General features: G+C 74.9%; 36 protein-coding genes and 1 pseudogene. 27 read left to right on the forward strand and 10 right to left on the reverse strand.

Features of this window, described 5'->3' with window-relative positions; translation table 11 throughout:
- Positions 1-179 precede the first annotated feature (179 nt).
- Complete coding sequence (locus ACFC1T_RS01745; protein WP_375882157.1) at positions 180-2,126, forward strand: serine/threonine-protein kinase; 1,947 nt, start codon at positions 180-182, stop codon at positions 2,124-2,126.
- Positions 2,127-2,133: 7 nt separating this feature from the next.
- Here ACFC1T_RS01745 and ACFC1T_RS01750 read toward each other — a convergent pair whose 3' ends face one another.
- Positions 2,134-2,661, reverse strand: coding sequence for an SHOCT domain-containing protein (locus ACFC1T_RS01750; RefSeq protein ID WP_375882160.1), 528 nt, complete (start codon positions 2,659-2,661; stop codon positions 2,134-2,136).
- A 57-nt stretch (positions 2,662-2,718) separates the two neighbouring features.
- Between ACFC1T_RS01750 and ACFC1T_RS01755 the strand changes: the two genes are divergently transcribed.
- The 8 genes and pseudogenes from ACFC1T_RS01755 to ACFC1T_RS01790 all read left to right on the forward strand — a co-directional run bounded on the left by ACFC1T_RS01755 (position 2,719) and on the right by ACFC1T_RS01790 (position 15,167).
- Positions 2,719-3,798, forward strand: coding sequence for a protein kinase (locus tag ACFC1T_RS01755; protein ID WP_375882163.1), 1,080 nt, complete (start codon positions 2,719-2,721; stop codon positions 3,796-3,798).
- 162 nt (positions 3,799-3,960) lie between these two features.
- Positions 3,961-5,736, forward strand: a complete 1,776-nt coding sequence (locus ACFC1T_RS01760; RefSeq protein ID WP_375882167.1) for a protein kinase — start codon at positions 3,961-3,963, stop codon at positions 5,734-5,736.
- Positions 5,737-5,907: 171 nt separating this feature from the next.
- Positions 5,908-7,551, forward strand: a complete 1,644-nt coding sequence (locus ACFC1T_RS01765; protein ID WP_375882169.1) for a succinic semialdehyde dehydrogenase — start codon at positions 5,908-5,910, stop codon at positions 7,549-7,551.
- A gap of 68 nt (positions 7,552-7,619) precedes the next feature.
- Complete coding sequence (locus ACFC1T_RS01770; protein WP_375882172.1) at positions 7,620-9,410, forward strand: GMC oxidoreductase; 1,791 nt, start codon at positions 7,620-7,622, stop codon at positions 9,408-9,410.
- A 277-nt stretch (positions 9,411-9,687) separates the two neighbouring features.
- On the forward strand, positions 9,688-11,355 hold the full coding sequence (locus ACFC1T_RS01775; RefSeq protein ID WP_375882175.1) for a hypothetical protein: 1,668 nt from the start codon (positions 9,688-9,690) through the stop codon (positions 11,353-11,355).
- Positions 11,356-12,391: 1,036 nt separating this feature from the next.
- Positions 12,392-13,960 carry a glutamine-hydrolyzing GMP synthase gene (gene guaA, locus ACFC1T_RS01780; RefSeq protein ID WP_375882178.1) on the forward strand — a complete coding sequence of 523 codons (1,569 nt, stop codon included), beginning with the start codon at positions 12,392-12,394 and terminating at the stop codon, positions 13,958-13,960.
- Between the two features lie 172 nt (positions 13,961-14,132).
- Positions 14,133-14,666 (forward strand): annotated as a pseudogene (locus tag ACFC1T_RS01785) (DoxX family membrane protein); the annotation flags it as partial.
- Positions 14,667-14,882: 216 nt separating this feature from the next.
- The gene (locus ACFC1T_RS01790; RefSeq protein WP_375882361.1) at positions 14,883-15,167 is read left to right on the forward strand and encodes a ubiquinol-cytochrome c reductase iron-sulfur subunit; all 285 of its coding nucleotides are present in this window, start codon (positions 14,883-14,885) and stop codon (positions 15,165-15,167) included.
- 15 nt (positions 15,168-15,182) lie between these two features.
- On the opposite strand, the gene ACFC1T_RS01795 is transcribed toward ACFC1T_RS01790, so the two are convergent.
- Both ACFC1T_RS01795 and ACFC1T_RS01800 read right to left on the reverse strand, forming a co-directional pair.
- Positions 15,183-15,392 (reverse strand): hypothetical protein, encoded by a 210-nt coding sequence (locus tag ACFC1T_RS01795; protein WP_375882181.1) that lies wholly within the window; start codon positions 15,390-15,392, stop codon positions 15,183-15,185.
- Entirely contained in the window at positions 15,389-16,810 is a 1,422-nt protein-coding gene (locus ACFC1T_RS01800) for a PspC domain-containing protein (RefSeq protein WP_375882183.1), read from the reverse strand. Before ACFC1T_RS01800 ends, ACFC1T_RS01795 begins: the two co-directional genes overlap by 4 nt.
- Before the next feature lie 263 nt (positions 16,811-17,073).
- Between ACFC1T_RS01800 and ACFC1T_RS01805 the strand changes: the two genes are divergently transcribed.
- The 3 genes from ACFC1T_RS01805 to pcrA all read left to right on the forward strand — a co-directional run bounded on the left by ACFC1T_RS01805 (position 17,074) and on the right by pcrA (position 21,822).
- A complete protein-coding gene (locus ACFC1T_RS01805; protein ID WP_375882364.1) occupies positions 17,074-18,423 on the forward strand; it encodes a PspC domain-containing protein in 1,350 nt (449 codons plus the stop codon).
- Positions 18,416-19,093: a LuxR C-terminal-related transcriptional regulator gene (locus ACFC1T_RS01810; RefSeq protein WP_375882185.1), complete on the forward strand. Its 678-nt coding sequence runs from the start codon at positions 18,416-18,418 to the stop codon at positions 19,091-19,093. Before ACFC1T_RS01805 ends, ACFC1T_RS01810 begins: the two co-directional genes overlap by 8 nt.
- 86 nt (positions 19,094-19,179) lie before the next feature.
- Positions 19,180-21,822 carry a DNA helicase PcrA gene (gene pcrA / locus ACFC1T_RS01815; RefSeq protein ID WP_375882188.1) on the forward strand — a complete coding sequence of 881 codons (2,643 nt, stop codon included), beginning with the start codon at positions 19,180-19,182 and terminating at the stop codon, positions 21,820-21,822.
- Positions 21,823-21,846: 24 nt separating this feature from the next.
- Here pcrA and ACFC1T_RS01820 read toward each other — a convergent pair whose 3' ends face one another.
- Positions 21,847-22,635, reverse strand: a complete 789-nt coding sequence (locus ACFC1T_RS01820) for a M23 family metallopeptidase (protein ID WP_375882190.1) — start codon at positions 22,633-22,635, stop codon at positions 21,847-21,849.
- A 338-nt stretch (positions 22,636-22,973) separates the two neighbouring features.
- Between ACFC1T_RS01820 and ACFC1T_RS01825 the strand changes: the two genes are divergently transcribed.
- Complete coding sequence (locus tag ACFC1T_RS01825; protein WP_375882192.1) at positions 22,974-23,381, forward strand: cobalamin B12-binding domain-containing protein; 408 nt, start codon at positions 22,974-22,976, stop codon at positions 23,379-23,381.
- Positions 23,382-23,504: 123 nt separating this feature from the next.
- Here ACFC1T_RS01825 and ACFC1T_RS01830 read toward each other — a convergent pair whose 3' ends face one another.
- Entirely contained in the window at positions 23,505-25,142 is a 1,638-nt protein-coding gene (locus ACFC1T_RS01830; protein ID WP_375882195.1) for a DUF5691 domain-containing protein, read from the reverse strand.
- Between the two features lie 64 nt (positions 25,143-25,206).
- The gene (locus ACFC1T_RS01835) at positions 25,207-26,520 is read right to left on the reverse strand and encodes an SWIM zinc finger family protein (protein WP_375882197.1); all 1,314 of its coding nucleotides are present in this window, start codon (positions 26,518-26,520) and stop codon (positions 25,207-25,209) included.
- 180 nt (positions 26,521-26,700) lie between these two features.
- Here ACFC1T_RS01835 and ACFC1T_RS01840 point away from each other — a divergent pair, with 180 nt between their 5' ends.
- From ACFC1T_RS01840 to sucD, 5 genes are all read left to right on the forward strand, one after another.
- Positions 26,701-27,783, forward strand: a complete 1,083-nt coding sequence (locus ACFC1T_RS01840) for an AAA family ATPase (RefSeq protein WP_375882199.1) — start codon at positions 26,701-26,703, stop codon at positions 27,781-27,783.
- Positions 27,780-30,164 (forward strand): DUF5682 family protein, encoded by a 2,385-nt coding sequence (locus ACFC1T_RS01845; protein WP_375882202.1) that lies wholly within the window; start codon positions 27,780-27,782, stop codon positions 30,162-30,164. Before ACFC1T_RS01840 ends, ACFC1T_RS01845 begins: the two co-directional genes overlap by 4 nt.
- A gap of 45 nt (positions 30,165-30,209) precedes the next feature.
- On the forward strand, positions 30,210-31,391 hold the full coding sequence (locus tag ACFC1T_RS01850; RefSeq protein WP_375882205.1) for a VWA domain-containing protein: 1,182 nt from the start codon (positions 30,210-30,212) through the stop codon (positions 31,389-31,391).
- Positions 31,392-31,733: 342 nt separating this feature from the next.
- On the forward strand, positions 31,734-32,906 hold the full coding sequence (gene sucC / locus ACFC1T_RS01855) for an ADP-forming succinate--CoA ligase subunit beta (RefSeq protein WP_375882207.1): 1,173 nt from the start codon (positions 31,734-31,736) through the stop codon (positions 32,904-32,906).
- An 18-nt stretch (positions 32,907-32,924) separates the two neighbouring features.
- The gene (sucD, locus tag ACFC1T_RS01860) at positions 32,925-33,815 is read left to right on the forward strand and encodes a succinate--CoA ligase subunit alpha (protein ID WP_375882209.1); all 891 of its coding nucleotides are present in this window, start codon (positions 32,925-32,927) and stop codon (positions 33,813-33,815) included.
- 75 nt (positions 33,816-33,890) lie between these two features.
- Here the strand turns inward: sucD and ACFC1T_RS01865 are convergent, their stop codons facing one another.
- Positions 33,891-35,723: a LuxR C-terminal-related transcriptional regulator gene (locus ACFC1T_RS01865; protein ID WP_375882211.1), complete on the reverse strand. Its 1,833-nt coding sequence runs from the start codon at positions 35,721-35,723 to the stop codon at positions 33,891-33,893.
- A 132-nt stretch (positions 35,724-35,855) separates the two neighbouring features.
- Here ACFC1T_RS01865 and ACFC1T_RS01870 point away from each other — a divergent pair, with 132 nt between their 5' ends.
- Positions 35,856-37,316 carry a DUF6350 family protein gene (locus ACFC1T_RS01870; RefSeq protein ID WP_375882214.1) on the forward strand — a complete coding sequence of 487 codons (1,461 nt, stop codon included), beginning with the start codon at positions 35,856-35,858 and terminating at the stop codon, positions 37,314-37,316.
- 47 nt (positions 37,317-37,363) lie between these two features.
- On the opposite strand, the gene ACFC1T_RS01875 is transcribed toward ACFC1T_RS01870, so the two are convergent.
- A complete protein-coding gene (locus ACFC1T_RS01875) occupies positions 37,364-38,029 on the reverse strand; it encodes a hypothetical protein (protein WP_375882216.1) in 666 nt (221 codons plus the stop codon).
- A 378-nt stretch (positions 38,030-38,407) separates the two neighbouring features.
- Between ACFC1T_RS01875 and purN the strand changes: the two genes are divergently transcribed.
- Entirely contained in the window at positions 38,408-39,067 is a 660-nt protein-coding gene (gene purN / locus ACFC1T_RS01880; RefSeq protein WP_375882217.1) for a phosphoribosylglycinamide formyltransferase, read from the forward strand.
- The gene (gene purH / locus ACFC1T_RS01885; RefSeq protein WP_375882220.1) at positions 39,064-40,641 is read left to right on the forward strand and encodes a bifunctional phosphoribosylaminoimidazolecarboxamide formyltransferase/IMP cyclohydrolase; all 1,578 of its coding nucleotides are present in this window, start codon (positions 39,064-39,066) and stop codon (positions 40,639-40,641) included. The genes purN and purH overlap by 4 nt, the downstream gene beginning before the upstream one ends.
- 67 nt (positions 40,642-40,708) lie before the next feature.
- On the opposite strand, the gene ACFC1T_RS01890 is transcribed toward purH, so the two are convergent.
- Positions 40,709-41,320: a hypothetical protein gene (locus ACFC1T_RS01890; RefSeq protein WP_375882223.1), complete on the reverse strand. Its 612-nt coding sequence runs from the start codon at positions 41,318-41,320 to the stop codon at positions 40,709-40,711.
- A gap of 472 nt (positions 41,321-41,792) precedes the next feature.
- Here ACFC1T_RS01890 and ACFC1T_RS01895 point away from each other — a divergent pair, with 472 nt between their 5' ends.
- The 6 genes from ACFC1T_RS01895 (at position 41,793) to ACFC1T_RS01920 (ending at position 47,518) form a co-directional block, all read left to right on the forward strand.
- On the forward strand, positions 41,793-42,647 hold the full coding sequence (locus ACFC1T_RS01895) for a bifunctional methylenetetrahydrofolate dehydrogenase/methenyltetrahydrofolate cyclohydrolase (RefSeq protein ID WP_375882225.1): 855 nt from the start codon (positions 41,793-41,795) through the stop codon (positions 42,645-42,647).
- 19 nt (positions 42,648-42,666) lie between these two features.
- The gene (locus ACFC1T_RS01900; protein WP_375882227.1) at positions 42,667-43,092 is read left to right on the forward strand and encodes a DUF3017 domain-containing protein; all 426 of its coding nucleotides are present in this window, start codon (positions 42,667-42,669) and stop codon (positions 43,090-43,092) included.
- 256 nt (positions 43,093-43,348) lie between these two features.
- The gene (locus ACFC1T_RS01905; RefSeq protein ID WP_375882229.1) at positions 43,349-44,341 is read left to right on the forward strand and encodes a malate dehydrogenase; all 993 of its coding nucleotides are present in this window, start codon (positions 43,349-43,351) and stop codon (positions 44,339-44,341) included.
- A gap of 229 nt (positions 44,342-44,570) precedes the next feature.
- The gene (locus tag ACFC1T_RS01910) at positions 44,571-45,896 is read left to right on the forward strand and encodes a hemolysin family protein (protein WP_375882231.1); all 1,326 of its coding nucleotides are present in this window, start codon (positions 44,571-44,573) and stop codon (positions 45,894-45,896) included.
- A gap of 30 nt (positions 45,897-45,926) precedes the next feature.
- On the forward strand, positions 45,927-46,967 hold the full coding sequence (gene trpS / locus ACFC1T_RS01915; RefSeq protein ID WP_375882234.1) for a tryptophan--tRNA ligase: 1,041 nt from the start codon (positions 45,927-45,929) through the stop codon (positions 46,965-46,967).
- A 14-nt stretch (positions 46,968-46,981) separates the two neighbouring features.
- Positions 46,982-47,518 carry a 2'-5' RNA ligase family protein gene (locus tag ACFC1T_RS01920; protein WP_375882236.1) on the forward strand — a complete coding sequence of 179 codons (537 nt, stop codon included), beginning with the start codon at positions 46,982-46,984 and terminating at the stop codon, positions 47,516-47,518.
- Position 47,519: 1 nt separating this feature from the next.
- Here ACFC1T_RS01920 and ACFC1T_RS01925 read toward each other — a convergent pair whose 3' ends face one another.
- Positions 47,520-50,030: a CDP-glycerol glycerophosphotransferase family protein gene (locus tag ACFC1T_RS01925; RefSeq protein ID WP_375882238.1), complete on the reverse strand. Its 2,511-nt coding sequence runs from the start codon at positions 50,028-50,030 to the stop codon at positions 47,520-47,522.
- Positions 50,031-50,342 lie beyond the last annotated feature (312 nt).

Genomic DNA, 50,342 nt, shown 5'->3' on the forward strand with positions numbered 1-50,342 from the left:
TTCGATCACAGATCGGGCACGGAGCGTCGCACCCGTTCCGGTTCGTCCCGGCTTGGGACGGGGGGCGGGTGGCCGCCACCTTCCCGGACAGGGGATGATGGAGGCTTGGGCGTTCGGGCCCGGGCCGGGCCGACGCGCCGTCACCACGACCGCCAGCAGCACATGGGGGAACGTTCCGAATGACCCAGGCGCAGGGTTCCACCGGCCGCCTCCTGGCCGGCCGCTACCGGCTGAACGGCGTGCTCGGACGCGGTGGCATGGGCACTGTCTGGCGCGCCGAGGACGAGATGCTGGGCCGGACCGTCGCGGTCAAGGAACTGCGGATGAACGCCAGCGTCGAGGAGGAGGAGAAGCACCGGCTGATCGTCCGGACGCTGCGCGAGGCGAAGGCCACCGCGCGGATCCGGCACAACTCGGCGGTGACCGTCTTCGACGTCGTCGACGAGGACGACCGGCCGTGGATCGTGATGGAGCTGGTCGAGTCCCGCTCGTTGGCCGACGTCGTGCGGGAGGACGGGCCGCTGGCGCCCGCCCGGGCGGCGGAGATCGCGCTGGACGTGCTGGGCGTGCTGATCGCGGCGCACGCGCTGGGCATCCTGCACCGGGACGTCAAGCCGTCCAACGTGCTGATCGGCGAGGACGGCCGGGTCGTGCTCACCGACTTCGGGATCGCCAGCGTCGAGGGCGACGCCTCGGTGACGTCCACCGGGATGCTGGTCGGCGCGCCCTCGTACATATCCCCGGAGCGGGCGCGCGGGCAGAAGCCCGGTCCGCCGGCCGACCTGTGGTCGCTGGGCGGGACGCTGTACGCGATGGTCGAGGGGCGGCCGCCGTACGACCGGGGGTCGGCGCTGGCCACCCTGACCGCGGTGATGACCGAGGACCTGACCACGCCGGTGAACGCCGGGCCGCTGCTGCCGGTGATCGAGGGGCTGCTGGAGAAGGACCCCGCGAAGCGGCTGGACGCGACGCAGACCCGCTCCATGCTCAAGCGGGTGGTGGCGGAGGCGACCGCGCGGGCGGAGTCGACCACCGAGCACGCGGTGCCGGTCGCGGGCGGGGAGAAGGCGGAGCAGAAGGATGCCGCCGGGGAGGGCGCCGCGCCGGAGGCCCCGGCTCCGGAGGAGACGCCGAAGGAGACGCCGAAGCGGACCGTGGGCGGGCTGCTGGGGACGGTCCGGGTGGGGAGCCGGGCCAAGGCCGTGGAGCCCGTGGCGGAGCCGGCGGAGGCGGCCGATCCGGCCGCGTCGGCGCCGGCGACCGAGCCGATCCGGCCGGTGACCAGTGAGTGGACGATGGGCGCGACCCAGGCGGCCGGGGCCGATCCGCGCAAGGGACGGCGGCGGCTGGCCATCGCGACCGTGGTGGTCGTGCTGCTGCTGATCGCCGGGATCGTCGCGGTGGTCCGGGCGGTCGGTAGCGGGGACACCGGGGCGAAGGGGGCCGGCACGCACAGTGCGGGCGCCACCTCGCCGGCCGCCACCACCGGGGAGGCCACGCCGAGCGCGGGCCCGGCGGCGACGGGCAGTGCGCCGGCTCCGGGCGGCACGCCCACCGAGGCGCCGTCCTCGGCCGCGGTGCCGCCGCCGGCCGCCACCACCCCGGCACAGCCGCAGCCGCAGCCGCAGCCGTCGGCGTCGTCCGCGTCGAGCGACCCGGCGCCGACCCCGCCCGGTGGGGCGGTGCCGGCCGGGTTCCACGCGTACCAGGACCCGAGCGGCTTCTCGGTCGTGCTGCCGGACTGGCTGCAGCCGGCCGGGTCGGAGGCCAACCGGCGGATCTTCAAGAACTCCGCCGACGGCAGCCAGCTGCGGATCGAGTGGACCACCACGCCCGGCGAGAGCGCCCTGGCCGACTGGCAGGAGTCCGAGCCGAACGTGCGCGGCCAGGTGACCAACTACCAGCGGGTGAACCTGGCGGCGATCACCTACCGGCAGTGGACCAACGCGGCGGACTGGGAGTGGACCAACGGCACGCCCAAGAGCCACTCGCTCAACCGCGGCTTCGTGACGGGCAGTCCGGCCAAGTACGGCTACTCGATCTACTGGATCGTCCCGGACGCGCAGTGGGCCGCGCAGGCCCCGGCCCGGGACGTCGTCTTCAACACTTTCCAGCCGGCGCCGTAGGTCCGGTTCAGCCGAGCAGGCGCTGCTTGGCGAGGGTGAACTCCTCGTCGGTGAGCGCGCCGGAGGCCCGGAGGGCGGCCAGGCGCTCCAACTGGCCGATGAGCTGCTCGCCGGCCGGGGACCCGGGAGCGGGTGCCGGAGCGGGCGGGGAGGTACGGGCGAGGCGGGCGGCCTCGCGGACCTGCTCGGCGAAGACCTCGGCCTTCGCCACGTCCTCGAAGCGGTGGGAGCCGGTCAGCGCGACGACGGTCAGCACCTCGCCGTTGAGCTTGGTCCGGGCGACGGTGGCGTCGGTGACGGCGGCGAGCGGAACCGGTACCGGAGGTTTCCCGTCCTTCAGGAAGAGCAGCCGGTGGGTGGTGAGGACCAGCACCCCCTTGCGGAAGTGGTCGGGATGGCGCCCGGCCGTGGAGGCGACGGGCTTCTCGCCCCCGATGACGGACGCCTCGACGGTGCGGACCGCCTCGGCCCGGTTGGCTTGGTTGCTGTTGCCCGCCATCTTGAAGGCGGTGTCGATCAGATCGGTCCAGTCCATGGGGCCGAGCGTAAAGGAGCCGATCAGTAGGCTGCTCGGTGAGCGAGAGGAACTGGCATGCGAGGCGGCCCGGGCCAGTTGTTGGCGGGGCGGTACCGGCTGACGGACCGTCCCGAACTGCTGCGCGCCTGCGCGGTGGACGAGCGGACCGGTGAAACGGTCCTGCTGCGCGCTGTGGAGCTGCCCGCGCTGCTGACGGCGGGCCAGGACCCGGACGAGCCGAACCCCGGGCACGGGGACCGCCTGGTGCGGCGGGTGGCGGCGGTCGGCGCGGCCGCCCCGTCGTGGCACCCGCGGCTGCTGCGCGGGGTCGGCGCCTTCGTCGAGGGCGAGCTGCTGTGGACGGTCGAGGAGCGCCCGGCCGGCCGGACGCTGGCCGAACTGCTCACCGCCGGACCGCTCCCGCCCTACCGGGCGGCCGAGTTGGCCGCCGACCTGGCCGGCGCGCTGCGGGCGCTGCACGAGGCCGGGCTCGCCCACGGCAATGTGACCGCCGAGTCGGTGCTGGTCTGCGAGGACGGCGCGGCGATGCTCGGCGGCCTGCTGGACGGGGTGGCGCAGGAGGCGCTGGCCGAGGACCTCGGCGGGCCCGGCGGGCGCCGCCGCTACGAGGTCCGGGCCACCCTGGCCGGTCCGGTGGCCGAGCGCTGGCCGCTGGACGGCGGCCCGGCCGGGGACTGCTGGGCGCTCGGGGTGCTGCTGCAGCGGATGGTCACCGGGCGCTCGCCGTTCCCGGAGCTCGGCGTGCCCGAGCTGGTGACGGCCGTGCGGGACGGGCGGCGCGAACCCTCCGTGGTCTGCGGGCCGGTGGCGCCGGCGGTCGAGCGGCTGGTGCAGCCCGACCCCATGCTGCGGCCCACCGCCGCGGAGCTGCGGGAGGAGCTGGCGGCGCTGCTGGTGGGCGCGCCGGAGCCGGCCGACGGGGAGCGGGCGGCCCGGGAGGTCGAACTGAAGCCCGACGCGCCGCTGGTGCCGCTGCGTCGGCGGCGCGCCCGGCCGGCGGCGGCGCCGGAGACCGGGGCGGGGAGTGCGAGGAGCCCCCGGATACGCCCGGCGCTGCTGGGTCCGCTGCTGGTCGGAGGAGTGTTCCTGCTGCTGGTGCTGGCCGTGGTCGCCGTGGTCCTGTTCGCAGGCTGACGGCCCCGGTTCGCGCCGGTCCGCCGGTCCGGCGGGTGGGCGAGATTACCGGGCTCGGCACGGTGCGCCTAATGTGTCCGTGGGATTTGTTCGAACAGCGGTCTGCGGCGGTCGTTCGGCCGTCGTGGCGCGGGTGGAAGCGGAGAGGGGGAGCGGTCGCCGATGGGCGTGCAGGACCGGCCGGAAGCGGCCGAGGCGGAGCGGTTGCTGGCCGGGCGGTACGAGCTCGGTGAGCGGCTCGGCCGGGGCGGGATGGGGACGGTCTGGCGGGCCTGGGACCGGATGCTGGACCGCGAGGTCGCGGTCAAGGAGCTGACCGTCAACCACCTTCCCGAGGAGGACCTGCAGATCCTGCACACCCGGATGAAGCGCGAGGCCAGCGCCGCCGCCCGGATCAAGCACCCCGGTGTGATCACCGTGCACGACGTGCTGGAGCAGGACGGCCGGCCGTGGATCGTGATGGAGCTGGTCGACGGCCGCTCGCTGGCCGACGTGATCAGCCAGGACGGCACCCTGCCGCCGCGGGCCGCCGCCGAGGTCGGCAGCCAGGTGCTCGCCGCGCTGCACCGCGGCCACCAGCTGGGCGTGCTGCACCGGGACGTCAAGCCGGCCAACGTGCTGCTGGAGCGCGGCACCGGGCGGGTCGTGCTGCTGGACTTCGGCATCGCCAAGTACGAGGGCTCGACCGAGCTGACCCGGCCCGGTGACCTGGTCGGTTCGCCGGACTACCTGGCCCCGGAGCGCGCCCAGGGCGAGCGGCCCGGGCCGGCCTCCGACCTGTGGGGCCTCGGGGCGACGCTGTACGCGGCGGTCGAGGGCCAGTCGCCGTTCCGCCGGGACTCGCCGATCACCACGCTGGCCGCGGTGGTCGACGAGCCGCTGCCGGAGTCGCGCCGGGCCGGTCCGCTCGGTCCGGTGCTGGCCGCGCTGATGGCCAAGGACCCGGCCGACCGGCCGAACGCGGACGAGGCGGCCCGGATGCTGGCCGAGGTCCAGGCCGGGCACACCATGGGGCTCAAGACGGTCGGGTCGACGGTCGGTCCGGTGCGGACGCCCACCCAGTCGGTGCCGGTGGTGGACCGCCCGGCCGGGCCGGAGGGGACGGTGGCCTCGGCGCCGGAGGGCTCGGACGCCCCGGCCGCTTCGGAGGCGCCGACGGACCCGCGACCGGCCGGGACTGCGGTGGCGGCCGCCGTACCGCCGGTCGGGCCCGAAGCCCCCGGGGGAGCGCACACCGCCGTCGGCGCGCCGGTCGCGCACCCCAGTGCGCCCGTGCGCGGTCCGGCCAAGCGCCGCAACCGGATGAAGCTGGTCGCCGTCGCGGTGGCGGTCGGCCTGCTGGCGGCCGCGGCGACCTTCCTCGCGACCCGGCACGTGGTCGGCCCCTCGACCGCCGACCCCACCCCGACCACCCAGCCCGACACCGCCGGGCCCACCGAACCGGACCAGACCGGCACCCCCGCCCCGGGGGCGCCCGCACCGTCCGGCTACCGCTGGGTCGACGACCAGGCCGGCTTCCGCTTCCCGCTGCCGACCGGCGGTCCGGCCTGGCAGCGCAGCCTCGGCACCGACGCCAACCAGATCTTCTACAGCCCCGACAACCGGGTGCACTACCTGCAGTTCGCGGTCACCGTCGGCCAGTCCGTCAAGCCGCTGGACCACATGCGGCAGATGGAGGGCAGCGTCTCCAAGTCGCTCAAGGACTACAAGCAGCTCCGGATGGCGAGCTCCGTGGTCAACGGCCACGAGGCGGCCACCTGGGAGTTCAGCTACGCGGCCAAGGAGGGCGGGCGCCGGCGGGCGATCGAGACCGAGTTCATCGACGAGGACGGCACCGCCTACGCGGTCTACGCGTCCAGCCCGGACAAGGACGGCGAGTGGCAGCAGGCCGAGCAGCGTTTCACCACAGTGCTCAACCACTTCACGCCGACCCGCTGAGTCCGATCCGCTGAGCCCGACCTGCTGAGTCCGATCCGCTGAGCCCGACCCGCTGGGCCCGGGAGGGGGGAGCGGGCCGTACGGGCGGAGCGCCCCGCTTTCGCCCGACTGCGGCAGATTCTTGTTACCGACGGGTACCGCACCGGGGCCCGAAGGCCTAGGCTGCGCCGTATGTCGGACCTCACAGCAGATGCAGTGGCCACCGAACACTCCGGCGCCGCCCCGGCGGACGGCAACCCGGCCGCCCCCGGCGGGGGCCGGACCGTCGCGACGGCCGTGCCCCGGTCCCTGGTCGAGCGGCTGGCCGGCGGGGTCACCGCGACCGGCGAGCCCAGTCTGGTGGAGACCGTCGCCCCGCTGACCGGTGAGCGGCTGGCCGGTCTGCCGCAGTCCACCCCGGCCGACGTCGAGGTCGCCTTCCAGCTGGCCCGCCGCGCCCAGGCGGCCTGGGCCGCACTGCCGGTGCGCCGCCGGGCCGCCGTCCTGCTGCGCTTCCACGACCTGCTGCTCAAGCGGCAGGACGAGGTGCTGGACCTGGTGCAGGCGGAGACCGGCAAGGCCCGGCTGCACGCCTTCGAGGAGGTGCTGGCCGTCGCCATGGCCGCCCGGCACTACGGGCGCGCCGCGCAGGGCTACCTCAAGGACCGGCGCCGCGGCGGTGCGCTGCCGGTGCTCACCCACACCGTGGAGGCCCGCCGCCCCAAGGGCGTGATCGGCCACATCTCACCGTGGAACTACCCGCTGGAGCTGTGCGTCGGCGACCTGCTGCCCGCCTTCGTGGCCGGCAACGCCGTCGTCAACAAGCCCGACACCCAGACCGCGCTGACCGGCCTGTGGGCCCGCGAACTGCTGATCGAGGCGGGGCTGCCGGCCGACCTGTGGCAGGTGGTGATCGGCGACGGCCCGGTGATCGGCCCCGCCGTGGTGGAGCACGCCGACTACGTCTCCTTCACCGGCTCCACCCGCACCGGCCGCGAGGTCGCCCAGCGCGCCGCCGCCCGGCTGGTCGGCGCCTCGCTCGAACTCGGCGGCAAGAACGCCATGCTGGTGCTCTCCGACGCCGACCTGGAGGCGGCCGCCGCGGGCGCCGTCCGGGCCTGCTTCTCCTCGGCCGGGCAGCTGTGCATCTCGATCGAGCGGCTGCTGGTGCACCGCTCGGTGGCCGACCGCTTCCTGGAGCTGTTCGTCGCCCGCACCAGGGCGCTGCGGCTGGGCGGCGGTCTGGCGTACGGCGCCGACATGGGCTCGCTGGTCTCCGCCCGGCAGTTGGACACCACCACCCGGCACGTGGACGAGGCGGTCAAGGCCGGTGCCGTGGTGCTCGCCGGCGGGCGGGCCCGGCCCGACCTCGGCCCGTACTTCTACGAGCCCACCGTCCTGGACGGGGTGACCCCGGAGATGGCGGTGTGCGGCGAGGAGACCTTCGGCCCGGTCGTCTCGGTCTACCGCTTCGACACCGAGGAGGAGGCGGTGGCCGCCGCCAACTCCACGCCGTACGGCCTGAACTCCAGCGTCTGGACCAGGGACCTGCGGCGCGGCCGGGCGGTCGCGGCCCGGCTGCGCACCGGGACGGTCAACGTCAACGAGGCCTACGCGGCCGCCTACGGCTCGGTCGCCGCGCCGATGGGCGGCATGGGCGACTCCGGTCTGGGCCGGCGGCACGGCGCCGACGGCATCCTGCGGTTCACCGAGGCGCAGACCGTCTCGACCCAGCGGCTGATGCCGATCGCGCCCTCGTTCGGCCTGGACGACAAGCAGTTCGCCGCCGTGATGACCGGCGGGCTGCGGGCGCTCAAGGCGCTGCGGTTCAAGTAGCGGTGCCCCCGGCCGGGGTTCCCCCGACCGGTCCGACCCCCTTTTTCGACCCCGAGGAGCAGAGGCAGATGGTGGAGTCCGGCGGTGCGGCGGAGTTCGACTACGACGTGGTCGTGGTCGGCTCCGGCTTCGGCGGTTCGGTCGCGGCGCTGCGGCTGACCGAGAAGGGCTACCGGGTCGCCGTCCTGGAGGCCGGGCGGCGCTTCGAGCGGGACGAACTGCCCCGCAACTCCTGGGACCTGCCGAACTACCTGTGGGCGCCGCAGCTCGGGCTGTACGGCATCCAGCGGATCCACCTGCTGGCCAACGTGCTGATCCTGGCCGGCGCCGGGGTCGGCGGCGGTTCGCTGAACTACGCCAACACCCTGTACGTGCCGCCGAAGGCCTTCTTCGAGGACCGCCAGTGGCGCCACATCACCGACTGGCAGCAGGAGTTGGCGCCGTTCTACGACCAGGCGCAGCGGATGCTCGGGGTCCGGCTGAACCCGACCGTCACGCCGTCCGACGTCCACCTCAAGGCGGCGGCCGAGCAGATGGGCGTCGGGGACACCTTCCACATGGCGCCGGTCGGGGTCTTCTTCGGGGACGGCAAGGACACCGACGGCACCGCCAAGGGCGCGCCCGGCGAGGAGGTCGCCGACCCGTACTTCGGCGGGGCCGGCCCGGCCCGCAAGGCCTGCGTGGAGTGCGGCGAGTGCATGACCGGCTGCCGGCACGGCGCCAAGAACATGCTCACCGAGAACTACCTGTACCTGGCCGAGCAGGGTGGCGCGGAGATCCACCCGCTCACCACCGTGGCCCGGATCCGGGAGTCCGGGGGCGGCTTCGCGGTGGACGTGCGGCGCACCGACTCCCGGTCGAGGACCGACCGGGTCAAGGCGGGCGCGCGGACCCTCACCGCCGCCCGGGTGGTGGTCGCGGCCGGTACCTACGGCACCCAGTCGCTGCTGCACCGGATGCGCGACGCCGGCCACCTGCCCCGGATCTCCGCCCGGCTCGGCGAGCTGACCCGCACCAACTCCGAGGCGCTGGTGGGCGCGCAGACCACCGACCGGCGCTACGGCGCCAAGGCGGACTTCACCAAGGGGGTGGCGATCACCTCCTCGATCCACCCGGACGCCAACACCCACATCGAGCCGGTCCGCTACGGCAAGGGCTCCAACGCGATGGGCGCGCTGTCGATCGCCCAGGTCAAGGGCGGTGGGAAGGGCCCGCGCTGGCTGCGCTACCTGGGCAACTCGGCGCTCCACCCGGTGACCTTCGCCCGGTCGATGAACCAGCGCGGCTGGTCCGAGAAGACGATCATCGGCCTGGTGATGCAGTCGCTCGACAACTCGATCACCGTCTCGCTCAAGAAGGGCCCGCTCGGCAAGCCCCGGCTCACCTCCAGCCAGGGCCACGGCACCCCCAACCCGACCTGGATCCCGGCCGCCGAGAAGGGCGCCCAGGCGCTGGCCGACGAGATCAACGGCTTCGCGGGCAGCACCGTCGGCGAGATCTTCGACATCCCGATGACCGCCCACTTCCTCGGCGGCTGCCCGATCGGCGACGCCCCCGAGACCGGCGTGGTCGACCCGTACCACCGGCTGTACGGGTACCCGGGGATCAGCGTGGTGGACGGCTCGGCGGTCTCCGCCAACCTCGGCGTCAACCCCTCGCTCACCATCACCGCGCAGGCCGAGCGCGCGATGTCGATGTGGCCCAACAAGGGCGAGGCCGACCGGCGCCCGGAGCAGGGCGGGTCCTACCACCGGGTCGCGCCGGTCGCACCGGTGCGACCGGCCGTGCCGGAGGGCGCGTTCGGCGCGCTGCGACTGCCGCTGCTGCCCGTCCCGGAGGTCCCGAAGAAGCAGGGCTGAACCCGCCCGGGAGGGCCAACCCGCCTGTGCCGCTTCTCGGTTGACAGTCGTTCGGGTCCGATGGGATAAACGGGCTCCCTGGGGGACCAGGAACTCGTCGAGCGGGGGGACTGCGGCCATGGCCAACTGCGCATCGTGCGGCGCGACTCGGGTGGTGGGGGCGCCCGCCTGCGGCTCCTGCGGTCGGCCGTGGGCGCCGCCGTTCCCGCCCCCGCCGTCTGCCGCGCCGCCGGTGCCGGTGCCGCTCGGACCGCCGGTACCGCCTGCCGCGCCGCCGGTGCCGCCGGCCGGGTACCACCCGCCGCCGGGCGCCGGGTACCCGCCGGTCGGCGGCCCGCCCGCGCTGGGCAGCTGGGGCGCCGGCCGGCCGTACCAGCCGTCCTCGCCCGGCCGGCGGCTGCTGGCCGGCCCGGACTGGCGCCCCGCCCTGCGGGCCGCCGTCGCCCCGACCCTGGTGCTGCTGCTGGCCGCGCTGGTCGCGGCGATCCCGAGCGACTACACCTACGACCGGACCTTCCCGACGCCCGACTTCGGCGACCGCCTCCTCGCCACCCTGGCGATGGCGCTGAACGCGCTCGGGGCGCCGTTCCGGCTCGGCCTCCGGAGCCCGGTCGGCCGGGGCCGCTCGGAGGGCCTGGACGTCACCTTCTGGGTGGTGCCGATGACCGTCACCGTCCTGTGGGGCCTGGCCCTCTGGCTCGGCCTGCGGGCCGGGCGGCGCCGGCGCAAGGCGGACGGCACCCAGCTGACCCGCAGCCAGGCCGGCGGCGAGGCGCTGCGCACGGCGGTGGTGCTCGGCCTGGTGACCGCGGTGCTCGGCCTGGTCGGCAGCACCAGCTGGCAGCCCGCGACGGCCGAACGGAACCCGGACTACTACGGCACCGCGCTGAGCCTGGGGAAGCCGACGTACAGCACCGACTCCGGTTGGCTCTGGGCGGTCGGCTGGACCGTCCTGCTCGGCGGGCTGCTGGCCTTCGCCGTCTACGGCACCGACGCGCTGCGTTGGGCCGCCTGGCGCAACCGCTCGGTGCGCGGCTGGGCGGTCGCGGCATTGACGGCCGGCCAGGCGCTGGCGCTGACCCTGGGTCTGGCCTCGGTGACGGCCTTCGTGCTGGTCGCGGCCAACAGCGACCGGGGCTGGCAGACGGCGGTCTCGCTGGCCTTCCTGCCCAACCTCGGCCTGGGGCTGCTCGGCCTGGGCTCGGGCGCGACCCTCCGGGCGGGCACCAGCCTGGGCGGGGACGCCCCGGGCTGGAGCGATCCCGGCGGCCGCCGGACGGAGTTCTCCTTCTTCGACCTGCACGACCAGAGCGCCGACTGGCGCTGGGCCGCCCTGCTGGCGCTCGCCGGGGCGGTGCTGCTCGGCTGGACGGCCCACCGGCGGCGGCTGGACGCGGCCGACCGGGTCCGGCTGGCGGTGGTGTACGCCGTGCTGCTGACCGGGCTGACGGCGGCGTCCGGCGGGCTGACCAGCTCGGCGATGTCCTTCCTGGCGCCGGACTCCAGCGGCTGGGGCGGCTCGAACCGCTCGGTCACCACCCAGGACACCTCGGTCGGCCTGGTGTTCGTCGGCGTGCTGGTGGCCAGCGCGGTCTGGGCGGCGGTGGGTGCGCTGCTGGTGCCCGCGCTGCTGGCGGCGCTCGGCGGTCGCGACGCGGCGCTGTACGGCGCGGCGCCGTACGGCTCGGCGGTGTACGGGACGTACGGGACGCACGGGACGGTGCCGCCGGAGGCGCCGTACCCGGCGGGGCCGCCGTACGGAGCGGTGCCGGCCCAGGCGCCGCCACCCGGGCCGGTGGCGGACGCGCCGGTGGCGGAGGCGTCGGCGGTGGCCGGGGTCAGCGAGGTGATCGGCTCGCACGAGGTGCCGCCGGCCCCGGCCCCCGCCGAGGCGCGGCCGGGTGAGGAGCCGGTGGACCCGACGGTCTGGCGCGACCACCCGTAGCGCCCGGCGGAGAAGTGCGCTGCGGAAAGGGCAAAGGGCCCCGCGGGGGAACGGGGCCCTTTGTCGCTCAGCACGCGGCGTCAGGGCTGCGCCGGTGCTGGGGGGTGACGGCGCCGGGGGAGGAGCGCCGTCGGGTCGGTCGGCTCGTGGTGCGCCCGTGCGGCGCCGGCGTGGGTGGCCGGTGGCGCGGGACGCGCGGCTCCGTGCGGCGTGGTCGGCGGGTAGGTCTGCGCCGGTCCCTCGCTCACGGAGCGTGAGGTGACGACCGCTGTCGTCGTTCCGGACGGCGACTGCGGAGGCCATGGTCCGGGGCCCCACGGGAGGCCTGCCGGCCGCCGGGAGAACCGGTCACACCGAGCATCGTGGTGGACGGAGGGGCCGTTCTGCAACCGATTCGGCACAGTTCGGCACAGTCCATTTACCGGCGGCACCGCGTCGAATGATCACGGTGAGTAGTGATCTGGGGGGTTGCGGCGCACGGGGACGCGCGTAGCAGCGCGGGACGGCGGGGGTGGTGCGCCCGGGGCGCGGCCCGGATCGAAGGGCGGATCGAAGGGCGGTGCGACGGCCGGTCCCGGGCGTCCCCGGGGAGCCGGCCGTCCCACCTCTCGGCCCAGTCGCGGCCGGGGTCGCTGTCCCCTGCTGGCCGGCCGCGGCACCCGCGCACGGTCCCACGGAGCCGCTCCCCGGCGGGCCGGGGCGGCGGCGCCACATGCGCCGGTGGACTGGGGTGAAGCTCCACGCGTGGTCCTGCACCCGCACGGCGGTGCCCCGGTCGGGGCGGTGGCGGCGCGTCTGGCGGACGCGGCGCACTCGTGCGGTCGTCAGAAGCAACGAAGGGCGGCCCCGCCCGGTCACGGTCCTTTGGACGTGCAGACGAGTGAAACCGGACAGCCCGGTAGAATCGGTGTCCAGACACCCACACCCGTCCGCCGCCGCTGCCCTCCGTCGGGGAGGCGGCTGCGCGCGACACCTCGATACCGCTGATACCGCTGCCGGAAGGCCGTCTGTGTCCTCTGCAATTCCCGTCCAGTCCGTGCCGGACAACGACACCGTCCTGGTGGTCGACTTCGGTGCCCAGTACGCCCAGCTCATCGCCCGTCGGGTGCGTGAGGCGCGGGTCTACAGCGAGATCGTGCCGAGCAGCATGCCGGTCGCCGAGATGCTCGCCAAGAACCCCAAGGCGATCATCCTCTCCGGCGGTCCGTCGTCGGTCTACGAAGAGGGCGCGCCGCAGCTCGACCGTGCGATCTTCGAGGCCGGTGTCCCGGTCTTCGGGATGTGCTACGGCTTCCAGCTGATGGCCAAGACCCTGGGCGGCACCGTCGACAACAGCGGTGCCCGCGAGTACGGCCGCACCCCGCTGAAGGTCTCCCGCACCGGCTCCACCCTGTTCGAGGGCGTCCCGGCGGAGCACTCGGTGTGGATGTCGCACGGCGACGCCTGCTCCGCCGCCCCCGAGGGCTTCACCGTCACCGCGTCCACCGAGGTGGTCCCGGTCGCGGCCTTCGAGAACGACGAGGCCCGGCTGTACGGCGTCCAGTACCACCCCGAGGTGCTGCACTCCGACCACGGCCAGCAGATCCTGGAGCACTTCCTCTACCGCGGCGCCGGCATCGCCCCGACCTGGACCACCGGCAGCGTGGTCGAGGAGCAGATCGCCCTGATCCGCGCGCAGGTCGGCAACAAGCGCGCGATCTGCGGCCTGTCCGGCGGCGTGGACTCCGCGGTCGCCGCGGCCCTGGTCAACAAGGCCATCGGCGACCGGCTGACCTGCGTCTACGTCGACCACGGCCTGATGCGCAAGGGCGAGACCGAGCAGGTCGAGAAGGACTTCGTGGCCGCCACCGGCGTCCAGCTCAAGGTCGTCGACGCCTCGGAGCGCTTCCTGGGCGCGCTCAAGGGGGTCACCGACCCCGAGGAGAAGCGCAAGATCATCGGCCGCGAGTTCATCCGGGTCTTCGAGCAGGCCCAGGCCGAGATCGTGGCCGAGGCCGGCGCCAACGGCGAGTCGGTCGACTTCCTGGTCCAGGGCACCCTGTACCCGGACGTGGTGGAGTCCGGCGGCGGCACCGGCACCGCCAACATCAAGTCCCACCACAACGTCGGCGGCCTGCCCGAGGACCTCCAGTTCCAGCTGGTCGAGCCGCTGCGCAAGCTGTTCAAGGACGAGGTCCGGATGGTCGGCCAGGAGCTGGGCCTGCCGGAGGAGATCGTCCAGCGCCAGCCGTTCCCGGGCCCGGGCCTGGGCATCCGGATCGTCGGCGAGGTCACCCAGGAGCGTCTGGACCTGCTCCGCGACGCCGACGCGATCGCCCGCGAGGAGCTGACCGCGGCCGGCCTGGACCGCGAGATCTGGCAGTGCCCGGTCGTGCTGCTCGCCGACGTGCGCAGCGTGGGCGTGCAGGGCGACGGCCGCACCTACGGTCACCCGATCGTGCTGCGTCCGGTCTCCTCCGAGGACGCCATGACCGCCGACTGGTCGCGCCTGCCGTACGACGTGCTGGCGAAGATCTCCACCCGGATCACCAACGAGGTCCGCGACGTCAACCGCGTCGTCGTCGACGTCACCAGCAAGCCGCCGGGCACCATCGAGTGGGAGTGAGCACTCCCCGCGAAGCCTGAACAGCCGCGCCGTCGTTCCCGTAGTGAAGGGAACGGCGGCGCGGCCGTTCTCGGCCCCGGCCCCGGTACGTCCCACCGAAAGCGTGCAGGAGCGGGCAGAATGCGGACCGGACCTGTCAGGGAGTGGCAGGCCGCGAGGGAAGGTGTGCGGGATGTCGGAGGTCAGCGACTCCGAGGCGATCGACGGAGGGCCGGCCGGCCGGGCCGACCGGGCGGCCCAGCGGCGGGCGTTCGCGTCCAGGTACGCGCTGCTGCCGCTGCGGCTGTTCCTCGGCGTCACCTTCGTCTACGCCGCCCTGGACAAGCTCTCCGACGCACACTTCCTGGCCGGCGCCGGCGACCCGGCCTCCTTCGTCTCGCAGACGCAGGCCGCCAAGGCGGGCGGCAGCCCGATCGGCTTCCTGCTCGGCCCCGCGCTGGACTCGCCGACGCTGTCCGCGCTGGCCATCGCCTTCGGTGAGCTGGCGGTCGGCCTCGGCACCCTGCTCGGCCTCTGGGGCCGGATCGCGGCGCTCGGCGGCGCGCTGATCAACCTCAGCCTGTGGCTGACCGTCAGCTGGAACGTCTCGCCGTACTACCTCGGCAACGACCTCGGCTACCTGATGGCCTGGACCCCGCTGCTGCTGGCCGGCACGCCGTACCTGTCGGTGGACGGCTACCTCGCCCGCCGGGCCGGCCGGGACCGCGAGCGCGGGCTGACCGAGGAGCACGTCAAGCGCCGGGCGCTGGTGGACGGCGGCATCGCGGCGGTCGCGATCGGCGGCGCCGGGCTGCTGACCGGCTCGCTCACCCGCACCTTCGGCCGCGGCGGCAAGGCCGCGCCCAAGCAGTCCGCGGCCCCGGCCCCCGGCGGCACCGCGACGGCGCCCGCCGCGCCCGCCCCCAGCGTCGCCGCGGCGAGCGTGCCGGTCGGCGGCTCGGCCCAGGTCAAGGACCCGGCCACCGGGGACGGCGTCTACATCGTGCAGCCCAAGGCCGGCCAGTACTGCGCCTTCTCCGCCGTCTGCACCCACTCCGGCTGCGCGGTGGACGCCCCGAAGAACGGCCAGCTGTACTGCCCCTGCCACGGCTCCCGCTTCGACGCCGCGACCGGCGCGGTGGTCAACGGCCCGGCGGTCAAGCCGCTGCCCCGCTACGCCGTCAGCCGGAACGGCGACAAGCTGACCCTGGGCCCGCAGCAGAGCTGAGCCGCGGGGGACGCCCTACTCGTCGCGGTCCGGCCGGCCCCGCCGGGCCACCGCGGCGACCGCGCCGGCCAGGCCGCCGACGCCGAGCACGATGAAGGTGACCGGGACGACGACGCGTCCGTTCACCGACCGGTCGTTGAGCGCCGCCACCAGGTAGAGCACGGCGATCACGGTGAACAGCCCGCCCGCGATCAGCGAGAACAGGTCGAGCCGGTGCTTCCTCACTGCTGGACCACCTTGATGTCGCCAATGCCGATGCCGAGTTGGAGATCGATGATGCCCTTGGACGGGCGGCCGTCCACCGGGCCGAGCTGGTAGACGTGCCGTCCGGTGCCGCCGCCCTGGCCGCCGGGGACGGTCACGTTGCCCAGGCCGACCCGGGCGACCAGGTCCACCGTGACGTCGGCCGGCACGGTGACCACCAGTTCGCCGGCCCCGAGGTCGACCTTGGTGGCGACGGTGCCGCCGGCCGGGTCCAGCCGGGAGAGGTCCAGCCGGATGTTGCCGGCGCCGAGGTTGTAGCGGTCCTTGAGGTCCGTGGCCGCGGCGACCGTCCAGGTGCGGTCGCCGACGGCGTCCTGCACGGTGTGCGGCGAGTGGCCGGCGAAGGCCAGCGCCAGCGTGGTCAGCAGGCCCAGCACCGCGAGCTTGCGGGCCTTGCCGAACTTCGCGGCCAGCAGCAGGGTCAGGCCGATCACCAGCAGCCCGGTGGCCAGCACCACGGTGCTCAGCCTGGTGACGTCGGTGTGGCCGACCGAGGCGGACCAGACCGCGGTGGCGGCGCCGATCGCCAGCAGGAAGCCGAAGAAGCCGAGCGGCGAGCGCTCCTTGGGGTGCCGGACGACGGCCGGCTCGCGCCGCTCCGGACGCTCCTTGCGCAGCGGGTCGCCGGCCGGGAGGTCGGCCCGCTGCCACCAGGCCTGGGCCGGGCCGCCCGGCGGCGGCACCTTGGGGCCCGCACCGGGCGGCGGGGGGCCGCCCTGGTCGGTGGCGCCGTACGGGTTGCGCTCGGGGTGGCGGGGGTCCCACAGGTAGCCGCTCGGGCCGGGGGCGGGGGAGTCGGCGGGGACGGTCCCGGCGGCCTGCGCGGCGGCGTGCCGGGCCCGGGCCTCGTCCGACGGCCAGCCGTGGCCCTCGGCGTCGGGGAAGTGGCGGTCGTACGGGCCGCCGCGGCGGCGGCCGCGGCCCCGGAAACCGCCGCGGCGGCGCTCCGGGTCGTAGCGCACCGCCAGGAAGACCAGGCCGCCGAGCAGCAGCAGCGGGAACAGCTGGTCGCCGTCGCCCATCGAGGAGAAGAACACCCCGGTGCCGATCACGGTCAGCAGGACCGCGCCGATCGACTGGCCGTCGACCCGGCCGGTCAGCACCCGCTGGAGCTCGGTGCGCCCGCCGCGGCCCTTGCCCTCGCCGGCCTCGGTCGGGACGATCAGCCAGGCCAGGCCGTACAGGAAGAGTCCGAGGCCGCCGGAGAGGCAGAGCACCACGGTGACCACCCGGAACACCACCGGGTCGATGTCCAGGTGCCGTCCGAGGCCGCCGCAGACGCCGGCCACCACGCGGTGGTGCTCGGTCCTGGTGAGCGGCGGGCGCTCCGGTTCCGGCGGGGCGGTGGGCCCGGCCTCCTGGATGTGGTCCTCGGTCATGGGCACCATCCTTCCGGCAGCGGGCGGGCGGACCCAACCGGGTAGGGCCCTGTCCCTACCCTGACTTCTCCCTGAGAGGACTGGGGGCACCACCCTGATGCGCCCGGAGGCGCCCGCGTGGAACCATCGGTGACGTGGCAGCACCCGGTACCGATCCCCGCCCCCTCGCCCCCGACGCCGCGGCGTCGGCCGGCGCCGACCCGAACGCGCCCGCCGACGGTCGGCCGCCCTACCGCCGGCTCTACCGCAGCCCGCAGGGGCGGATGCTGGGCGGCGTCGCGCACGGCCTGGCGGTGCACCTCGGGCTGCCCGTCCGCTGGGTCCGGCTGGCCTTCGTGCTGCTGTTCTTCGCGCAGGGGATCGGGGCGCTGCTGTACGCGGCGTTCTGGTTCGTGGTGCCGATCGGCATCGGCGAGCCCTCGCAGCGCGGCGGCACCCACTGGGTGAACGTCAACGGCGTCTACGTCCCGACCTCGCCCTGGCTGCGGCCGGGCACCCCGGTGACCAAGTCGGGCGGCGGCGGTTGGGTCGGCCGGCTGCGCGAACTGCTCCAGCACGCGCTCCAGGGCGAGCCGGTCGCGGCCGCCACCGCCGCGGAGGGCGAGGGCGAGGCCGGCACCCGGCCCGGCGGCCGGACCGGGCAGGGCGGCATCGGCCAGCTCGCCGCCCTGGTCATGGTCGTGATCGGCCTGATCGCGCTGCTGAACGTGCTCGGCTGGCAGACCGCCAAGCCGTACACCTGGCCGCTGCTGGCGATCGGCGTCGGCGTCGCGCTGGTCTGGCGGCAGGCCGACGACTCGCGCTGGCAGCGCTGGTTCGGCATCGAGGAGGGCGAGAAGCGCCGCAGCGCCTACACCCGGGTCGGCGCGGGCGTGCTGCTCGCGGTGGTCGGCACCATCGCGCTGCTCGCCATGCAGGGCAGCGGCTCCACCCTCGGCTCGGTGATCGAGGCCTCGCTCGCCGTGCTGGCCGGCGTGCTGGTGCTGCTCGGCCCGTACGGCCTGCGGCTCTGGCAGGACCTCGGTGCCGAGCGCACCGCCCGCATCCGGGCCCAGGAGCGCGCCGAGATCGCCGCGCACATCCACGACTCGGTGCTGCACACCCTCACCCTGATCCAGCGCCGGGCCGAGGACCCCAAGGAGGTGCTCCGGCTGGCCCGCTCCCAGGAGCGCGAGCTGCGGCTGTGGCTGTACCGCCCGGAGGCCGCCGCCGAGGCCGCGCCGGACACCATGGCGGAGACCCTGCGCGCCGCCGTCGCCGAGGTCGAGGACCGGCACGGCGTCCCGGTCGAGCTGGTCATCGTCGGCGACTGCCCGATGGACGAGAAAGTCGCGGCACAGATGCAGGCCGCGAGGGAGGCGACCGTCAACGCGGCCAAGTACGGTGGCGGGGGACCGGTCCAGGTCTACGCCGAGGTGGAGGGGAGGACGGTGTCGGTGTTCATCCGCGACCACGGACCCGGCTTCGACCCCGACACGGTGCCCGAGGACCGGATGGGCGTACGGGAGTCGATCATCGGCCGGATGAAGCGGCACGGCGGCACCGCGCGGGTGCGGCCGGCGGCGGGCGGCGGCACCGAGGTCGAGCTGGAGATGGAGAGAACGAATGACTGAGGCAGAGCCGGGGCGTACGGCCAGGGTCGTGCTGGTGGACGACCACCGGATGTTCCGGACGGGGGTCCGGGCCGAGATCGGCCGCACCGACGTGACCGGGATCGACGTGGTGGGCGAGGCCGACGACGTGGACTCGGCGGTCCGGGTGGTCGCCGAGACCAGGCCGGACGTCGTCCTGCTCGACGTCCACCTGCCCGGCGGCGGCGGCGTCGAGGTGCTGCGCCGCTCGGCCGGCGTGATGGGCGAGCAGGGGGGAGTGAAGTTCCTGGCGCTCTCCGTCTCGGACGCCGCCGAGGACGTCATCGGCGTGATCCGCGGCGGAGCCCGCGGCTACGTCACCAAGACCATCACCGGCACCGACCTGGTCGACGCGATCTTCCGGATCGGCGACGGCGACGCGGTCTTCTCGCCCCGGCTGGCCGGCTTCGTCCTGGACGCCTTCGCCGCCACCGACACCCCGCCGGTGGACGAGGACCTGGACCGGCTCACCCAGCGCGAGCGCGAGGTGCTGCGGCTGATCGCCCGCGGCTACGCCTACAAGGAGATCGCCAAGCAGCTCTTCATCTCGGTGAAGACCGTCGAGAGCCACGTCTCCGCCGTCCTGCGCAAGCTCCAGCTCAGCAACCGCCACGAGCTCACCCGCTGGGCCACCGCCCGCCGCCTGGTCTGAGCCCCGCGTCGTCGTCGAGCCCGCCCGCCCCGGATCCCCCGGGGCGGGCGGGCTTGTCGGTGGGTGGCCATAGACTCGTCATTGCCATGAGTAGCCTCTTTGACGACCTCCCGCTCCCCGGTTTCGAGGCACCCGCCGCCGGGTCGAAGCAGCCCGCCGTGCCCGTCGACGCCGCCGACGAGGAGCCCCCGCCGTACGAGGACGAAGTCCCGTACGACGCGTACGAGGAGGCGATCCCGGACGGGCTGTTCCACACGACTGCTTTCAATCAGCCGGGTGGCGCCGCCGAGGCCGAGCGGGACGCCTGGTACCGCAACGGTGCCGCGCGTACGGTGGTCGACCCGGCGCAGCTGCTGGAGGGGATGAACGACCCCCAGCGCGAGGCCGTGCTGCACGCCGGCTCGCCGCTGCTGATCGTGGCCGGCGCCGGCTCCGGCAAGACCCGGGTGCTGACCCACCGGATCGCCCACCTGCTGGGCGCCCGCGGGGTGCAGCCGGGCGAGATCCTGGCGATCACCTTCACCAACAAGGCCGCGGGCGAGATGCGCGAGCGCGTCGAGGCGCTGGTCGGCCCGCGCGCCCGGGCGATGTGGGTGTCCACCTTCCACAGCGCCTGCGTGCGGATCCTGCGCCGCGAGTCCAAGCTGCTGGGCTTCACCTCCAGCTTCTCGATCTACGACTCGGCCGACTCCCAGCGGCTGATGTCGCTGGTCTGCCGCGACCTCGACCTGGACCCCAAGCAGTTCCCGCCGAAGTCCTTCACGGCGAAGGTCAGCAACCTCAAGAACGAGCTGATCGACGAGGAGACCTTCGCCGACCAGGCCGCCAACCCGATGGAGAAGAAGCTCGCCGAGGCGTACGCGCTCTACCAGCGGCGGCTGCGCGAGGCCAACGCGCTCGACTTCGACGACATCATCATGACCACGGTGAACCTGCTGCAGGCCTTCCCGGACGTCGCCGAGCACTACCGCCGCCGGTTCCGGCACATCCTGGTCGACGAGTACCAGGACACCAACCACGCCCAGTACATGCTGGTCCGCGAGCTGAGCGGGGGCTCGGTCGCGGCCGCCCCCAAGCGCACCGTGGACGGCGAGTTCGTGAACCCGGCCGCCGCGCACCTCGCCGAGGTGCCGCCCGCCGAGCTGTGCGTGGTCGGTGACGCGGACCAGTCGATCTACGCCTTCCGCGGCGCGACCATCCGCAACATCCTCCAGTTCGAGGAGGACTACCCGAACGCGACCACGATCCTGCTGGAGCAGAACTACCGCTCCACCCAGACCATCCTGAGCGCCGCCAACGCCGTCATCGAGCGCAACGCCAACCGGCGCGAGAAGAAGCTCTGGACGGCCGGGGACCACGGCGAGAAGGTGGTCGGTTACGTCGCGGACGACGAGCACGGCGAGGCCCAGTTCATCGCCGACGAGATCGACCGGCTCACCGACAAGGGCGAGGCCAAGCCCGGCGACGTCGCGATCTTCTACCGCACCAACGCCCAGTCCCGGGTGTTCGAGGAGGTGTTCATCCGGGTCGGCCTGCCGTACAAGGTGGTCGGCGGGGTGCGCTTCTACGAGCGCAAGGAGGTCCGGGACGTCCTGGCCTACCTGCGGGTGCTCTCCAACCCGGAGGACACCGTGCCGCTGCGCCGGATCCTCAACGTGCCCAAGCGCGGCATCGGCGAGCGGGCCGAGGCGATGGTCGACGCGCTGGCCGCCCGGGAGCGGATCTCCTTCGCCCAGGCGCTGGTGCGGGTCGACGAGGCGTACGGGATGGCCGCGCGCTCGGCCAACGCCGTCAAGAAGTTCAACGTCCTGATGGCCGGGCTGCGCCAGGTCGTCGAGTCGGGCGCGGGCCCGGCGGCGGTGCTGGAGGCCGTCCTGGAGGAGACCGGCTACCTGGCCGAGCTCCAGGCCTCCACCGACCCGCAGGACGAGACCCGGGTGGAGAACCTCCAGGAACTCGCGTCGGTGGCGCTGGAGTACGAGCAGGACCCGGGCGAGCGGCCGGACGCCGGGGAGGACGGCGCGCCGCCGGTCGGCTCGCTGGCCGACTTCCTGGAGCGGGTCGCGCTGGTCGCCGACTCCGACCAGATCCCGGACGACGACGAGGAGGGCCAGGGCGTCATCACGATGATGACCCTGCACACCGCCAAGGGCCTGGAGTTCCCGGTCGTCTTCCTGACCGGCATGGAGGACGGGATCTTCCCGCACATGCGGGCGCTCAACCAGGTCAAGGAGCTGGAGGAGGAGCGCCGGCTCGCGTACGTCGGCCTCACCCGGGCCCGCGAGCGGCTCTACCTGACCCGCTCGGTGCTGCGCAGCGCCTGGGGGCAGCCGGCCTACAACCCGGCCTCGCGGTTCCTGGAGGAGATCCCGGGGGCGCTGGTCGAGTGGAAGCGGACGGGGGCGGCCCAGGCGCCGGTCCAGCGCGGCTTCTCCTCGGGCTCCTCCTGGGGCAAGTCCTCGTCCGGGGGCGGGAGTTCGCGGTCCTCGTCGTCCGCTTCGGCCGCGCCGAAGGCGGGCTGGGGGCAGTCGGTGCGGCGCGGCGGCAAGGTCGTGGAGCGCGAGGTCGCCTCGCTCGCCGTCGGCGACCGGGTCACCCACGACACCTTCGGGCTGGGCACCGTGGTGGGCGTGACGGGCGCCGGCGACAACGCGCAGGCCGAGGTGGACTTCGGCTCGGGCGGGCGCAAGCGGCTGGTGCTGCGCTACGCGCCGGTCGAGAAGCTGTAGGGCGTCCGCGGCGGGCCCCGGGGGCTACCTCGGGTCCAGCCCGTTCGCGAGGAACCAGGGCAGCGGGTCGATCGGCCCGCTGTCCTTCGGCCTGATCTCGAAGTGCAGGTGCGGTCCGGTGCTGTTGCCGCTGCTGCCGACGAAGGCGATCACGTCGCCCTGCTTCACCGGCCCCTTGCGGACCTTGTAGCTGCGCAGGTGGCAGTACCAGGCCTCGGTGCCGTCCGGCATCTTCAGCATCGACATGTAGCCGTAGAACGGGTTCCACTGCGTCCGGAGCGTGCCGTCGGTGACGGCGTACACCTCGGAGCCGCCGTCCACCGGGAAGTCGATGCCGGTGTGCCGCCGGGCCCAGTGCTCGCCGGAGGCGCCGAACAGCTCGCCCAGGCCGTGCCGGGCGACCGGCATGACCACCTTGGGCTTGACCGGCTCGGGGGTCGGCTGGGCGGTCGGGGTGGCGGTGGGCGTGCCGTCGCCGGGCTGGGTGCCGGTCAGCGGCCCGCGGGCGTCGCCGCGCGAGGCCTGGTCCTGGTCGGTGTGGGCGAGCGCCTGCCGGGCGCTCTGCGCTGCGGCCGGTCCGGTGGGGGCGTCGGGCGCCGAGGCCTGGGCCGGCGCCCGGTCGGCCTGTTCCTGGACCACCGCCGCGCCCGCCGCCCCGGCGACCCCGAGCGCGGCCACCGAGGGCACCGCGACCCGGAACAGGGCGGCCCGGGTGGCCGCCTTGGCGGCGCCGCGGCGCTGGGCGCGGGACTGCTCGCGGGCGGCGAGGCGCAGCTCCGCACGGGTGGGGCGGGCGGCTGCTTCGGGAGCCATCGGGGGCTGCCTCCTCGGTGGGCCTCGGTCACGTCGTCGGGCGAGGTAAACAGGCGTGACTGTAGCCCCACGGCCGACACCCCGGAAAAACCGCCGGTTGTCAAGGGGGCGCACGGGGGTCCGCGCGGTGTCCGGGGGCCCGTCGACGGGCGTACCCGCTGGTAGCAAGGCCCGGCGCTGTGACTTTGCCCTCCTCTTGGGAGGTGGCTCGGCCAACCGGGGCGGGTGGCGCTAATCTCCCCTCAGGTTGGTTGGTTATCGAGCGTTAACCGCGTCAACCGCACCGTGGGCCCACGAAGCCCGGTCGGATGATGGACGACGAGGTCCAGGAGGCAGTGATGAGTGTGTCGGGGCCGATCCGTGTGGTGGTCGCCAAGCCGGGGCTCGACGGTCACGACCGTGGCGCCAAGGTCATCGCGCGCGCCCTGCGCGACGCCGGTATGGAGGTCATCTACACCGGGCTGCACCAGACCCCCGAGCAGGTGGTCGACACCGCGATCCAGGAGGACGCGGACGGCATCGGGCTGTCGATCCTCTCCGGCGCCCACATGACCCTGTGCGCCCGGGTGCTGGAGCTGTTGAAGGAGCGGGACGCCGAGGACATCAAGGTCTTCTGCGGCGGGATCATCCCGGACGAGGACATCGCCGAGCTCAAGGCGATGGGCATCGCCGACATCTTCACCCCGGGCACCACCACCCGGGACGTGGTCGCCTGGGTCGAGGCCAACCTGCGGACCGCCGGCTGAGCTCCGCCGCGCGCCGAGCGGGCCGGTCCGTCCTGGACCGGCCCGCTCGGGCGTTCCCGGGGCGCGCTCCGGTACGGCCGTGCTGCCCGCCCGGCCGTACCGGCTGCCCGGCCCGCCGGTGCGTCAACCCGGCGTGACCGTCAGTTCGTCGAGCATCGCCGCCCGGAAGCGCAGGGTCCCGGCCAGCCGGGCGAAGGTCTCCGACCAGGCGGAGTCGGGCGAGGCCCCGGCGGCCAGCTCCTCCACCGCGGCGGCCGTCCCGGGGGCGAGCGCGCGCTCCGTCATCCCGAGCACCCCGCTGTGGCTCCACGGGTACGCGCCGGAGGCGGCGGCCCGGGCCAGCGCCGTCACCACGGCGGTGGACAGCGGCGGCGTCCACGGGGTGGCGCAGGCCCCGAGCAGCTGGAAGGCCTCGGCCAGGCCGTGCACCTCGACGAAGGCGGCCGTCCAGGCGGCCCGCTCCTCGGGCGGGAGCACGGCCAGCAGCTTCGCCGGGGCGCCGGTCACCCGCGCGCCCCGGGCCCGCCCGGCGCCCCGGGCCGGCGGGGCGGGGGCCGGGCCGAGCAGGGCGCGGGCCCAGTCGGCGTCGTGCTGGCGCACGGCGGCGCGCGCCCAGGCCTCCCGCAGGTCGTCGGCCCAGCTGCTGCTGGTCTCGTCCACGCTGTCGCCGACCCGCAGCGCGAGCAGCTGCCCGGGCGTCAGACCGGTGTCGGCCGGCCAGACCGACAGCGGCGCGGCGGCCACCAACTCGCCGAACCACCAGGCCCGTTCGCCGCGCCCGGTGGGGGACTTGGGGGCGATGCCGTCGCGCTGCATCCGCTCGTCGCACTCGGTGGGCGGGGTGACCAGCAGGTGGGTGCCGCTGTCGGCGAGCCGGACGGCGGCCCGGGCCCGCTCGGCCATCCGCCGGGTGAGCGCCGAGTCGGGCAGGGTGGAGAGCAGTTCGGCGGCGGTGGCGCGGACGTTCTTGCTGCGGTCGCCCAGGGCGGCCTCCAGGAAGGGCTCGTCGGCGGGGGAGAGGCCGTCCTGGAGGGCGTCAAGGAAGAGCAGCCGGTCCTCGGCGCGCTCGGTGGGCCAGGTGCTGCGCAGCAGCTCCAGTCCGGCGGCCGGGTCGTGGCGGCGCAGCAGGGTCAGGTGGGTGACCCGCTCGGCGAACAGGCCCTCGTGCCACAGCCGGTGGTCGGCCGGGTTCGCCGGGTCGGCCGGGGTGCCCGGGTCCGCCGGTCGCCGGGCCGGCCCGGCGGCGGTGGTGCGCAGCACGAACCGCCAGTCGGGGTTCTGCGCGGCCAGCCAGCGGCCCGGCGGGCCGGCCAGTGCGACGGCGTCGGAGCGCAGTTCGCTGCGGGCCCGGGCGGCGTCGAGCAGTCCGGGGATCAGCGCGGCGGGCGGCCGCAGGCCCGCGGCCCGGGCGGCGGCGAGCCACTGCGGCAGCAGCTCGGCGAGGTTGGCCAGGGTGGCGCCGCCGGTGCCGCCGGTGCGCCCGCCGAGCAGGACGGCCAGCCGGCGGGCGGCGGCCTCGGGCAGTTCGGGGCGGGGGTCCTCGGGGGCGGGTGGCCCGGGCGGCCCGGCGGCCGGTACCGGCAGGGCGCCGGCCCGGCGGCGGACGGTGGCCAGCGCGGCCAGCTCCAGCAGGGCGGTGGCCGGATCGGACGGGTCCACGGCCTCGGCGAGCGGCAGCGCGGTGGGCGGCAGCGGCCGCCGGTCGGTGCCGAGCAGGGCGCTGGTCCGCAGCGGCTCCCACGGGTCCTGGGTGAGGGTCATCGTCGGTTCTCCTGGGACGTCGGGTTCTCCTGGGGCGCGCCCGGCGGGATCGGCCGGACAGGGCCTAGACGGACGTGAGGCCGACCGGGCGGTGCTCGGCGGTCCAGGCGGTGACCGGGGCGAATCCCTGGTGGCCGTACTCGCCGAAGACCGTCAGCGGGCGGCCGGTGGAGACCGCGGCCAGCCGCCACAGGGCGGCCTCGGGGACGGCCGAGGGCCGTACCGGGACGGTGTGGTGGCCGTCCGTCAGGTGCCAGCCGTCCGGGGCGCGGACCGGGACGACCCCGGCGAGCACGGTCGGCCAGCTGTCCAGCCACGGGTCGTCGGCCACCGCGCCGCCGTACCCGGCGACCGCCTCGGCGACGGTGAGCCCGGCGGGCGGGGCGGCCGGGCCCGGCCCGGGGGCGCCGTAGCGGGTGCCGAGCACGGCGCGCAGCGGGCGGGCGCCGGGGTGGTAGGCGAGTTCGGCCTCCAGCAGGTGGCCGGTGGGCAGGGCGAGGTCGGGGGCCCGGCCGGGGCGGCCGAAGGCGAGCAGCAGGGCGGGGCGGCCGGTCTTGGCGCCGCGCAGCCAGACCCGGCGGGTGGTGAGCCGCTCGTCGGTCGCCCCTTCCATCGGCACGGTGCGGCTGCCGAGCACCAGCCAGCGGTCCCGTACGGTCGGGCCGGCGAGCACCTCGGCGGCGTCCAGGGTGTAGCCGACCCGGGCGCGGACGGTGGCGGCCAGCGCGGCCGGCAGCTCGTCGACCCGGGTGGCGGCGGTGGCCAGCAGGTGCAGCATCGCGTACTCCTCCAGCAGCCGGTCCTCCGGCAGGGTGTCCAACTCCCGTACCCGGGAGGCGAGTCCGGGGGCCTGGGCGTCGACCATCCGGGCCGCGACCTCCTCCCAGGGGCCGGCCGAGGACTGGTCGGCCAGGCCGTGCCGGATCCGGTCGGCGAGCCGCAGCCGCAGTTCGGCCGCGCCGGCCGCGACCCGGGCGCCGCGCCGCTCGGCCCGGCGGCGGGCGGCCTCCGGGTCGGCCGGGGCGCTCGCGCGCTTCTCGGCCCGTTCCCGCCGGGCCTCCAGCCATTCGGCCGCCCAGTCGGCGGGCTCGCCGGCCGGTACGGCCTCGGGGGCGCCGCTCCACAGCAGGAGGAGTCCGAGCGCGTGCTTGCACGGGAGCTTCCGGCCGGGGCAGCTGCACCGGTAGGCGGGCGTGGCGAGTTCGATCACGGTGCGGTACGGCGTGCGGCCGCCGCCCCGGCACTCGCCCCAGAGGGCGGCGCCGTCGGTGCCCGTGCCGGTCCAGGGCGCGGGCGCGGACAGCTCGCCCGCGGCCTTGCGCGACGTGGCGTCAGGGGCCAGCGACAGGACGTGTTCGGTGCTCCAGCGTTCCTCCATGCGACCGACGGTAGGCGGGGGCACTGACAGTGGCTGACGGCCCGTCCGGCGCCCGCCCGGCGGTTGTCAGTGCCGCGTTGCAAGGTGGTTCCCACAGGCCGGGACGCCGACCTGGCTCCCTCCGTTCACCTCACCACCGGGGCACCCGCGGGCCCGGCGGCCGACCTCAAGGAGCCCCCCATGACCGACGTTCTGCGGCAGCACGCCGAGGACGCGTTCGCCGGCGAACTGGCCGCGCTGGCCGCCCAGGACGACCGCCCGCGCCCCGAGCGCTGGAAGCTCTCGCCGTGGGCCGTGGCGACGTACCTGCTCGGCGGCGAGCTGCCGGACGGCACCCGGATCACCCCCAAGTACATCGGTCCGCGCCGGATCGTCGAGGTCGCCGTCACCACCCTGGCGACGGACCGCGCGCTGCTGCTGCTCGGCGTGCCCGGCACCGCGAAGACCTGGGTGTCCGAGCACCTGGCCGCCGCGGTCAGCGGCGACTCCACGCTGCTGGTGCAGGGCACCGCGGGCACCCCCGAGGAGGCCGTCCGGTACGGCTGGAACTACGCCCGGCTGCTGACCCAAGGCCCCAGCCGGGACGCCCTGGTGCCCTCGCCGCTGATGCGGGCGATGGCGGACGGCAAGCTCGCCCGGATCGAGGAGCTCACCCGCATCCCGGCCGACGTGCAGGACGGCCTGATCACCATCCTGTCCGAGAAGACCCTGCCGGTACCGGAGTTGGGCGGCGAGACGCAGGCCGTGCGCGGCTTCAACGTGATCGCCACCGCCAACGACCGGGACCGCGGCGTCAACGAGCTGTCCAGCGCGCTGCGCCGCCGCTTCAACACCGTGGTGCTGCCCCTGCCCGGCTCGCTGGACGAGGAGGTCGACATCGTCACCCGCCGGGTCAACCAGCTCGGCCGCTCCCTCGACCTGCCCGAACTGCCCGGCGGCGCCGAGGAGATCAGGCGCGTGGTGACGGTCTTCCGGGAGCTGCGGGCCGGTCTCACCGTGGACGGCCGGACGAAGGTCAAGACCCCGAGCGGCACCCTCTCCACCGCCGAGGCGATCTCGGTCGTGACCAACGGCCTGGCCCTGGCCACCCACTTCGGCGACGGCGTGCTGCGCGCCGGGGACATGACGGCCGGCATCCTCGGCGCGGTCGTCCGCGACCCGGTGGCGGACCGGGCGGTGTGGCGCGAGTACGTCGAAGGGGTGGTGCGCGAGCGCGACGGCTGGAAGGACTTCTACCGCGCGGCCCGCGAGGTGACGGCGTGACCTCGGAGGTCGCCCTGCTGGGCATCCGGCACCACGGCCCCGGCTCGGCCCGGGCGGTGGCGGCCGCGCTGGCGCAGTGGCGGCCGGACGCGGTGCTGATCGAGGGCCCGGTGGAGGCCGACGCCGTCGTCCACCTGGCGGCCGGGAAGGACCTGGTGCCGCCGGTCGCCCTGCTCGCCCACGCGGTGGACGACCCGTCGCGGGCCGCGTTCTGGCCGTACGCCGCGTTCTCCCCGGAGTGGGTGGCGATCCGGTACGCGGTGGACCACGGCCTGCCGGTGCACTTCATCGACCTGCCCGCCGGGTACGCCTTCGCGCCGGCCGCGGGGGACCGGCCCTGGGACCGGGCGGACGACCCGGCCGAGGAGGGCGGGGAGGCCGCCGAGGAACTGCCCACGGACCCGCTGGCGCTGCTCGCCGGGGCCGCCGGCCACGACGACCCGGAGCGCTGGTGGGAGGACGTGGTCGAGCACCGCGCCCCCGGCGCGGACGCGCTGGCACCGTTCGCCGCCGTCGCCGAGGCGATGGCGGCGCTGCGGGCCGAGGGCCTCGGCGAGTCCCGCCGGGACGAGCTGCGGGAGGCCCACATGCGCCAGCGGATCCGGGCCGCCCGGCGGGCCGGTCACCGCCGGATCGCCGTGGTCTGCGGCGCCTTCCACGTGCCCGCGCTGGCGACCGCGCCCACCGTCGCGCACGACCGGGCCCTGCTCGCCGGGCTGCCGAAGAGGGTGCGGGCGGACATCACCTGGATCCCGTGGACGCACCGCCGGCTCTCCCAGGCCGCCGGCTACGGCGCGGGCGTCCGGTCGCCCGGCTGGTACCACCACCTGTTCAGCACCGAGGGCGACCCGGTGCCGCGCTGGCTCACCCGGGCCGCCGACCTGCTGCGCGCCGAGGACCACCCGGTCTCCTCCGCCCACGTGATCGAGGCGGTCCGGCTCGCCGAGACCCTCGCGGTGCTGCGCGGCCGCCCGCTCGCCGGGCTGACCGAGACCCTGGACGCCGTCCGCGCGGTGCTCTGCGAGGGTTCGGACGTCGCGCTGGAACTCGTCCGGGACCGCCTGGTGGTCGGCGACGCGCTCGGCGAGGTGCCGGACGGCGCACCGGCGGTGCCGCTGCAGCGCGACCTGGCGCGGCTGCAGCGCTCGCTGCGGCTCAGACCGGAGGCCGCGCCCCGGGACCTCGACCTCGACCTGCGCAAGGACACCGACGCGGCCCGCTCCCGGCTGCTGCACCGGCTGCGGCTGCTGGGTGTCGGGTGGGGCGTGCCGGCCCGGTCCCCGGTCCACTCCACCGGCACCTTCCGGGAGAGCTGGCGGCTCTGCTGGCAGCCGGAGTTCGCGGTCCGGATCGCCGAGGCCGCCCAGTGGGGCACCACGGTGGAGCAGGCCGCCGTCGGCAAGGCGGTCGGCACCGCCCGCGCCGCCGTCGAACTCGCCGAGCTGACCGGCCTGGTGGAGACCTGCCTGCTGGCCGGGCTGTCCGGTGCGCTGCCCGCGGTGATGCGGGTGCTGGCGGACTGCGCGGCCCTGGACACCGATGTCGCGCACCTGGCGGCCGCGCTGCCGGCACTGGTCCGGGCGCTGCGCTACGGCGACGTGCGCGGCACCGACCACGGCGCGCTGGCCGGGGCCGCGGCCGGGCTGGCCGAGCGGGTCTGCGTCGGGCTGCCACCCGCCTGCGTCGGCCTGGACGCGGACGGGGCGGCGGCGATGCGGGCCCGGATCGACGAGGTGCACGGCGCGATCGCCCTGCTCGGCCCGGGCCCGGCCGCCGCCGGCCCCGCCGCTGCCGGTACTGCTGCTGTCGCCGATGCCGCCGGGGCCCCCGGCGGACTGCCCGACGGACTGCCCGACCGCTGGGCCACCGCCCTGCGCTCGCTGGCCCGCCGTGAGCCCGCCGGCTCCCCGGCCACCGGCGTCCCCGGCCTGCTGCGCGGCCGCGCCGTCCGGCTGCTGCTCGACGACGGCCGCTTGGACGCGGAGGAGGTCGGCCGACGGCTCCGGCTGGTGCTGTCGACGGCCAACGCCCCGGCCGACGCGGCCGGTTGGGTCGAGGGCTTCCTCGCCGGCGGCGGCGCCCTGCTGCTGCACGACCCCCGGCTGCTCGCCCTGCTGGACGAGTGGCTCTGCGGGGTCGGCGGCGAGGTGTTCACCGATGTCCTGCCACTGCTGCGGCGCACCTTCGCCGGGCTGGAGGCGGGCGTGCGCACCACCATCGGCGCCCGGGTCGCCGCCGGTCCGCTGGACGCTGCCCCGGCGGCGCCCGGGACCGGCGGCGCACTGGACCCGGACCGCGCCGACGCGGCCGTCCCGGTGCTGGCCGTCCTGCTCGGCGTCCGCCCGCGGATCCCCCGCCAGCCCGCCGGCCGCGACACCTGACCCCGGCCGCCACCCCCGACCCGCCCGCCGCACCAGGAGGACCCGATGGCAGCGACCCCGACCGACGAACGGCTGCGCCGCTGGCGCCTGGTGCTCGGCGGCGCGGCCGACGGGACCGGCTGCACCCTGCGCGGTCGCGACGCCGCGATGGACGGCGCCCTCGCCGCGCTCTACCGGGGTGCGCCGGAGGAGGGCGGCAGGCCGCCCCGGGGCGGCCGCCGCGGGGCCGGGCTGGGCGGTTCGGCCCCGCAGGTGGCCCGCTGGCTGGGCGACATCCGGGAGTACTTCCCGTCCACCGTCGTCCAGCTGATGCAGCAGGACGCGATCACCCGGCTCGGCCTGGACCGGCTGCTGCTGGAGCCGGAGATGCTGGAGGCCGTCGAGCCGGACGTGCACCTGGTCGGCACCCTGCTGTCGCTCCGGCACGCGCTGCCCGAGACCACCCGGGAGACCGCCCGGGCCGTGGTCGGCAAGGTGGTCGCCGACCTGGAGCGCCGACTGGCGGACCGGACCAGGACCGCCCTGGGCGGAGCCCTGGACCGCAGCGCCCGGGTGAACCGGCCGCGCCACCGGGACATCGACTGGGACCGGACGATCCGGGCCAACCTGAGGAACTACCTGCCCGAGCACGGCACCGTCGTGCCCGAGCGGCTGGTCGGCCACGCCCGGGCCCGGCGGGCGGTGAGGAAGGACGTCATCCTCTGCGTCGACCAGTCCGGCTCGATGGCGCCGTCCGTCGTCCACGCCGCGGTGTTCGGCGCGGTGCTCGCCTCGATGCCCAGCCTGGACACCCGGCTGGTCGTCTTCGACACCTCGGTGGTCGACCTCACCGAGCAGCTGACCGACCCGGTGGACGTCCTGTTCGCCACCCGGCTCGGCGGCGGCACCGACATCGACCGGGCCCTCGCCTACTGCCAGTCGAGGATCACCCGGCCGTCGGAGACCGTCGTGGTGCTGATCAGCGACCTGTACGACGGCGGTGTCCGGGACGGCATGCTGCGGCGGGTCGCCGCGATGAAGGCGGCGGGCGTCCAGTTCGTCGCGCTGCTCGCGCTGTCCGACGAGGGCGCCCCCGCGTACGACCACGCCCACGCCGCCGCCCTGGCCGCGCTCGGCGCCCCGGCCTTCGCCTGCACCCCGGACGCCTTCCCCGGGATCATGGCGGCGGCGATCGAGAAGCGTCCGATCCCGCAGCACCCGACGGGGGCGGCCGACGGGGAGCTCTGACCGGGAGCCCCTGACCGGGAGCTTTGACCGGGGGGTGACGACTTCACTCGAACGTGTGAATCACTCGATCGGTGGACCGCGGGTGCCGTCGACGGCCGGAGGCCGATCTGTGACGGTTCTCACCCATGGCGGACAGGCCCCGGGCGGAACAGTCCCGTCCCACGGGGATAACCTGCCAGACGGACGTGACGCGCGTGTTGATTGACGTGTGCGCCCGTGGCTGTGTGGGCCGCAAGGCCGTACCTCTGCGTACCCGCACCGCTTCGACGACCCGCAGCGAAGATCCTGCCGTGGCACGCTCGTAGAGACACAATCCGCGACCACGAACAAGGACGAACACACGTGGACCTGTTCGAGTACCAGGCGAGGGACCTCTTCGCCAAGCACGGCGTGCCCGTGCTTGACGGTGATGTCATCGAGACCCCCGAAGCCGCTCGCGCCATCGCCGAGCGCTTCGGCGGACGCGCCGTCGTCAAGGCTCAGGTGAAGGTCGGCGGCCGTGGCAAGGCCGGTGGCGTGAAGCTCGCCGCCGACCCGGCCGACGCCGTCGCCAAGGCCGAGGCGATCCTCGGTATGGACATCAAGGGCCACACCGTTCACAAGGTGATGCTGGCCCAGACCGCGGACATCAAGGACGAGTACTACGTCTCGTTCCTGCTGGACCGCACCAACCGCACCTTCCTGGCCATGGCCAGCGTCGAGGGCGGCGTGGAGATCGAGGTCGTCGCCGAGCAGAACCCCGAGGCGCTCGCCAAGATCCCGGTCGACGCCAACGAGGGCTGCACCCCGGAGAAGGCCGCCGAGATCGTCGCCGCGGCGAAGTTCCCGGCCGAGGTCGCCGACCAGGTCGCCGACGTCCTGCAGAAGCTGTGGACCGTCTTCATCAAGGAGGACGCCCTCCTCGTCGAGGTCAACCCGCTGATCAAGTCCGGCGACGGCAAGATCATCGCGCTCGACGGCAAGGTCTCCCTGGACGAGAACGCCGAGTTCCGTCAGCCCGAGCACGAGGCGCTCGAGGACAAGGCCGCGGCCAACCCGCTGGAGGCCGCTGCCAAGGCCAAGGGCCTGAACTACGTCAAGCTCGATGGCCAGGTCGGCATCATCGGCAACGGCGCGGGCCTCGTCATGAGCACCCTCGACGTGGTCGCCTATGCCGGTGAGAACCACGGCGGCGTCAAGCCCGCCAACTTCCTGGACATCGGTGGCGGCGCCTCCGCCGAGGTCATGGCGAACGGCCTGGAGATCATCCTGGGCGACCCCGACGTCAAGTCGGTCTTCGTCAACGTCTTCGGCGGCATCACCGCCTGTGACGCGGTCGCCAACGGCATCGTGCAGGCCCTCGCGCTCCTGGAGAGCAAGGGCGAGAACGTCACCAAGCCGCTGGTCGTCCGCCTGGACGGCAACAACGCGGAGCTGGGTCGCAAGATCCTCGACGACGCCAACCACCCGCTGGTCCAGCGCGTGGACACCATGGACGGCGCCGCTGACCGCGCCGCCGAGCTGGCCAACAAGTAAGGAAGGGGACTTAACACCATGGCTATCTTCCTTACCAAGGACAGCAAGGTCATCGTCCAGGGCATGACCGGCGCCGAGGGCATGAAGCACACCCGCCGCATGCTCGCCTCCGGCACCCAGATCGTCGGCGGTGTCAACCCGCGCAAGGCCGGCACCACGGTCGACGTCGACGGCACCGAGATCCCGGTCTTCGGCTCCGTCGCCGAGGCCATGAAGGAGACCGGCGCCGACGTCTCCGTCCTCTTCGTGCCGCCGGCCTTCACCAAGGCCGCCGTCATCGAGGCCATCGACGCCGAGATCGGCCTGGCCGTCGTCATCACCGAGGGCGTTCCGGTGCACGACACCGCCGCCTTCTGGGCGCACGCCGGTTCGAAGGGCAACAAGACCCGGATCATCGGCCCGAACTGCCCCGGCCTGATCAGCCCCGGACAGTCGAACGCCGGCATCATCCCGGCCGACATCACCACCTCCGGCAAGATCGGTCTGGTCTCGAAGTCGGGCACCCTGACCTACCAGCTCATGTACGAGCTGCGCGACATCGGCTTCTCCTCGGCCGTGGGCATCGGCGGTGACCCGGTCATCGGGACCACCCACATCGACGCCCTCAAGGCCTTCCAGGAGGACCCGGAGACCGAGATCATCGTCATGATCGGTGAGATCGGTGGCGACGCCGAGGAGCGTGCCGCGGCCTACATCGCCGAGCACGTCACCAAGCCGGTCGTCGGCTACGTCGCGGGCTTCACCGCCCCCGAGGGCAAGACCATGGGCCACGCCGGCGCCATCGTCTCGGGCTCCTCGGGCACCGCCCAGGCGAAGAAGGAGGCCCTCGAGGCCGCCGGTGTCAAGGTCGGCAAGACGCCGTCCGAGACCGCCCGCCTGGCCCGCGAGATCATCGCCGCCAAGGGCTGATCCCGGTCACCCGCGCGCCGAGCGCCCCCGCCCCTGTGGGCGGGGGCGCTCGCCGTTCCCGGTGCCGTCGGCGCCTCAGTGCCCCGGACCGGTGGCGCAGGGCAGCGGCGACCAGGTCGGGCAGACCGCCGGGTCCTGCTGTGGCGGCGGGGCCACGCCCCGGGCCGCGGCCGGCAGCTCCCAGCGCGCGACCGCCTGGGCCTGCGGCTCCGCCACCACCGCCTCCAGCCCCGGCGTCGGACTGCACCACAGGCTGGTGATGCCGTTCGGCGCCCCGCCCGGCAGCAGCGGCACGCCCGGGGCCTCCACCTCCGCCGTCGGGGCCGGCACGCAGAGCGCGGGGACCGGCTGCTCCGGCCGGTGGAACAGCGCCGCCGGACGCAGCCCGGAGAGCGTCGCCACCGTCGCCCCGCCCACGGCCACCGTCAGCAGCACCGCCGCGCCCGTCCGGGCGGCCGTGCCCATCCGGTGCTTGGCCCGCAGCACCGGCACCGGCGCCCGGTGCGGCTCCGGGCAGCCCCGCACCGCCGCCCGGTGCAGCAGCCCGCTCAGCCCGTCCGCGAACCCCGGCGCCGCCGGGTCCGGCCCCACCAGCTCCGGCACCCACTGCGCCAGCGCCGCCCGCGCCGCCCACACCCGCCCCTCGGCGGCCGCCCGGGTCGACTCCACCTCCACCGCGACCGCCGCCGCCGGCAGCCCCAGCCCGTCGTGCAGCACCAGCGCCCGCCGCTGCGGCCGGGACAGCCGCCGCAGGGCCTTCAACAGCGACTTGTCCCGGTCGGTCAACCGGTCGTGGTCCGGCAGCACCGACTGGGCCTCGTCGGCCGGCCGGACCCGGATCCGTCGGTGCGGCAGCGTCCACGCGTGCACCCGCCGGGGGCCGCCGCGCCGCCACGGCGACAGCGCCAGCTCGCAGGCCCGCACCCGCACCCAGCCCTCCGGATCGCCCGAGCCGACCACCCCGCCCCAGTCCTGCCGGGCCTCCCCGAACGCCCGCCGCACGCAGTGCACCGCGCGGTGGCGGCAGGCGGTCAGCAGGAACACCTGCTGCACCAGCCGGGTGTGCGCGGCCTCGTACAGCTCCTCGAAGCTCTCCGTCAGGTCCCGTCCGTGGCCCGCCTCGCTGAGGGCCGCGCTGATCCGTTCACGGGAGTCGGCGGCGTCGCGCCCGCCAGGGGCGGAACCGGAACCGGAACCGGGACCGGCCACGGACGCGGCCGCGGGCCGGGCGGCCGCGGGTGGCTGCGGGGCGGCCGGGCCCGGGGCGGCGGTCGGGGCGGTGACCGCGGCGGCGGTGGCGGCGGTGGGGGTGCCCGGCTTGCGCCCGGCCCCCTGTGGGCCGCGCGCGCCGTCCGCGGGACGACGGCGCCGACCCTCGGGCTTGCCCGGGGCGGGCCCGGGGCGCGCGGCCGGGCCCTGCGGCTGGCCCTGGTGCTGGCCGGACTGCTGGCCCGGCCCGGAGGCCGCCGGGGTGCCGGGCTCGCCGTGCGCCGTCGACCGGCCGGGGCCGGTGCCGGGTCCGCTGCCGGCGCCGGGGGAGCGGTGGCGGCGGTCGCTGTCGGTGCCGGGCTTCCCGCCGGTCGGGGTGGTCTTGGTCATGCCGCTGCGTTCTCCCGGGGCAGTGGGGGCCACTCGCGTACGGTCGGTGCCGGTGGGGGCGGCCGGGGGGCGCCGGCCCGGGCCGGTCGGGGGTGCGGTCCTGAGCAGGGCGATCGCGGCGGCTTCGGTGGGGCAGCCGAGTTTGCGCATGGCCCGGTGCAGATAACTGCGGGCGGTCGCGGTGGTGACGCCGAGTGCGGCGGCGGTGTGATCGAGGCCGTGTCCGGCGGCCAGGTGGGTGAGGGCCTGGGCCTCACGGGGGGTCAGCTTCCGCAGGGGATCGGTGGCACGGGCGGGTGGCGTGGTCATCAGACGCTCCGGGCCGGGGCGGCGGCGGCTTGGGGGCAGGGTCTGAAAAGGCGCATAAGACAATAATCTGGGACACGGCGGCGGTTTGCCGGTTCACGGAGCATGGCGAGTCGCCTTGGCACCATGAGGCGCATGACGCAGCTGATGGGCCGTCCGCTCCTGGAAGTGCCCGGCGAATTGGGTGGACGCCCGGCGCTGGCCGACCTGTTGGCGGGGGTGCGGACGGCGCTGGTCGGTCTCGCGGTGGTCGGGGTGCCGGTCCTCGGGCTCTGGGTGGCGACGCCGTACGCGGACTCCGATGCGGCCGGTGCCACCCGGTTGGCGGGTGCGCTCTGGCTGCTCGGGCACGGCGCGCCGGTCCTGCGCGGCGGCGCGGACGCCCCGCTGACGGTCACTCCGCTGCTGCTCGGGGCCCTGGCCGTGGTGCGGCTGTACCGGGCGGGGGCCGGGGTGGCGGCACGGCGGGGGCTGCGCTCGCGCTGGGGCGGCCCGCTGGCGCTGTGGGCGGGGTACTGCGCGGTGGCGGTCGTGGTGGCGCTGCACAGCGCGGGCGCCGGGCTGTTCCGCAGCCGGGTGCTGCCGGACCTGCTGGTGGTGGGCCTGGTGGCCGGGCTGGCGACGGCGGCGGGCGCACGGTCCGGCGGAGCCGCCGGGACGGAGGGGGTCGGGGGCGCGGCGCGGATCCATGCCGAGGCGCTGTTCGACCGGCTCCCGCCGGGCTGGCGGCCGACCGGGGGCACGCCCGCGGTGTGCCGGGCGGCGGGTGCGGCCGCGGCGGGGCTGCTCGCGGCGGGCGGGCTGCTGGTGGCGGTGGCGGCGGTGCTGGACGCGGTGGCCGGGGGCGGGCGCGGGATGGCGCTGCTCGGCGGCGGGCCCGCCGCGCTGGTCGGGCTGCTGCTGGTCACCGTGGTGCTGCTGCCGAACGCGGTGCTGTGGGGCGCCGCGTACGCGCTGGGCCCGGGCTTCGAGGTCGGCGCCGGGTCGCTGGTGTCGCCGGGCGGGACGGAACTCGGCGCGGTGCCGGAGTTCCCGCTGTTCGCCCTGCTGCCCCAGGAGGGCCCGGGCGGCTGGCGGCTGGCCGCGCTGCTGCTCCCGCTGCTGGCGGGGCTGGTGCCCGCGCTCCTGCTGGGCCGGGCGGCTGCGGGCCGGCCCTCCCCGGCGGGCGGGGGCGGACCGTGGCCGCCCGCGGCGACGGCGACGGCGGCCCTGGCGGCCGCGCTGCTGCTCGGCACCGGGGCGACGGTGCTGGGCTGGCTGTCCGGCGGGGCGCTGGCGGCCGAGCGGATGGCCCGGCTCGGGCCGGTGCCGTGGTGGACGGGCCTGGCGGCGGCGGGCTGGCTCGCCCTGGTGGCGGTGCCGGGCGCCCTGCTGGTGCGGTACCGCGCGCTCGGCCCCGCCCCGGCCGAGGACCCGGCCGAGGCACTGGACGACGACCTGGCCGGGGCTCCGGCCGGGGACCTGGTCCGGGCCCCGGCGTCCGTCGCGGGCGCCTACGCCCGGCTCGCAACCCGGACGCGCGGGAGCGCGCTGCGGCTGCGCGCCGGTGCCCACGCCCTCGTGCTGCGGCTGTCCGGCCGGCGCCCCACCGACTGACCCCGGTCGGGCCGGCGTTCGGCGCTCCCGCTCCTGAGCCCTGCCCGCTACTCGGCGTTCCCGCTGAAGTCCACGTACCACTGCGGTGCGTACCGGTCGCAGTTCTCGGCGCCGACGTTGGTGAGCGAGTCCCGCACGCAGGTGACGTAGTCCCGGTAGTGGACGCTGAGCCCGATCACCGAGGTGGCGACCATGACGGTCATCGCGCCGGTGAGGATCCCGGCGAGCGCGGCCGGGGTGAGCGGGTTCGGCGCCGGGGCACCGACGGGGCCGGCCTGGCCGTACGCCCCGGCCGGTGCCGCCGCGGGAGCCGGGGCGGCTGCGGTCCGCCCGGCCCGGAGCGCGCCGACGCCCCAGACGATGCCGAGCACGCCGGCCAGCAGGGCGATCCAGTGGAAGCCGGTGAACAGGCAGACCAGCGCGAACGGTCCGGCCAGCGCGGCGTTGCGCGCCTTGCGGTGGGCCGGGTTCGCCAGGTCGAGCCGGGGCGGCTGCGGACCCTGGGGGCGACGGCCGGGCCCGCCCTCGCCGGGGCCCGGTCCCCACTGCTGGGGGTGCGGCGGGCGGTCGCCGCCGGGACCGCCGGCCTGGCCGCCGTCGCCCTCCGGACCCTGGCCGGGCCAGGGGCTGCGCGGCCGCCACGGCTGGTCCGGGGCGTCCGCGGGCGGCGGCGCGAAGGGGTTGCGCTCGTCGGTGTCGTCGCCGCTGCTCATGGGTTCAGCCGTTCCTTCTCGGTCGGGGCTTGTGCGGAGGGTCGCGCTCGGGGGCGGTCTCCTCCGCCCCAATGATCCCGCAAGCGTTCGAGGGCCCGTCGGGGGCCTGCCCGTACCGGGGCCGGTCGCCCGCAACTCCGGTGCGGAGGGCCCGAGGAGATCCCCGTCTCAACTACGCGCGTAGCGCCGGAGGGAGGGTGCAGGGGGCCTCCGACCAGCCGTTATCGTGGTGACGGTCAGCAGCTCCCACGGGTTCCCCCGGTCCCGCGTCGCGGCGGGTTCTCCTGGTGTTCCCCCTCGCTCGACCTGCCGTTCGTAGTGGCCCCACCGCCGGTGGACGTACCAGCGGGCGGCGCCCGACCTACGGAGAATCGCGCAGTGGCCGCCGCCCCCGCCCAGCTCTTCCCGCCCCGTACGCCCGGACCGGCCCGCCTGGTGGTGCTGGTCTCCGGCTCCGGCACCAACCTCCAGGCCCTGATCGACGCCGCCGCCGACCCGGCGTACGGCGCCGGGATCGTGGCCGTGGGCGCGGACCGGGACGGGATCGCCGGCCTGGAGCGTGCCGAGCGGGCGGGCCTGCCGACCTTCGTCCACCGGGTGAAGGACTTCGCGGACCGGGCCGACTGGGACCGTGCGCTGACCGCCTCCGTCGCCGCCCACCAGCCCGACCTGGTGGTCACGGCCGGCTTCATGAAGATCCTCGGCCCCGAGTTCATCGCGGCCTTCGCGGGGCGGATCGTCAACACCCACCCCGCACTGCTGCCGTCCTTCCCCGGCGCCCACGGCGTCACCGACGCGCTCGCGTACGGGGTGAGGGTCACCGGCTGCACCGTCCACCTGGTCGACGCCGGAGTGGACACCGGGCCGATCATCGCGCAGGGCGTCGTCGAGGTGCTCGACGCCGACCACGCCGATGGCGGCGACGCGCTGCACGAGCGCATCAAGACTGTCGAGCGCAAGCTGCTCGTCGACGTCGTGGGCCGGCTGGCCCGCGAAGGTCACCGCATCGAGGACCGAAAGGTATGGATCCCGGCATGAGCGCGAGCTCCACCACGCCCCCCGTTTCGGAGAACATCCGTCCGATCCGTCGCGCGCTGATCAGCGTGTACGACAAGACCGGTCTGGAGGAGCTGGCCCAGGGCCTGCACGCCGCCGGGGTCGCCATCGTCTCCACCGGCTCCACCGCCGGCCGGATCGCCGCCGCCGGCGTCCCGGTGACGGAGGTCTCCGAGCTGACCGGCTTCCCGGAGTGCCTGGACGGGCGCGTGAAGACGCTGCACCCGCGCGTGCACGCCGGCGTGCTCGCCGACCTGCGCCTGGAGTCGCACCGCGCGCAGCTGGCCGAGCTCGGTGTCGAGCCCTTCGACCTGGTCGTGGTGAACCTCTACCCGTTCAAGGCCACCGTCGCCTCGGGCGCCACCCCGGACGAGTGCGTCGAGCAGATCGACATCGGCGGCCCGAGCATGGTCCGCGCCGCCGCCAAGAACCACCCGTCGGTGGCCGTCGTGGTCGACCCGGCCCGCTACGCCGACGTGCTGACCGCCGTCCGCGAGGGCGGCTTCGACCTGGCCACCCGCAAGCGCCTGGCCGGTGCCGCGTTCGCCCACACCGCCGCCTACGACGTGGCCGTCGCCTCCTGGTTCGAGGCCGGCTACGCCCCCAGCGACGAGCGGTTCCCGGAGTTCCTGGGTGCCACCTGGGAGCGCCAGAACGTGCTCCGCTACGGCGAGAACCCGCACCAGGGCGCCGCGCTGTACAGCGACGGCACCGGCGGCCTGGCCGGTGCCCAGCAGCTGCACGGCAAGGAGATGTCGTACAACAACTACGTCGACACCGACGCCGCCCGCCGCGCCGCGTACGACCACGCCGAGCCGGCCGTCGCGATCATCAAGCACGCCAACCCGTGCGGCATCGCGACCGGCGCCGACGTCGCCGAGGCGCACCGCAAGGCGCACGAGTGCGACCCGGTCTCCGCGTACGGCGGCGTGATCGCGGTCAACCGTCCGGTCACCGTCGAGCTGGCCGAGCAGATCGCCCCGATCTTCACCGAGGTCGTGGTGGCCCCCGGGTACGAGGACGGCGCGGTCGAGGTGCTGGCCCGGAAGAAGAACCTGCGGGTGCTGGTCGCCCCCGGGGCCCCGGCCAACCACCAGGAGGTCCGCCCGATCTCCGGCGGCGTGCTGCTCCAGGACGCGGACCGGGTGCAGGCCGAGGGCGACGACCCGGCGAACTGGACGCTGGCCGCCGGCGAGGCGCTGTCCGCGGCCGAGCTGGCCGAGCTGGCCTTCGCCTGGCGGGCCTGCCGGGCCGTCAAGTCCAACGCGATCCTGCTGGCCAAGGACGGCGCCTCGGTCGGCGTCGGCATGGGCCAGGTCAACCGGGTCGACTCCTGCAAGCTCGCGGTCGAGCGGGCCGGCGAGCGGGCCAAGGGCTCGTACGCCGCCTCGGACGCCTTCTTCCCGTTCCCGGACGGCCCGGAGATTCTGATCGCCGCCGGTGTCCGGGCGATCGTCCAGCCGGGCGGTTCGATCCGTGACGAGCAGGTCGTCGAGGCGGCCCGGGAGGCCGGCGTGACGATGTACTTCACCGGCGCCCGCCACTTCTTCCACTGAGCGGCACGAAGCGGCCCGGTCCCTCGGTCGAGGGGCCGGGCCGCTTCGTCGTGGTCGTGCCGTGTGCTCAGTAGCGCGGCCGGTTGAACCAGCCGGAGCCCTCCTGGGTGCACATGGCGGTGATCCAGATGATGCTGATGGCCAGCCACAGACCGGCCATCACATAGCCGATGGCGGTGCCGGCGCTGACGGCGCCCGCCAGGATCAGCAGGCCGACCAGGCTGCCGAGCGAGCCGTACACGATGGTGGTGATCCGGACGTTGTTGCCGCCCTTGCCGAACTTGGCGCCCAGCGTGATGGAGAGCGCGGCGAACAGCGCGAACAGGACCGCGACGACGATCAGGATGCCGGCGGCGGCGTCGCCCAGCGCGGTGAACGGGTTGTCGCTGGTGGTCGCCTTGGCCGTGTTGGTGACGTCCTTGGCGGCGGCGCCTATGAGCAGGTAGACCAGCGCGAGGATCGCCTGCACACCGCCCACGATGAACAGCAGCACCCGGGCGGTCGTCACCAGGCCCGGCATGGACTGCGGCACGGCCGGCGCGTAGCCGTAACCGGGGGCCGCCTGGGGCGGGTAGCCGTAGCCCGGCGCGGGCTGCGGCGGGGCCTGCTGCGGGTAGCCGTAGCCCGGCGCGGGCGGCTGCTGGCCGTACGGGTTGTTCGGGTCGGGCGGGTAACTCATGGATGCCTCCGGGCAGTTGCGGGAACGCGGGGACGGGACGGCGGAGGGCCCGGTTGCGGCCGGCGAGTCGGGTCGCCGACGGAACGGGACGGTATCGGAGCGCGGTGACAGCCCGGCGGCGGTGACGGGCGCGGCCGGCTCAGTGCTGTGACGGGCCAGTGATCGAACGCGAGGACGGGCACGGCGCGGTGAGGGCGCCGTGGCGGTCTGGCTGCGCGGTGTGCTGTGGTCGGATCACTGGCTCTTTCCCCCGGGTACGCCCTGCTGCGGGACCGTCGGCCCGTCACCGGGCCCGGTCGCGGCAGGGGATGCCCGCATATCGTCAACCGGACGGCAGCGCGCTGTCCAGCCGGTTGTGGGCGTGGTGCGGAGACTGTGGCGCAACCGCAACGTGGTGCGGGCCTTCCGTGCCCGTCCGGTCGCCGGGGCGGCCCCGGTACGGGAGGCGGCCGCGATCCGGGAGAATGGGGTCATGACTGCCCAGATTCTCGATGGCAAGGCCACCGCCGCCGCGATCAAGTCCGAACTCGCCGCCCGCGTGGCGGCCCTCAAGGCGAAGGGCGTCACGCCCGGCCTCGGCACCGTCCTGGTCGGCGACGACCCGGGCAGCCGCTGGTACGTCAACGGCAAGCACAAGGACTGCGCCGAGGTCGGCATCGCCTCGATCCAGCGCGAGCTGCCCGCCACCGCCACCCAGCAGGACGTCGAGGACGTCGTCCGCGAGCTCAACGCCGACCCGACCTGCACCGGCTACATCGTCCAGCTGCCGCTGCCCAAGGGCCTGGACCAGAACCCGGTCCTGGAGCTGATGGACCCGGACAAGGACGCCGACGGCCTGCACCCGACCTCGCTCGGCCGGCTGGCCCTGGGCATCGAGGGCCCGCTGCCCTGCACCCCGCTGGGCATCGTCGAGCTGCTGCGCCGGCACGAGGTCGAGATCGACGGCGCCGAGGTCGTCGTGGTCGGCCGCGGCGTCACCGTCGGCCGCTCGATCGGCCTGCTGCTGACCCGCCGCAGCGAGAACGCCACCGTGACCCTGTGCCACACCGGCACCCGGGACCTCGGCGCGCACCTGCGCAAGGCCGACATCATCGTGGCCGCCGCGGGCGTGCCGCACCTGGTCAAGCCGGAGGACGTCAAGGCGGGCGCCGCGGTGCTGGACGTCGGCGTCAGCCGCAGCGAGGGCAAGATCGTCGGCGACGTGCACCCGGGGGTGGCCGAGGTGGCCGGCTGGATCTCCCCGAACCCCGGCGGCGTGGGCCCGATGACCCGCGCGATGCTGCTCAACAACATCGTCGAGGCGGCCGAGCGCCGCGCCGGCGTCTGACCCCCGAGGGACGGCGAGCATGACTGAACCGCGTCCGGCGCGGTCCCGGCAACGGCCGGTCAAGACCACCGGCACCCTGCCGCCCGAGGGGGCCGCCCCGGCCCTCGGGCGCGACTACGCCCTGCCGGTCCGGCAGTGGCCGATAACGCTGGTCCTGTCGGTGGTCGGCGCCGGCCTCGCGGTCACCTGGCTCGCCGACTTCAAGGACGGCTTCAAGTACGGGCTGCTGATCCTCGGCACCGGCGTGCTGCTCGGCGCGGTGCTGCGGCTGGTGCTGCCCGAGGTCGGGATGCTGGCCGTGCGCAGCCGCTTCACCGACGTGATCGTGCTGGCCTTCCTGGGCGCCTCGATCGTGCTGCTGACCCTGGTCGCGCAGCCGAACCCGTGGCTGGAGATCCCGCTGCTGGACAACATCGGCCAGCTGATCGGCCGGCCCAAGCGCTGAGCCGCGGCCCGGCGGCGCCGAGCAGCGGTAGGGCGTCGTGCGCCGCGGCCCCGTCCGGGACTCCCGGACGGGGCCACGGCGCGTTCCGGGCCCTCCCGGGCGGAGCCCGCTGTGACGCATCAGCCACGCCCGCACACGCGGCGTACGCTTCCCTTTGCGATAACCTGACGCCGGTCTCTCGATGTCGAGAGATCATCCTCGGCTCCAGTGCGCCGGTGTGCCTGGGGCACCTGGCGATTTGCTGGAGAAGGTAGAAATGACCCGCACCCCCGTCAACGTCACCATCACCGGAGCGGCCGGCCAGATCGGCTACGCGCTGCTCTTCCGCATCGCCTCGGGCCACCTGCTCGGTGCCGACGTGCCGGTGAACCTGCGCCTCCTGGAGATCCCGCAGGGCCTCAAGGCCGCCGAGGGCACCGCCATGGAGCTCGTCGACTGCGCGTTCCCGCTGCTGCGCGACATCACCATCACCGACCAGCCGAACGTGGCCTTCGACGGCGCCAACGTCGCCCTGCTGGTCGGCGCCCGTCCGCGCACCGCCGGCATGGAGCGCGGCGACCTGCTGTCGGCCAACGGCGGCATCTTCGGCCCGCAGGGCAAGGCCATCAACGCCCACGCCGCGGACGACATCAAGGTCCTGGTCGTCGGCAACCCGGCCAACACCAACGCCCTGATCGCCCAGCGCAACGCCCCGGACGTCCCGGCCGAGCGCTTCACCGCGATGACCCGCCTGGACCACAACCGCGCGGTCGGCCAGCTGTCCGGCAAGACCGGCGCCCTGGTCTCCGACATCAAGCGCGTCACCATCTGGGGCAACCACTCCGCGACCCAGTACCCGGACATCTTCCAGGCCGAGATCGCCGGCAAGCCGGCCTTCGAGGCCGTCGGCAGCGACCAGGCCTGGCTGGAGAACGACTTCATCCCGACCGTCGCCAAGCGCGGCGCGGCCATCATCGAGGCCCGCGGCGCCTCCTCGGCCGCCTCGGCCGCCAACGCCGCCATCGACCACGTGCACACCTGGGTCAACGGCACCGCCGAGGGCGACTGGACCTCCATGGGCGTCGTCTCCGACGGCTCCTACGGCGTCCCGGCCGGCCTGATCTCCTCCTTCCCGGTCACCACCAAGGACGGCAAGTTCGAGATCGTCCAGGGCCTGGAGATCTCCGACTTCTCCCGCGCCCGCATCGACGCCTCGGTCAAGGAGCTGACCGAGGAGCGCGACGCGGTCCAGGAGCTGGGCCTCATCTGAGCCCCGCCGCACGGCCCTTGCGACGGCCCGCCACCCCCGCCGGGGGCGGCGGGCCGTCTGCTGTTCGCCCGCTCGCCCTTTCGGCACCGGCGCGCCCCTTCGGCTCGGGGCGGGTGTTCGCCCGCTCGCCTCCGGGGCGCTCCGACCCGGTGCGGGGCGGGTGTTCGCCCGCTCGCCCCCGGGGTGGAGGCCCGGGCCGGGACACCTCGGCCGCCTACACTGGCCCGCTGTGAACGAAACCCTCGGGGACGCCGCGCTCGTCCTCGTCTTCATCCTGCTGGGCGGCCTGTTCAACGTCGCGGAGATCTCGCTGATCTCGCTGCGCGAGGGCCAGATCCGGACGCTGGAGGCGCACGGCACCCGGCGCTCGGCCCGGGCCGCGCACCTGGCCGCCGACCCCAACCGCTTCCTGGCGGCCGTCCAGGTCGGCGTGACCTGCATGGGCTTCCTGTCCGCCGCGTTCGGCGCGGACACCCTGGCCGGCAAGGTCGCCCCGCTCTTCGTCCGGGCGGGGCTGTCCCAGGGGGTGGCGGACGCCCTCGCCTTGGTCGGCCTGACCCTGCTGATCAGTTACGTCTCGCTGGTGCTCGGCGAGCTCACCCCCAAGCGGATCGGCCTGCAGCGCGCCGAGTCCATCGCGGTGATCGCCGCCCCCGTGGTGGACGTGATGTCGGTGGCGCTGCGCCCGGTGATCTGGCTGCTCGGCCACTCCACCAACCTGATGGTCCGGCTGTTCGGCGGCGATCCGGCGGCCGGGCGCGGCTCGATGAGCTCCGAGGAACTGCGTGGCCTGGTCGCCTCCAACACCGAACTGGGAAGCGACGAGCGGGCGTTGATCGCGGACGTGTTCGCCGCGGGGGAGCGCCAGCTGCGCGAGGTGATGGTCCCGCGCACCGAGGTGACCTTCCTGGACGCGGAGCGCCCGCTGGCCGCCGTACGGCACCAGTCCGAGACCTCGCCGCACTCGCGCTACCCGGTGGTCGAGGGCAGCGCCGACGCGGTGGTCGGCTTCGTGCACGTCCGGGACCTCTACGGCGCCCGCGGCGAGCAGGCCGTCAAGGTCCGCGACCTGGCCCGCCCGGTCAAGCTGCTGCCCGGCACCAAGCGGGTGCTGGAGGCGATGGGCGAGATGCGCCGGGAGGGCCACCACCTGGCGATCGTGGTGGACGAGTACGGCGGCACCGCCGGCATCGTCACCCTGGAGGACCTGGTCGAGGAGGTGATCGGCGAGATCCGGGACGAGTACGACCGGCCGGAGTCCGCGCCGACCCGCCGACTGGCCGGCGGCGGCACGGAGCTGGACGGCCTGCTCAACCTCGGCGACTTCACCGAGGAGACCGGCGTCACCCTGCCCGAGGGCCCGTACGAGACGGTGGCCGGCTGCCTGGTGGCCTCGCTCGGCCGGCTGCCCCGGGACGGCGACCAGGCCCGGATCCCGGTCGAGGGCGGCGGCGCGGTGCTGCTGACGGTGGCCAAGGTGGAGGGCCGGCGGATCGCCCGGGTGAGGGTGAGTGCGGTCACACCGGAGGAGCCTGCGGGGCCGGAGGTTTCCTGAGCGACCGGGGGAACTGGAAGAATGGCCCGCATGGTCAACGCAGCGGTCACCGGTCCGGTCAAGGATCGCCCCCGGGTGCTCTCCGGGATCCAGCCCACCTCCGGCTCGTTCCACCTCGGCAACTACCTGGGCGCCGTGCGCCAGTGGGTCGACCTGCAGAAGGAGAACGACGCCTTCTACATGGTCGTCGACCTGCACGCGATCACCGTGCCGCAGGACCCGGTGACCTTGCGCCAGAACACCCGGGTGTCCGCCGCCCAGCTGCTCGGCGCCGGTCTGGAGCCCGAGCACTGCACCCTCTTCGTCCAGTCGCACGTGCCCGAGCACGCGCAGCTCGGCTGGGTGATGAACTGCCTCACCGGCTTCGGCGAGGCCTCCCGGATGACCCAGTTCAAGGACAAATCCTCCCGGTACGGCGCCGACAGCACCACCGTCGGCCTGTTCACCTACCCGATCCTGCAGATCGCGGACATCCTGCTCTACCAGGCGGACGCCGTCCCGGTCGGCGAGGACCAGCGCCAGCACGTGGAGATCACCCGCGACATCGCGGAGCGGTTCAACTCGCGCTACGCCCCCACGTTCACGATCCCGAAGCCGTACATCCTCAAGGAGACGGCGAAGATCATGGACCTCCAGGACCCGGGCATCAAGATGAGCAAGTCGGCCTCCTCGGCCAAGGGCCTGGTCAGCCTGCTGGACGAGGCGAAGGTCAGCGCCAAGAAGTTCAAGAGCGCCGTCACCGACACCGGCACCGTGGTCTCCTACGACGAGGAGCAGAAGCCGGGCGTCTCCAACCTGCTGCGGATCCACTCCGCGCTCAGCGGCCAGTCGGTCGAGCAGCTGGTCGCGCACTTCGAGGGCAAGATGTACGGCGCCCTCAAGACCGAGCTGGCCGAGCTGTTCACCGAGTGGGTCACCCCCTTCCAGGAGCGCACCAGCACCTTCCTGGACGACCCGGCCGAGCTGGACCGGGTGCTGGCGATCGGCGCCGAGAAGGCCCGCGCGGTGGCCTCCGAGACGCTGGCGACCGTGTACGACCGGATCGGCTTCCTCCCGGCCGCCAAGCGGTGACTCCGCTCTCGCGCATGCCCGATGGTGGCGACCTCCCGGAGGTCGTCACCATCGGCGTGTCCGTGAGCGTGCCGGACCCGCACGGCGCGCGGATCCAGGACGCCCGGGCCGGGCTCGGGGACCCGCAGGCCCGCTCGATACCGACGCACGTCACGCTGCTGCCGCCCACCGAGGTGCCGGCCGAGCTGCTGCCGAAGATCGAGGACCACCTGTCGGCGGTGGCCGCGGCGCACCGGCCGTTCCGGATGCTGCTGCGCGGCGCCGGTACCTTCCGGCCGGTCTCCCCGGTGGTGTTCGTCCGGGTCGAGGAGGGCGCGCACGAGTGCCGGCTGCTGGAGGCGGGCGTGCGGTCCGGCCCGCTGGCCCGCGAGCTGGCCTTCCCGTACCACCCGCACGTGACGGTGGCCCACGGCCTGTCGGAGGACGCGCTGGATCGCGCGTACGAGCAGGCGCGCGGGTTCCGGGCGTCCTTCCCGGTGCCGGGCTTCTCGCTCTCCCGGTTCGACGCGGACGAGGTCTGGCGGCCCTGGCGGGCCTACCGGTTCTCCTGAACTACCCCGCGGTGCGGCCGAGTTCGATCATCCGGTCGACCACCCGGCGGGCCGCGCCGCCGTCGTCCAGGGCGCAGTGCGCGGCCCGGAAGCGCCGGTAGCGCTCCGCGTAGCCGGGCGCCGACCGCTCGCCGCTGTCGGCGAGTTCGCGCAGCGCGCCGAGCAGTTCCGCGGAGTCCGGCACCAGCGGGCCGGGCGCGTCCGCCTCGAAGTCGAAGTAGAAGCCGCGCAGGGTGTCGCGGTAGTGCTCCAGGTCGTAGGTGAAGAAGTAGACCGGGCGGCCGGTGATCGCGAAGTCGAACATGATCGACGAGTAGTCGGTCACCAGTACGTCCGCGATCAGCAGCAGGTCCTGCGGGTCGGGGAAGTCCCCGCAGTCGAACAGGAAGCCGTCGCCGGCGCCGGGCAGCGGGTCGCGCACGTGCGAGTGCGGGCGGACCAGCAGCACGTGGTCCTCGCCGAGCAGCCGGCGGGCGTGGTCGAGGTCGAGCCGCAGGTCGAGCCGGAAGCCGTCGCCGTCGCCGCGCTGCTGGTCCTCGCGCCAGGTCGGCGCGTACAGCACGACCCGCTTGCCCTCGGGGATGCCGAGCCGGCGGCGGACGGCCGCGGCGGCCCGGGGCTCGGGCCGGGCCAGGACGTCGCCGCGCGGGTAGCCGGACTCCAGCACCTCGCCGTCGTAGCGGAAGGCGCGCTGCAGGATCGGGGTGGCGAAGGGGCTGGGGGAGAGCAGCAGGCTCCACTGCGGGGTCTCCCGGTCGAGCGCCTCCAGGTAGCCGTGGTCGGCGAGCCAGGGGTTGTCGACGTCGTGGGCGATCCGCTTGAGCAGCGAGCCGTGCCAGGTCTGCACCACGACCTGGCCCTCGCGGCGCTCCAGGAAGTCCGGGAAGTGGGTGTTGCCGACCAGGTACCGGCAGGTGGCCAGGGCCCGGTACCACTGGGGGCTCCAGATCCGGATCGGGACGACCCCGGGCGGCAGCTCGGCCTGGCCGTCGTCGACCACCCACAGGTGCTCCAACGGCTCGCCGCGGTGCACGAGTTCGGCGTGCACCGCGCGCGGGGAGTCGGCGTAGCCGCGGCCGCCGAACACGTCGTACAGCACCGCCTCGCGCAGCGGCTCGCGGCGGGCCGCCGGGTACTGCTCGGTGCGCAGCCGGGCCTGGGTCCAGGCGCTGCGCTCGGTGGCGTCGAGCACCGGGGTGGAGTCCACCAGCAGGGTGTCGTGCCAGCGGCGCTGCAGCAGGACGTCCTTGCCGCCGGTGGTCGCGGTGGCGGGCAGGGCGGGCAGCACGGTCGGGGCGGCGAGCAGCGGCCGGGCCGGCCCGGAGCGGTCGGCCGGCTCCAGGGCGGCCTCCCAGACGCCCTTGCGCAGCGGCAGCACGGCGCCGTCGGAGCCGGTGCGGGTGGCGGGCACCCGGACCCGGAAGCGGCCGTCCGGCTCGGGCTCGACGGGGGTGCGGACCTCGCCCGCGGTGCCGCCGTGCCGCAGGACCAGCTCCAGTCGCCCGGCGGCCGGGTCCGGGCAGTGGCCGGACAGTTCGAAGCCGCCGAAGTGGACCGCGATCCGGTCGACCATCCCGGCGGCGGGCTGGACGCAGACCTGGAGCCGGCCGTCGGCGAGGTGCTTGAGGTAGAGCACCCGGTCCGGGGTGTGCGGCAGCGGGTACTGGCCGGCCACCGGGCCGCCGCGCTCGTCCAGGCAGAGCTGTTCGGTGCCGCCGTCGGGGCGCAGCAGCTCGACGTCCCAGTGTTCCAGGTCCTCGCGGCCGCGGCCGTCGGAGGTGAGCGGCCGGTACGGCAGTTCGACGGCGAAGGTGTTGCCGGCGCGGGTGAGCGGCTGCTCGATCACCGCGGCGCTCTGCCGGTGCCGCAGCCGCAGCACGGTGCCGGCCGGGCAGTGGTCGGCGACGCCGCCCAGCCGGATGCCGTCGGCGGCCGGCTCGGCGCGGTCGAGCCGGGCGCCGGGGCGTTCCAGCCGCAGCTGCAGCCGGTCGTCCTCGAAGTACGGCTGGAGGCGGACGTCACGGTCCACCCAGCGGGCCGGCGGGTACTCGCCGGAGCCGCACCAGTGGGGGGCGAGGGTGCCGTACTGGCGGCGCAGCCGGGTGGGGCGGGGGCGGGTGAAGAGGGTGGTCCCGATCTGCCAGTCGCCGAGCAGCCAGCGGTCGTCCCGGCGCAGTCGGGAGGGTTCCAGCAGGACGGTGAAGCCGGACCAGTCGTGGTTGTGCTCCGGCTGGGCGCTGTCGTCGGTGACCTCGGGCAGCCTGCGGGGCCTGGAGCGCAGGTGGAGCGGTGGTTCGGCGGCGTCCTCGTGGCGCAGGGTCAGCCAGGTCCAGGCGGAGCCGGGGCGGCCGGTGTCCAGGTCCAGCGGGCGGGCGAAGCCGGTGAGCTCCAGTCCGCGGCCGTGCCAGCGGGCGCGCAGCAGCCCGAACGCCACGTCCTCGTCGACGGCAGGCCGACCGTCGGCCACCGGGGGGGCGGCGTGCGGCAGAACGAACCGGGTGAGCGGAGACATGGTGCGAAGGGCCCTTCGGGACGGGATCCCGGTCATGGCGGTGGCCGGGAGGCCGCCGTGCCGGTGTCGGCCGGACCGGGGCCGATTTGTCATCCCACCCCGGGAAGCCACCCCGGGTCAACTGTACGGTTCGTAGAATTTCCTTTGAAATTCTTCGACTAAACGTGAGTTCGAGTGCAAACTGGACGTAAAGGACAGGTAGTTCTCAGGGAATTCCCAGACAGCAGCGGGGCGGGCGCCGGGGGGGACCCCCCGCGGGCCCCGGGAGGAGACCCGGGGAGAACACATAGGGGGCAGGCGGGGGCCCCCCCC

Source organism: Kitasatospora sp. NPDC056076, assembly GCF_042266305.1.
Classification (GTDB): domain Bacteria; phylum Actinomycetota; class Actinomycetes; order Streptomycetales; family Streptomycetaceae; genus Kitasatospora.

Bases quoted from the DNA above. Each gene is read 5' to 3' on its own strand.
- ACFC1T_RS01840 (WP_375882199.1), top strand. From the start codon at position 26,701: ATGACCGACGTTCTGCGGCAGCACGCCGAGGACGCGTTCGCCGGCGAA.
- sucD (WP_375882209.1), top strand. From the start codon at position 32,925: ATGGCTATCTTCCTTACCAAGGACAGCAAGGTCATCGTCCAGGGCATG.
- ACFC1T_RS01760 (WP_375882167.1), top strand. From the start codon at position 3,961: ATGGGCGTGCAGGACCGGCCGGAAGCGGCCGAGGCGGAGCGGTTGCTG.
- ACFC1T_RS01890 (WP_375882223.1), bottom strand. From the start codon at position 41,320: ATGAGTTACCCGCCCGACCCGAACAACCCGTACGGCCAGCAGCCGCCC.
- pcrA (WP_375882188.1), top strand. From the start codon at position 19,180: ATGAGTAGCCTCTTTGACGACCTCCCGCTCCCCGGTTTCGAGGCACCC.
- ACFC1T_RS01865 (WP_375882211.1), bottom strand. From the start codon at position 35,723: ATGACCACGCCACCCGCCCGTGCCACCGATCCCCTGCGGAAGCTGACC.
- ACFC1T_RS01770 (WP_375882172.1), top strand. From the start codon at position 7,620: ATGGTGGAGTCCGGCGGTGCGGCGGAGTTCGACTACGACGTGGTCGTG.
- trpS (WP_375882234.1), top strand. From the start codon at position 45,927: ATGGTCAACGCAGCGGTCACCGGTCCGGTCAAGGATCGCCCCCGGGTG.
- ACFC1T_RS01875 (WP_375882216.1), bottom strand. From the start codon at position 38,029: ATGAGCAGCGGCGACGACACCGACGAGCGCAACCCCTTCGCGCCGCCG.
- ACFC1T_RS01750 (WP_375882160.1), bottom strand. From the start codon at position 2,661: ATGGACTGGACCGATCTGATCGACACCGCCTTCAAGATGGCGGGCAAC.
- ACFC1T_RS01765 (WP_375882169.1), top strand. From the start codon at position 5,908: ATGTCGGACCTCACAGCAGATGCAGTGGCCACCGAACACTCCGGCGCC.
- ACFC1T_RS01905 (WP_375882229.1), top strand. From the start codon at position 43,349: ATGACCCGCACCCCCGTCAACGTCACCATCACCGGAGCGGCCGGCCAG.
- ACFC1T_RS01825 (WP_375882192.1), top strand. From the start codon at position 22,974: ATGAGTGTGTCGGGGCCGATCCGTGTGGTGGTCGCCAAGCCGGGGCTC.
- ACFC1T_RS01835 (WP_375882197.1), bottom strand. From the start codon at position 26,520: ATGGAGGAACGCTGGAGCACCGAACACGTCCTGTCGCTGGCCCCTGAC.
- ACFC1T_RS01810 (WP_375882185.1), top strand. From the start codon at position 18,416: ATGACTGAGGCAGAGCCGGGGCGTACGGCCAGGGTCGTGCTGGTGGAC.
- ACFC1T_RS01850 (WP_375882205.1), top strand. From the start codon at position 30,210: ATGGCAGCGACCCCGACCGACGAACGGCTGCGCCGCTGGCGCCTGGTG.
- ACFC1T_RS01920 (WP_375882236.1), top strand. From the start codon at position 46,982: ATGCCCGATGGTGGCGACCTCCCGGAGGTCGTCACCATCGGCGTGTCC.
- ACFC1T_RS01745 (WP_375882157.1), top strand. From the start codon at position 180: ATGACCCAGGCGCAGGGTTCCACCGGCCGCCTCCTGGCCGGCCGCTAC.
- ACFC1T_RS01830 (WP_375882195.1), bottom strand. From the start codon at position 25,142: ATGACCCTCACCCAGGACCCGTGGGAGCCGCTGCGGACCAGCGCCCTG.
- ACFC1T_RS01800 (WP_375882183.1), bottom strand. From the start codon at position 16,810: ATGACCGAGGACCACATCCAGGAGGCCGGGCCCACCGCCCCGCCGGAA.
- ACFC1T_RS01755 (WP_375882163.1), top strand. From the start codon at position 2,719: ATGCGAGGCGGCCCGGGCCAGTTGTTGGCGGGGCGGTACCGGCTGACG.
- purH (WP_375882220.1), top strand. From the start codon at position 39,064: ATGAGCGCGAGCTCCACCACGCCCCCCGTTTCGGAGAACATCCGTCCG.
- ACFC1T_RS01900 (WP_375882227.1), top strand. From the start codon at position 42,667: ATGACTGAACCGCGTCCGGCGCGGTCCCGGCAACGGCCGGTCAAGACC.
- ACFC1T_RS01895 (WP_375882225.1), top strand. From the start codon at position 41,793: ATGACTGCCCAGATTCTCGATGGCAAGGCCACCGCCGCCGCGATCAAG.
- ACFC1T_RS01805 (WP_375882364.1), top strand. From the start codon at position 17,074: ATGCTGGGCGGCGTCGCGCACGGCCTGGCGGTGCACCTCGGGCTGCCC.
- ACFC1T_RS01820 (WP_375882190.1), bottom strand. From the start codon at position 22,635: ATGGCTCCCGAAGCAGCCGCCCGCCCCACCCGTGCGGAGCTGCGCCTC.
- ACFC1T_RS01870 (WP_375882214.1), top strand. From the start codon at position 35,856: ATGACGCAGCTGATGGGCCGTCCGCTCCTGGAAGTGCCCGGCGAATTG.
- ACFC1T_RS01925 (WP_375882238.1), bottom strand. From the start codon at position 50,030: ATGTCTCCGCTCACCCGGTTCGTTCTGCCGCACGCCGCCCCCCCGGTG.